The organism is Brachybacterium sacelli, from assembly GCF_017876545.1.
GTDB lineage: Bacteria > Actinomycetota > Actinomycetes > Actinomycetales > Dermabacteraceae > Brachybacterium > Brachybacterium sacelli.
On the sequence record NZ_JAGIOD010000002.1, the window covers coordinates 172,023 to 227,896 of the forward strand.

Consider the following 55,874-nt stretch of genomic DNA (forward strand, 5'->3'; position numbering starts at 1 on the left):
CCGCCATCTCGGCGCTCGCGATCCGCGCCACCGCCGCTCCGTTCGACACCGCCGCGGCCTCCTCCGCGATCCTGGTCGGGGCCGACGAGCACGAGATCGACACCGATGAGGCCAAGAACCTCGGAGCGCCCCCGCTGCGAGGCGCGCGGATGTTCCGCCGCGGCGCCGCCCTCAGCGCCGATTTGGTCGCGCTGACCACCGCAGCCGCCGCGGTCGGCATCCTGCTGGGCGTGCCGGTGCTGGCCGCCGAAGGCATCCTGGTGGTGCTGCTCGCCCTCGGCGTCGCGATGCTCGCCGGTGGCGTGGTCGCCGTGGTCCCGCATCTGGGACGGCCCGGCCACGAGCGTGGGGCGCTGCGTCTGGGCGGCCTCGTCCCCGCCCTCCTCGGCGGCGGCGGGATGGTCGCGGCCGCCGCGCTCTGGCTCCCCTCGGCATACAAGAACCTGCGTTTCGCGCAGGTGGGCATGGGGGAGTTCACCGACCAGGCCATCGCCGGTCCGGAACCGCTGCCGCGTGAGCAGCTCGAGCCGCAGATCGCACAGGCCGGTGCCCAGCTGGGCACGCTGGTCTCCCAGACCGACGACTCCCAGGCCGCGAGCACGCTGCTGGACGTGGTCACGATGTACACCATCTCGCCGAGCGTGGCCGCCGCCTCCTCCCTGGGGCTCGGAGTCGTCGTCGCCCTCGCCGCGATCCTGCTGCTGGACGGGACCGGCAACCGGGTCGGCTCGATCGTGCTGCGCACGGCCCGCACCAGCCGCACCGGCGGCGCGCTGGGCACCACGGCGGGCCTCGGTTCGACCGCCCTGCTCGCGGCCGGGGCCTTGGCCCTCCTGCTGATCGTGGCGGGTGTGCTCAGCGTGCTGAGCGCCGGCGTTCCCGACATGGCTCTGGCGCTGCTCTCCCATGCGGGCCTCGGCGCCCTGGTGGTGGCCGTCGCACACGCCGGCTCCCTGATGGCTCCGACGCTCGTGGACCGTCCGGAGGCGGAGCGCTCGCTGCGCGACGCCGCCGCCGGTGCCTCGACCGGTCCCCGTGCCGCGCTGCTGCTGGCCGCGGCGCTGACGGCGCTGGCTGCTCTCGGCCCTGTCGTCACCGCGCTCCAGATGGCGCCCCGTGCGTCGACCGCCTGGGAGGACCGAGCCCTGCACTCCCTCAGCCCCGCCTCCCTTTCCCTGCTGGGCGGGATCGGCCTGGGCGTCGTCGGGGTGCTGCTGGTGACCGCCTCGCTGCTGGACGGCGCCCGACGCCTGGGTGCGAGCGCCGTCGTCGAGACCCGCGCCGCGATGCTCGAGAAGCGCGCCGGCGTGAACCTCGAGGACCTGCCGGACATGGTGCGGCGCGCCGTGCTCCCGGCGGTCGTGATCGTGGTGCTGATGCCGATCGTCGCCGGATTCGGCCTCGGCCCGGCCGCCCTGCCCGGCCTGGTCATCGGTGCCGTCCTGACCTCCGCCGGCCTCGGCCTGTGGTCACTCGGGGCGGGGGCGACCCTCAGCCACGCCGCGGCCATCATCGGCCACGGCCGCTACGGCGGTCCCGGTTCCTGGGGGCACTCCGGTGCGCTCGGCGGCGCGGTGCTCACCGGCACCCTGCGCTCCGTGATCGGCTCCGTGGCGCTGCCGCTGCTGCTGAGCTCGTCCCTGCTCTCGGCCCTCGGCGTCAGCGCCGTGGTGTCGATGACCACCGACGGCACCAGCGAGTTCCTGCGCTGGGGCATCGCCGTGGTCGCCCTGGTCATCGCACTGACCACCTGGGTGATCGCCTCGACGGCGGCCGAGGTCGACCTCGAGGACGAGATCGGGGAGGTCTCCCGACCGCTGTTCTCCCGCGCCGAGGAGGACTCCGCGGACGGCCTGGAGGCCATGGACTGGGAGACCGACGAGGAGAACACCGAGCAGGTCACGGTGGCCACGCAGAAGCCCACCCGCACGGCGAAGCGCCCTCGGCGCGGCGCCCGCAGGAAGAGCAACGACTAGTCGGTCCGACCGACGGATCCGGATCGTGGGTGGCACGCGCTGAGCCATGGGCACAGCGCGTGCCACCCACGACCCGTTCGTGCAGCGGGCGTCAGATCCGGGCGCCGAGGCCCCGCAGCACGAAGTGCTCCAGGCCGGTACGGGAGAACCGTCGGGCGCTGGATCCCACCAGCAGCGAATTGATGATCGGCACCGTCGCATCGACGTCGAGGTCAGCGGCGAAGTCGCCGCTGGCGATCCCGTCGTGCACGATCCGGCGCAGCACGTCCTCGATCAGCACCACGTGCTCGCGCATCCGCGCGACCGCGGCCTCGGTCAGGGACGCCTTGCCCATCGACTGCGGCATGTGGAAGGAGACAGTGAGCTCCAGCTGCGTGCGCACGTAGGCGAGAGCGGCCTCGCGCGGCGTGGCCGAGTCGCTGACCCCCGCCCGCAGCTGGGCGATGTAGTCGGAGGTCTCATGGAGCGCGTACTCGACCAGCAGGGTCTCGCGGTCCGGGAAGTGGTTGTACATCGCGGTGCGGCCGACGCCTGCGGCGGTGGCGATCCGCGAGAAGGTGATCGCCTCGAAGTCCTGGGTCTCCAGCAGCTCGGCGAGCGCGACGAAGATCTTCTCGCGTGTGCGTTCGCGATGCTCCTCCAGGGAGCCTCCGATGATCTTGGGCATGCCGCATTCTTACACCCCGGCCGAAGGGGGGCGGAGATCCGTCCGGACGCCTGAGGTGCAGGTCTCCCGTCGGAGGCGGTGTCGGGGGCCGGACACAGAGGAACCGCCGGCCGAGCGGCCGACGGTTCCGAGGGAGCGGGTGACGGGAATCGAACCCGCGCTGTCAGCTTGGGAAGCTGAAGTTCTACCATTGAACTACACCCGCGCATCGCCGGTCGTGCTGCTGACGATCCCGGGGGACCGCCGCCGCTCGGGGCAACGCGGACCAGCATACCTGAGCCGGCGCCGCCTGACGAACCGAGCCCGCCCCGACGGGCGATGGGGGATGCCCTGCCGCCGGCGGGGCGGTGCGGATAGGCTGGGCACCGTGCTGCTGAGCGACCATGACATCCGGGGCCAGATCGAGGCCGGGCGAGTGCGTCTCGACCCCTTCGACGACACGATGATCCAACCCGCCTCGGTGGACGTGCGGATCGATCGCTACTTCCGGCTGTTCGACAACCACAAGTACGCGATGATCGATCCCGCCCAGGAGCAGGGCGAGCTCACCCGGGAGGTCGCCGTCGCACCGGAGGAGCCGTACATGCTCCATCCCGGAGAGTTCGTGCTGGCCTCGACCTACGAGCAGATCACGCTGCCGGACGACGTCGCCGCCCGCCTGGAGGGCAAGAGCTCGCTGGGCCGGCTGGGACTGCTGACGCACTCGACGGCCGGCTTCATCGATCCCGGCTTCCAGGGCCACATCACCCTGGAGCTCTCGAACATGGCGACCCTGCCGGTCGCCCTCTGGCCGGGCATGAAGATCGGGCAGCTGTGCTTCTTCGGGCTCTCGAGCACCGCGGACAACCCCTACGGCAGCGCGGGTAATCTCAACCGGTACCTCGGTCAGCGGGGGCCGACGCCCTCCCGGTCCGCCCTGAACTTCCACCGCACCTCGATCCCCGTGGAGGACGGCCAGTGACCGACGCCAGCGCCGAGGCTTCCCGCGTCGCCCCGCCCCGCACCGGTCACCGGCTCCAGCTGCCCCGGGACACCGACCCGCAGGACGTGCTGGCGATGGTGCGCAACGTCCGCCCGCAGGCACAGCTCGACCAGGACGGCACGATCGACTGCGGGGACGACGCCTATCTGGTGCCGGATCCGTCACCGCGCGGCGTCGGCCGCTGGACCGTGGACGCCCCGCGCGAGCGGGAGGACCCGATGCCCGAGGGAGTGGTCGACTCCCATGGCTACGGGCGCGCCTTCCCGGACGGTCTGCCCTTCGGTGCGGAGCGGCCCGCCCTCGACCTCGCCTGGTCGCTGGGCCGGCGGCTGTACGGCGCGGTGGTCACCGATGCGGGCAGCCGGCTCGAGCCGCATCCCTACCACGTGCGTGATCTGACCGTGGTCTCCCCGCACGCCCTGGCCCCGGAGGCGCTCGCGCTGCTGCTGGCACCGCTGGAGCCGGAGGCGGAGCTCGACCAGGTCCCCTCCGACGCCCCGCGCAGCGGATACAGCGTGACGATCCCCCTGGACGTCGGGGACGAGATCGCGGTGCGCGTCTCGCGCAGCTCGCGCCCGCCGGTCCTGGCGGAGCTGAGCTGGCTGGACAGCGCGGTCGACTACGAGCTCGTGCACCTGCCGGCCGACGAGGCCGAGGACGCCCTCGAGACCCCGGATGCCGAGACCGCGGAGCGCTGGGCGCTGGCCTACCGGCGGATCGGGGTGATCGCGGGACTGATCGCCGAGAGCGTCGGCGGCCACATCGTGGACCTCGAGGGGTTCCTCGTCGATCCGGGCGACCTCGCCTGATCCGAGCCAGGCCCGCCCCGCTTCCGTCGGGCCTGATCCGCTCCCGCCGGACCCGACCCGACCCGGGAGCGGCCACGTCGCCCCGGAACCCGACCGCCTCGCGACGCTCCGTCCCCTGCCGCAGCCCCGTCGGCCTCAGGCGTCGGCGGGAGCCCGGCCGGCGGCCCCGAGCCGGATCGGCACGAAGGTGATCAGTCCCACCGCCATCACCACCACGATGCCGAGGATCCCGGCGCGGGTGTCCTGGAAGATCGCCACGGATGCGGCGAAGGCGGCGGTGCCCAGGAAGCCCAGTGCGCGGCCGGTGGTGGCGTACAGGCCGAAGTTCTCGGTCTCCCGGCCCGGCTGCGAGAGCCGGGTGAGCAGGTTCCTGGAGGCGGACTGCACCGGCCCGACGAACAGGCAGATCGCCAGGCCCGCCACCCAGAACACGGGGGCCGAGCCGAAGGCGAGCACCACCAGGCCGAGCACGATGACGCCGAGGCAGCCGATGATGATGATCCAGCGGGTGCCGATCCGGTCGTCCGCGCGGCCTCCCACGAAGACCCCGATGCCGGCGACGAGGTTGGCGGCGATGCCGAAGACGATGATCTCGACGGTCGAGAAGCCGTAGGCGTTGGCGGCGAGCACACCGGCGATGGAGAACACGGCGCCCAGCCCGTCGCGGTAGATCGCCGAGGCGACGAGGTACTGCAGCATGACCGGTTCCTCGCGGAAGGCCCGCATCACACGCGTGACGATGCTGGCGTACCCCTGCCAGGGGGTCCACCGCTCGCCGGGGGCCGACGCCGGATGCTTCGGAGCCCAGAGCATCAGCGGCAGCGTCCCCACCAGGATCCACAGCGCCACGAACAGCGGGATCGCGCGGTAGTTCCAGCCGCCCTCCCCGGTGATCCCGAGCAGTCCCGTCCCGGGCATCACGAACAGCACCAGCACCAGGGCGAGGCACACGATCGACCCCCAGTAGCCCACCGCCCACGCGGTCCCGGAGACGCGGCCGCGAGTGGCGGGGGTCGAGACCTCCGGCAGCACGGAGTTCACGAACACCCCGGCCAACTCGCTGAACACGACCGCGAGGGCGATCAAGGCGGCCCCGAGCACGAGGAAGTCGGAGTCGAGGGCCACCAGCGGCATCAGCGCGACCACGGCCACGGTGGCCAGCGTCGTGATCCGCAGCAGCGCATTGCGGGCCCCGCCGCGATCGGCGAGATTGCCCAGCAGCGGTGCGAGCAGCGCAATGGCCGCGGCACCGATCGCCTGCCAGGTGGTCAGCACCCGTGACCCGTGGTCCTGGGCCGCCGTGATCGCCTCCTCGCCGACGGCACCCTCGGAGGCGACGGCGCTGGCGACGTAGGTCGCGAACACGAAGGTCAGGATCACCGAGCTGAAGGCGGACATCCCGCCGTCCCACAGCGCGAAGGAGACGACGGGACGACGGGGGAGTCGGGAGGAGGTGGCCGCTGCACGGCGGTCGCCCTGGTCCTCGGTGGTGGCCATGAACACACTCTACGGAGACCGCGCGACCGGATCCGTGTCGGAGGGAGGCGGTTCCCACAGAAATCGGGGCGCGGCCTCCCGTAGAATGTTCAAGGCCCCCTTTCCCGCGCACGATGGACGGAGACCGCGTGTACTCGATGCTCCTCGCCCATCTGGTGGCGGCCCTCCTCGGGCCCGTCCTGGTGCGGCTGATGGGGCGCAACGCGTTCTTCCCGCTGGCTGCGGTGCCCGCCGCCTCGGCCATCTGGCTGGCCACGATCGATCCCGTCGCCCTCGCCGAGGAGCCGCTGGAGATCTCCGTCCCGTGGATCCCCGCCTTCGGCATCGACCTCGCCTTCCGTCTGGACCCGCTGAGCTGGGTGATGGCGCTGATCGCCACCGGCATCGGAGCGATCGTCCTGCTGTACTGCGCGCGGTACTTCAAGGACACCGAGCCGGGGCTGGGCCGCTTCGCGGGCGTGCTGACGGCCTTCGCGGGCGCCATGGTCGGCCTGGTGCTCTCCGACGACGTGATGATGCTCTACACCTTCTGGGAGCTCACGACCGTCTTCTCCTACCTGCTGATCGGGCATTACCAGGAGAAGCAGGCCTCCCGTCGTGCGGCCATGAACGCCCTCATCTCCACCACCGCCGGCGGTCTCGCCATGCTGGTGGGTCTCCTGATGCTCTCCGCCGAGGCCGGCTCCCTGCGGATCACCGAGATCCTGGCCTCGCCGATGTGGGCCGATGCCGGGCCGTTCCTGGTGATCGCGGTGCTGCTGATCCTCGCCGGGGCCACCACGAAGTCCGCCCTGATCCCCACCCACTTCTGGCTGCCCGGTGCGATGGCGGCCCCCACGCCGGTCTCCGCCTACCTCCACGCCGCCGCGATGGTGAAGGCCGGTGTCTACCTGATCCTGCGGATGGGGCCCGCACTCACCCATCTGGAGATCGTCACCATGATCATCGCCGCGCTCGGCGCGGCGACGATGATCCTCGGCGGCTGGCGTGCACTGCGCCAGACCGACATCAAGCTGCTGCTGGCCTATGGCACCGTCTCCCAGCTCGGCTTCCTCTCCGCGGTGGCCGGTCTGGCCACCCACGACGCCCTGCTGGCGGGACTGGCGATGCTGATCGCCCATGCCGTGTTCAAGGCCCCGCTGTTCATGGTCGTCGGCATCATCGACAAGAAGTTCGGCACCCGTGACCTGCGTGTCCTGTCCGGGGTGGCGAAGGTCGCGCCGGTGGTCGCCGTGATCGGCACCGTCTCGGCGGCCTCGATGGCGGCGGTCCCTCCTCTGTTCGGCTTCGTCGCGAAGGAGGCGCTGTTCACCGCGCTCTGGTACGGCGAGACGTGGCACAAGGTCCTGCTGGCGGCGCTGGTCGTCGGCTCGGTCCTCACCGTCGCCTACTCCTGGCGGTTCGTCCACGGCTCCTTCGGGACCGCCCCGGGCGCCCCCGCCGTCCAGAAGCCGAGCATCCCCGTCCTGTTCTGGCTGCCGCCCGCCCTGGTGGCGGTGCTCTCCCTCGTCCTGTCGGCGCTGACCGGGCCCCTCGAGGAGATCCTGCGCGGCTTCTCCGGGGTGCTGCCCGAGACCGTCGAGGCCGTCCACCTCGCAGTGATCCCGCACGTGGGTGTCCCGCTGCTCGCCTCCGCCGTGGCCCTCGGAGCCGGTGCGCTGCTGTGCGTGCTGGCGAAGCCGTTCGCCAGGCTCCAGAAGAAGGTGTCCCCGTTGAGCTGGGCGAGCGAGGAGCTCCTCGACCGGATCGACGCCGAGCGCGCCTTCCGCCGCGTCATGCGTCTGGTCGACTCCGTGTCGGTCGCGGTCACCCCGCTGTTCCAGCGGGGTTCGCTGCCCTACACGCTGGGCACGATGCTGATGGTGCTGATCGTGCTGGTCGCTCCGATCGCGGTCTCCCAGTCCCCGCTGCCGGACAACCTGGTGCTGTTCCACCACCCCGTCGAGCTCATCGTCCTGCCGGTGGCCGCGCTCGCCGCCCTCGGTGCCGCCCGCTCCCGGCGTCGGCTGCGCGCGGTGTTCCTGATCTCCGTGACCGGATATGCCGTGGCGGTCCTGTTCCTGGTCGCGGGCGCTCCGGATGTGGCGACCACCCAGGTGCTGGTCGAGACCGCGATGACCGTCGTGCTGGTGCTCGTGCTGCGCCGGCTGCCCACCCACTTCTCGCGGCGGCCGCTGCGGATCGGCGCCTGGGGGCGCTGGGCGATCGCGATCAGCACCGCCGTCGTGCTGTGCGGCGCCGCCCTGTACGCCGCCGACGCCCGCTACCGCGACCCCCTCGGCCCCGGTCTGATCGAGGCGGCCTACGAGATCGGCGGCGGCCACAACGTCGTCAACGTGACCCTGGTCGACGCCCGCGTCTGGGACACCATGGGCGAGATCTCGGTGCTGCTGGTGGTCGCCACCGGCGTCGCCTCCCTGATCTTCGTCACCCGGCGCGAGCAGTCGATCTCGCGCGTGCGGGACCTCGACACCCGCACCTCGATCTGGAAGCGCCGCGCCGACTCGGCGCTGCCGCAGAACGCCCTGGACTTCGATGCCCGCCCCGAGGAGGTCGCCGGCGGCAACCGCTGGCGCACCTGGCTCTCGGCCGGGCTCACCCTGGCCCCGGAGCGGCGCATGGTGGTGCTCGAGGTGATCACCCGCATCGCCTTCCCGATGATGATGATGTTCTCGCTGTATCTGCTGATGGCGGGCCACAACCTGCCCGGTGGCGGCTTCGCCGGCGGGCTCGTCGCCGGTCTCGCCCTCGCCCTGCGCTACCTCGCCGGGGGGCGCTACGAGCTCTCCGAGGCCGCTCCCGTGCAGGCCGGCTTCGTCCTCGGCACGGGCATGGCCATCGCCGTCATCGCCGGCGTGCTGCCGGTCCTGGCCGGCGGCAGCGTGTTCACCACCGCCACGCCGGTGGTCCACGTGCCGGTGCTGGGCGAGCTGCACTTCCCCAGCGCCCTGCTGTTCGACACCGGCGTGTATCTCGTGGTGGTCGGCGTGATCCTCGACTTCCTGCGCACCCTCGGTGCCCAGATCGACCAGCAGCAGGAGGTGGAGACCGATGACCGTTAGCCTCGCCCTGCTCCTGACCGCCGGAGTGCTCGTCGCCTGCGGCGTCTACCTCGTGCTCGAGCGCACCCTGACCCGAGTTGTCCTCGGCTTCGTGCTGCTGAGCAACGGGGTGAACCTGCTGTTCATCGTGGCCGCCGGCCCGCCTGGGCTGCCACCCTTCGAGGGCACCGCCGACCCGGAGGACATGACCGACCCGCTGCCGTTCGCGATGGTGCTCACCGCGATCGTGATCTCCCTGGGCATCACCGCCTTCGGCATCGCCCTGGCCTACCGCGCCTGGCAGCTGTTCGGCCACGACGAGGTCCCCGACGACGTCGAGGACCGCCGCGTGTTGCGCCGGCGCCGCCGGCGCTCCGAGGACACCGAGAAGCTGCCGTGGTCGCAGGCCCTGTCGGAGGAGTCGCGCCGCGGCGCGCTGATGCATTCCCAGGGCTTCGCCCCGACCGAGGACGACCAGCTCGGCTCCGACCTCACCAGCGCCGAGGAGGTTCCTCAGGACGCGACCGAGGCCGACGAGGGCGGCGCCTCCTCCTCGCCGCGGATGGCCTACCGCCACAGCGAACGCGACCACCACGCGGCCGACGCCCCCGGAGCCGGCCCCGCGACGGAGACCGACCGGGAGCACACCGACGGACGGGGGGAGACATGAGCATCGAGCTCCTCCTCGCCCTGCCGGTGATGCTCCCGCTGGGCGGTGCCGCGGTGTCGCTGCTGCTGCGCCACCACGCCCGCATCCAGCTGTGGCTGTCGATCCTCACCCTGGTCGCGATCCTCTTCGTCGCCCTGCTGATGGGCTGGTACGTCACCCAGGAGAGCGTGCTGGTCCTGCAGATCGGCAACTGGACCCCGCAGCTCGGCATCGTGCTGGTCGCCGACCGACTGACCGCGCTGATGCTCGTCGTCTCCAGCTTCGTCACCCTCTCGGTGCTGCTGTACTCCAGCGCGCAGACCGTCGACGAGCGGGTGGGCCGCACCCCGCTGGCGATCTACCATCCGACGTACCTCGCGCTGGTCGCGGGGGTCTCGATGGCCTTCCTCGCCGGCGACCTGTTCAACCTCTACGTCGGCTTCGAGGTGCTGCTCGCGGCGAGCTACGTACTGCTCACGCTCGGCGGCTCCGCCAGCCGCATCCGCGCCGCCACCACCTACGTGATCGTCTCCCTGCTGAGCTCGGTGATCTTCCTGGCGGCGATCGCGTCGGTGTACGCCGCGACCGGCACCGTGAACCTGGCCGAGCTGGCTGTGCGCCTGGACGGTCTCGAGCCGGGCACCCGCATGATGCTCGAGCTGATGCTGCTGGTGGCCTTCGCGATCAAGGCCGCGATCTTCCCCCTCAGCGCCTGGCTGCCGGACTCCTACCCGACCGCTCCCGCCCCGGTGACCGCGGTGTTCGCGGGACTGCTGACGAAGGTCGGCATCTACGCGATCCTGCGCCTGGAGACGCTGCTGTTCCCGGCCTCCCAGATCCAGAACCTGCTGCTGGCCGCGGCGGCGCTGAGCCTGTTCGTCGGGATCCTCGGCGCCGTCGCGCAGACGGACCTCAAGCGCGTGCTGTCCTTCACCCTGGTCTCCCACATGGGGTACATGCTGTTCGGCATCGGGATGAGCACGCAGCTGGGCATGGGCGCGACGATCTACTACGTCGCCCACCACATCACGGTGCAGTCCGTGCTGTTCCTCGGGGCGGGCCTCATCGAGACCCGCGGCGGGACCACGAACCTCATCAAGCTGGGCGGGATGGCGAAGCTGGCCCCGCTGATCGCGGTCCTGTTCTTCGTCCCCGCGATGAACCTCGCCGGCATCCCGCCCTTCTCCGGCTTCATCGGGAAGGTCGGCCTGATCGAGGCCGGCATCGCCTACGACCGGACCTCCGGCTGGATCCTCATCGGCATCAGCGTGCTCACCAGTCTGCTGACCCTCTACGCGATCGCGAAGATCTGGAACCGTGCCTTCTGGCAGCCGGCCAGCGAGGAGATCATCTCCCGCGCCGTCGTGATCCCCCGGGTGATGACCGGCGCGACCTCCGCACTGATCGTGTTCTCCCTGCTGCTGACCGTGCTGGCCGGCCCGATCATGTCGTACTCGGTCGAGGCGGCCTCCTCGGTGCTCGAGCGCACCCCGTACGTCGGTGCCGTGCTCGGCGAGGAGAGCGCCGAGCAGCTGGTCTACCGCATCGACGAGACCGGAGTGAGGGTGGACTCGCGATGATGCGGACACGATGGAGCGACCTGCGACGATCCTGGCTGTGGATCGTCCTGTCCGTGGCGCTGTGGTGCCTGCTGTGGGGCGGGATCGACGTGAAGAACGTCCTCGGTGGCCTGCTCGCCGCGGTGCTGGTGTTCGCGCTCTTCCCGATGCCTCCCATGGGCCATGAGCTGACGCTGCGGCCGCTGCGGTTCGTGGTGTTCCTGCTGCGCTTCCTGTACGACCTGTGCGAGTCCGCGGTGCAGGTGGGCTGGTACGCGATCCGTCCCGGCCCGCAGGTGCCCAGCTCCGTGATCGCGGTGCGGATGGCCTCGCGCTCGGACCTCTTCCTCACCGCCACCGGGGTGCTGTGCACGCTGATCCCCGGCTCCGTCGTGGTCGAGGCGCAGCGCGCCACCGGCACGCTGTTCATGCATGTCATCGGGGCCGGCACGCCGGAGGAGGTCGAGCAGGCCCGCCACCGCGTCCATGCGCAGGAGGAACGGCTGCTGTGGGCCGTCGGGAACCGTTCGGTGCTCGAGGAGGCGGGACTGCGATGACCCCGTTCGACATCCTCCTGCTCGTCTGCGCCGTGGTGCTCTCCCTGACCGCGCTCGCCGTCGTCGTCCGCATGATCGTCGGCCCCACCATCCTCGATCGCGCGGTCGCGATCGATTCCCTGGTGGTCCTGGCCGTGCTCGGCATGGCGCTGTACGCGGCCTCGGCGGAGGCGCCCTGGGCCGGCCCGGCCATGCTCGGCCTGACCGGTCTCGCCTTCATCGGCACCGTCACCTTCGCCCGCTTCGTGGGACGCGAGGAGCCCGCGCCCGGCCGGAGGCGCCGGCTCGGGCAGTCGGAGACCACCACCGGCCCGATGGAGTCCATCCATTTCCAGCACCTCGACCCCTCCCGGGGAGTCGCGCCGGTCGAGCCGGTCAATGCGGTGGAAGAGGATCTGACCGCATCCCAGGACTCCGCGCATGGCTTCGGTGCCGAGGACGGCTCGCGCGGTTTCGAGGACGAGGACCCCGAGCACGGCGTCGGAGCCGCCGACGACTGGCGCGGCACCGAGGACGATCGGTTCGAGGACGAGCAGGACGACGGAGAGCTCGGCTTCGGGGCCACGGACGCGACGGGGGGCCGACGATGAGCGTGGTCGAGATCATCGCCGCGGTGCTGATCGGCGTGGGCCTGCTGCTCGCCGTGGTGGCCGCGATCGGGCTGAATCGCTTCCAGGGCGTGCTGATGCGCCTGCATGCGGCGTCCAAGCCGCAGACCCTCGGACTGATGCTGGTCTTCGCCGGTGTCAGCCTGCACGTGGGGTCCTGGTCCCTGGCGTCTTTCCTGCTGGTCGTCCTGCTCGCCCAGATGTTGACCGTACCGGTCGCGAGCATCATGGTCGGCCGTGCCGCCTTCCGCCGCGGCTTCGTGCGCGGCGGCGACTATGCGATCGACGAGCTCAGCCCGCGCCTGGCGACCCCCTCGGACGACGATGACGACGAGGACGGCTTCATCGACGAGGAGGACGACGACCACGAGGGGCTGGCCTCCGACGGCGAGGAGCGGTTCCCCGAGAACGTCGTCGCCACCACCGCGGACGCGGTCACGGACCGCAACTGGGAGGAGCCGGAGGCCGGCGCCGACGAGGTCGAGGACACCGACATCATCGACGTGGACCTCGAGGACGAGACCGAGCGCGAGGCAGAGGAGGTCGCCGAGCGCGACCCCCGGAAGTGACCGACGGGGACACCCTCTGCGCCGACCGGCCGGTGGTGCCCCCGCTCCACGCTGCCCCCTTCGACCTGTACCTCAGAACAGCCCGATCGACTCCCCGTCGTCGGTGACGCCCATGCGTGTCGCGGCCGGCTCCTTCGGCAACCCCGGCATGGCCATGATCGCGCCGGTCAGGGCGACGACGAAGCCGGCTCCGATCTTGGGCACCAGGTCACGCACGTGCAGCAGGTGCCCGGTGGGAGCGCCCAGCAGCGTCGGGTCGTCGGAGAGGGAGTACTGGGTCTTGGCGACGCACACGGGCAGGTCGTCCCAGCCGTTGCGCTTCAGCATCCGCAGCTGGGCGGGGGCGCGGTCCGCGAAGACGACGTCGTCGGCCCCGTAGATCTCGCGGGCCAAGGTGCGCAGCGACTCCTCGATCCCACCGGCGGGATCGTAGAGGGGGCGGAAGCCGCCCCCGCGGTCGCCGCTCATCGCGGCGAGCAATTCGTCCGCCACGGCGAGACCGCCCTCGCCGCCTTTGGCCCACACCTCGCTCAGCGCGGCACGGAAACCCTGCTCATGGGCCCAGTCGAGGACGGCCTGCAGCTCCGCCTCGGTGTCGGTGGGGAAGCGGTTCACGGCGACGACGGGCTCGAGCCCGAACTTGCGGAGGTTCTCCACGTGACGGGCGAGGTTCGCGGTGCCCGCCAGGGCGGAGTCGACGTCCTCGGTGGCGAGGTCGCTCTTGGCGACGCCGCCGTGCATCTTCAGGGCGCGCACGGTGGCGACCACCACGGCGCCGTCGGGGGAGAGGCCGCCCAGGCGCGACTTGATGTCCAGGAACTTCTCGGCGCCGAGGTCGGAACCGAAACCGGCCTCGGTCACGGTGATCTCGGACAGCGACAGGGCCAGTCGGGTGGCGGCCAGGGAGTTGCAGCCGTGGGCGATGTTGGCGAAGGGGCCGCCGTGCACGAGCGCCGGGGTGCCGCCGAGGGTCTGGACCAGGTTCGGCAGCAGGGCGTCCTTGAGCAGCATGGTGATGGCTCCGGCGACGCCGAGCTCCTGGACCGTCACGGGTGCACGGTCGTAGGTGAAGCCGATGACGACGCGGCTGATCCGCGCCTCGAGGTCGGCGAGGTCCGAGGCCAGGCACAGGATCGCCATGATCTCGGAGGCGACGACGATGTCGAAGCCGTCTTCGCGGGGGACGCCCTGGGAGGCGCCGCCGAGGCCGACCACGATCGAGCGCAGGGCGCGGTCGTTGACGTCGACCACGCGCTTCCACTGGATGCGCCGGGGGTCGATGCCGAGCTGGTTGCCTTGCTGGAGGTGGTTGTCCACGAGCGCCGCGAGCGTGTTGTTGGCGATCTGGATGGCGTGGAAGTCGCCGGTGAAATGGAGGTTGATGTCCTCCATGGGCACCACCTGCGCGTAGCCACCGCCGGTGGCGCCGCCCTTGATCCCCATGATCGGGCCGAGGGCGGGTTCGCGCAGTGCGACCATCGTGCGCTTGCCCTTCAGAGTGAAGGCGTCGGCGAGTCCGACGGTGGTGGTCGACTTGCCCTCGCCCGCGGGCGTGGGCGACATGGCCGAGACCAGGATCAGCGTGCCGTGCGTGCTGGGGGTCGACATCTTCCGCACGTCGACCTTGGCCTTGTCGGTGCCGTAGGGCACCAGGGCGTCGGCGGGGATCCCCGCCGTCTCGGCGACCTCGGTGATCGGTCGCAGGGTCGCTGCTTGGGCGATCGCCAGATCCGGGTTCTCGGCAGACATCGTCGTCGTCCTCCACGGGAGTCGGGGCCCGGGCCTTTCCGGGTGCGTGGCCCCCACCCTAAAGGCGACCGGCCCCGACTGGAGAGAGTTCATCGCCCCTGAATCCGAGGGTGCGGCTGGACGACGGCGATGACCTGAGTAGGCTCTGCCCTCATGAGCGAGATGCACGGGTGGGTCAGCGTCACCCGCGAGGACGGGGAGACCGTCGGCTATCTCGAGCCGCTCACCGACGATTTCGACCTCGTGCAGCCCCGTACGCTGCTTGGTCACGCTCTCGGCGGTCCGGGGGAGTTCGAGGAGGGTGAGGAGAGGCTGGCCGCGCACGGGATCTCCGAGCTCGCCGAGCAGTGGGTGTTGGACGCCGACACCGAGGGCGAGGTCGCGGGCCTGACCATCGTGGAGCTCTCGCCGCGCGAGGTGCGGCTCGCCGACTACCTGGCGACCAAGGGGCTGATGGCCACCGAGAACCTGCACGTGGCCTGGCCCGACCTGGAGGAGCGCCTCAGTCGGCGGTGAGGGCGCGCGGTGCCCGTTCTCATGACGCGACGTCGGCGCTTGCCTCCGTGGCGCGGGCGACCGCAGGGTGGGCTGATCACCGTTTCCGACGGAAGGCACCCAGATGACCACAGGATTCGCCCTCGCCAGCCCCTCTCGCTACATCCAGGGCAAGGAGGCCCTCGCTTCCCTGGGCGAGCACCTCTCGAGACTGGGCAGCTCGCCGCTGCTCGTGGCCGATGACACCGTCTGGGGCATCGTCGACGAGACCGTCACCGAGAGCCTGCGCCAGGAGGGCCTGCCCGTCACGCGGGAGGCGTTCAGCTCCTTCGCCACCTCCGAGGCGGTCGATGCCCTCGTGGAGACGATCTCCTCCGAGGGTCACGATGTCGTCGTGGGCATCGGCGGGGGTTCCTCGATCGATGCGGCCAAGGCTGCCGGACACCTGGCAGGCATCCGCTGGGTCTCGGTGCCGACCGCCGCCTCCTCGGACGCCCCCACCTCGGCGCTGTCCGTCATCTACACGGCCGCCGGCGAGTTCCTGGAGTACCGCTTCTTCCCCAAGAACCCGGACCTCGTGCTCATCGATACCCGCCTGGTGGCGGACGCCCCCGAGAGATTCCTGGTCGCGGGCATCGGTGATGCTCTCGCGACCTGGGTCGAAGCGCGTGCCACCGCCCGCGGCCAGGGCACGACGATGGCCGGCGGCCGTCCCACCCGTGCCGGAACCGCTCTGGCCCACCTGTCGTGGGAGATCCTGTGGGAGAACGCGCTGCAGGCCCTCGACGCGGTGCGCGCGAACACGGTCACCCCGGCCCTGGAGGCCGTCACCGAGGCGAACACCCTGCTGTCCGGTCTGGGCTTCGAATCCGGTGGCCTGGCCGCCGCACACGCGATCCACAACGGTCTCACCGCGGCGCCGCAGACTCATGGCCTCAGCCACGGGCAGAAGGTGAACATCGGAACTCTCACCCAGCTCGTGATGGAGGGCGCCGACCCCGAGGAGATCGAGGACTTCATCGAGTTCACCACCCGGGTGGGCCTCCCGACCACTCTCACCGAGATCGGGCTGACCCCGCAGGACACCACGGAGCTCCGCGCCGTCGCCGAGGCCTCGGCCGCGCCGGGCGAGACGATCCACAACATGCCGTTCCCGGTCACGCCGGACCTGGTGTTCGACGCGCTCGTCCTGCTCGAGGGCCTCTCCCGTCGTGTGCGCGATGACCGCGGACTGCCCGAGCCGGTGCAGTACACCGCGCCGCACTGAGCCGGGGTCAGCGATAGCGCCGCACGGCCTCCCGGGACGAAATCGACGAAGTGATCTCAGACCGTGAGGTCTCCAGACTCACGGCGATGCGAGGGGCGTGCTCGCGCTGGCGGCGGGGCCCGGGCCCGGACACGACGAAGCCCCCTGGCGGGCCAGGGGGCTTCGTGGGTGGTGGCTCCGACCGGCGTCGATCCGGTGACCTTTCGATTTTCAGTCGAACGCTCTACCAACTGAGCTACAGAGCCGTGGCCGCAGGCGGCCGGGGTCAAGGTTAACAGCCGCCGGCGTCCGCGCCCAACCGGAGTCCTCCGGTGAGAGGCATGCCACGGGCGTGGACGCCGGTCGGGCCAGGAGGGTGCTCAGGAGACCTGGACGATCGCCTTGCCGAAGTTCTCCCCACGCAGCAGACGGACGAAGGCGTCGGGGGCGTCGTCCAGCCCTTCGCTGATGTCCTCGGTGTACTGCACCCGGCCATCGGCCACCCAGTCGGTCATGTCCCGCAGGAAGTCCTCGAACATCGGCTCGACGAACTCGCGCTGGATGAAGCCGCGCAGCGTGAGGCTCTTGGTCAGCACGGCTCCCATCAGCTGCCCGGAGCGGTCCGGGCCCTCCGGCAGCTCGGTCGCGTTGTAGTTCGCGGCCAGGCCGCACACGGGCACCCGGGCGAACTCGTTCAGCTGGGGCAGCACGGCATCCCAGACGGCCCCGCCGACGTTCTCGAAGTACACGTCGATCCCGTCGGGCGCGGCCTGGGCCAGCCGGTCCGGCAGGGCCGGGGCGCGGTGATCGAGGGCCTCGTCGAAGCCGAGCTCGCGCATCCTGGCGACCTTCTGCTCCCCGCCGGCGATGCCGATCGCGCGCGCACCGTGGATCCTCGCGATCTGGCCCACGGCGGAACCCACGGGGCCGGTGGCGGCGGCCACGGCGACGGTCTCCCCGGGCTGTGGCCTGCCGATGCCCAGCAGGCCCGCGTACGCGGTGAAGCCGGGCATGCCCAGCACGCCCAGTGCGGTCGTGACGGGCGCGGACCCGGGATCGAGACGGCGCAGTCCGGCGGCGGGCTCGATGCTGTACTCCTGCCAGCCGCCGTAGGAGAGGACGACGTCGCCGGGGGCGAAGCCGTCGTCGGAGGACTCGACAATCTCGGAGACGGTGCCGCCGACGATCACGTCGCCGACCTCCATCGGCGCCGCGTAGGACGGGGCATCGCTCATGCGTCCGCGCACGTACGGGTCCAGGGAGAGGTACCGGGTGCGCAGCAGGACGTCGCCGGGGCCGGGGGAGCGGATCTCGACCGCGTCGTGCTGGAAGTCGTCGCGGCCGGGCTCGCCGTGCGGTCGCGCGGCCAGGCGGATCCGATGGTTCAGCGTAGGAGTGCTCATCTTCCGAGCGTATGCCGATGCTCCGGGGGCCGTCACACTGGGCGTGGGATGCGGCACTCGGGGGGCCCGTTCCGGCGCCTGCTCGACGGATAGGTGCGGCAGCGGTCGGATGGCGCGAGAAGGCTCCGCCGCCGGGAACGACGAAGGCCCCGGAACCGTGTTCCGGGGCCTCATCTCGGGGGCGACCCTGACCGGGCTTGAACCGGCGACCTCCGCCGTGACAGGGCGGCACTCTAACCAACTGAGCTACAGGGCCTTGCGTGTCTCACGCTCTCGCGCTTTGACCTGGACAACTCTACCGGACGCCTTCGGGGCTCCGCACCACTTTCGCTGTGAGCCGCCTCGCACTCCGTTATCCGCCGTTCCGCTCGGTGATCGAGCAGGCCGCACGGAGTACCCCCAACGGGATTCGAACCCGTGTCGCCGGCGTGAAAGGCCGGTGTCCTGGGCCTCTAGACGATGGGGGCCCGGGCAGAGAACTGCCCGAGGCAGAGCATACCTACCTGACCGCTCTCGCGCCGCCGACGAGCGCGCAGATGCGGCGTATCCGACACGACGCCGTCCCGAGGGCGTCTCCTCCCCGCAGCGCCGTGCGGCCCCGGTCCCGCTCGACGTGCTGCGCCGGTCTGCTCCCGCTCGACGTGCTGCGCCGGTCGCGCTAGACGTGCTGCGCCGGTCCCGCTCGACGTGCTGCGTCGGTCTGCTCCCGCTCGACGTGCTGCGCCGGTCTGCTCCCGCTCGACGTCCGACCGGCGCCGGGCCACTTTCCGCTCCCCACCCGCACCGGCGCCGGGTTGTCCGCCGCCTCGCATGGTTCGATGGGCCCATGATCGAGATCAGCCGCGCGGACTTCGAGGAAGCCGTCGACGACGCCCTGGACTCGCTGCCCGAGGAGGTCGCGGCGTCCATCGCGCAGGCGAACGTGGCGATCCTGGTCGAGGAGGAGCCCGACCGTGCGCAGTCCGGCGGCACCGAGCTGCTGGGCCTGTACGAGGGCATCCCGCTGGATCAACGCTCGGTCTTCGACGGCTACGCCCAGCCCGACCGGATCTTCGTCTTCCGCGGCCCGCTGCAACGGGTGGCGACCACGCGCGAGCACCTGGTCGAGGAGATCGCCGTGACGGTCCTGCACGAGCTGGGCCACCTGTTCGGCATCAGCGACGCGCGCCTGCACGAGCTCGGCTGGGGCTGAGCCCCCGCTCTCTCCCACGGCGGCGTCGTGGTTGGTGCCAGTATTCGGGAACCATTCACGACGTGGCGGCCGGGGAAGCGGCCAGGCGATCGCCGGGAAGCGGCCACATGGCGACGTCGTGGAAGGTGCCAGGGATCGGGAACCTTCCTCGACGTGGCGGCCGGGAGGTGGCCTGGTGAAGGTCGGGAGGGTTGCCACATAGGGACGTCGCGGAAGGTGCCAGGGAACAGGAACCTTTCACGACGTAGCGCCCGAACCGGAGGCCAGGCGACAGTCGAGAGGGCGGCCACAGGGCGGCGTCGTGGATGGTGCCAGTATTCGGGAACCTTCCTCGACGTGGCGGCCAGAACGGCCGGCCTCCCGCCCGGGTGGCGATCCCGAGCCGCACCCCCAGGGGCGTCCCGGGGTGCGGTCCGGCCGGGCCGCCTCACATCTCCGGGTCGGCGTCGAGGTCGCTGAGCCCGGCCTCGTGGGCGATGATCGCGATCTGGACCCGATTGGTGCAGTCGAGCTTCGCGAAGATCTTCGAGACGTGGGCCTTCACAGTCGCCTCGCTCATGAACAGCCGCATCCCGATCTGTGCGTTCGACAGGCCCGCGCCGACGGCGCCGAGCACCTCCGTCTCGCGCTCGGTCAGCTGGTCGAGCCCGGGGTGGCGGTCCTGGCGGGTGCCGGGGTTCGCGTCCGAGAAGTGCGAGAGCATCCGCCGCGTGATCGTCGGCGAGAGCATCGCGTCCCCGCCCGCGACCACGTGGACGGCACGGGCGAGGTCCTGGGGAGGGGTGTCCTTGAGCAGGAAGCCGCTGGCCCCGGCCTCGAGAGCCTGGAACACGTACTCGTCCATGTCGAAGGTGGTGAGCATGACGATCTTGGGCGGGTTCGGCAGGGCCGAGACCGCCTTGGTCGCTGCGATGCCGTCGAGCCCGGGCATGCGCACGTCCATCAGCAGCACGTCGGGGCGGTGCTTCTGGACCAGCGTCACCGCCTCGGAGCCGTCGTTGCCCTGGCAGACCACCTCGAGGGCCGGATCGGCCCCCAGGATCATCGCCAGACCGGCGCGCACCAGGGAATCGTCGTCGACCAGTCCCACGCGCGTCACGTCGTCATCGGCCACGGGATCACCGCCCTCACTTCGAAGCGTCCGTCATCGGTGGGGCCCGACGACATCGTGCCTCCCGCGTGCGTCACGCGGGTCTCGATGCCCGACAGCCCCATCCGGGCTCCGGGCAGGTCCGTCGTGAACCCCTTGGGCAACACATTACTGACCTCGATCACCAGATCCGTGCCCGGCTCACCGATCAGGGCCACTCGGGCCTTGGTGTGCAGGGCGTGTTTGTGGATGTTCGTCAGCCCTTCCTGCACCACCCGGAAGGCGGTGCGGGCCAGCTGGTCCGGGACGGGGTCGTCGATGAAGTCGAAGAGGTCCACGGTGATGCCGGCCTCCTTCGAGGTGGTCACCAGGCGTCGCACGTCCTCCCAGGTGGGCTGCGGCGCCAGGGGAGCCTCCTCGCCGTCGCCGCGCAGCACCCCCAGCACCTCCCGCAGCTCCGAGAGCGCGGTGGTGGCCGTCTGCCGGATCAGGCCTGCGGACTGCTGGACCTGCTCTCGCTCGAGGGCCGGGTTCACCTCGAGGGCCCCTGCCTGCAGGGCGACCAGGGAGATCTTGTGCGCGACGATGTCGTGCATCTCGCGGGCGATGCGGGTGCGCTCGGCGCGGCGCGCCTGCTCCTGGGCCGTGGCCTTGCCGGACTCGGCCTGCTCGGCGCGCTTGTGCAGCTGCGCCAGCAGCATCCGCCGCGTCGAGGTGTACATGCCGGTGGCCGCCGACGCCGCCACCACCAGCACCGCGACCACGACCCCCATGACGCCGAAGGCTTCGTTGGCGGTCTCAGCCCCCGTCATCAGTGAGGGCACTGCCATCCCCGCCGCGGCCAGCAGCGAGACCAGGAGCGTGCGCAGACGGTGGTGGCTGCGCGTGGCATAGGTGTAGGTGCCGATGATCAGCACCCCCAGCGACCAGGCCGCGGCATTGACCACCAGGATCAGCGGCAGCAGCCAGGGCCAATGCCGACGCCGCGCCAGGAGTGCCACCCCGAGCACGGCGGTGGCGGCGGCCTGCCACAGGTCGGTGGACGAGGTGCGGAGGATCACCAGCAGCGCCGCCTCGCCCAGCACGACGGTGAGGAGCAGCACCTCCTGCCAGATCCGGCGCACCGGCGCCCCCAGTTCATCCACGCGCTCACTGTATCGGCGGCCGTCCCGCACGAGGTCCTCCGGGGGCCCGCGATCCGGTGATCCAGCCGGAGGTCGCGGTCGCCCCCGACGGAGGTCGGGCCCTCATTCCTCGCCGGCCCTCCACGGGCCGACGTTCGTCGCCCGGCTCCTGACCCGTGGTCGCTGTCTACCCGTGGGGCCGACGGGGGAGAGTCTGGGCATGACCGCACAGACCAGCACCCCCGCCGTCTCCGGCGCCCCCGCCCTCGAGGTCCGCGGCGTGACCAAGCGCTATGGTGGCCGCGCCGCCGTCGACGACCTGAGCTTCGACTGCCACCCCGGCAGCGTCACCGGCTTCCTGGGCCCCAACGGCGCCGGCAAGTCCACCACGCTGCGCATCCTCACCGGCCTCGCCGAGGCCGACGCCGGCCAGGCCCTCGTCGGCGGTGCCGCGTACCGCGACCTCGACCATCCCGCCCGCACCATCGGAGTGATGCTCGACGCGGGCGCACTCCACCGCGGCCGCACCGGCCTGGAGACGCTGCGACTGACCGCCCGCACCCTCGGCATGCCCGCCTCCCGGGCCGACGAGGTGCTGGAGACGGTGGGGCTGTCCCACGCCGGTGCCAAGCGCGTGGGCGGCTACTCCTACGGCATGCGCCAGCGGCTCGGCATCGGCGTCGCCCTCATCGGGGACCCCGCCGTGCTCGTGCTCGACGAGCCCGCCAACGGCCTGGACCCCGAAGGGATCCGGTGGATGCGCCGCCTGCTGCGTTCCTTCGCCGACGCCGGCGGCACCGTGCTGCTGTCGAGCCACCAGCTGCGCGAGGTGCAGGCCACCGTCGACCGGCTCGTGGTGATCGCCGGCGGACGACTGGTGCGCGAGGGCACTCTCGACGAGCTGACCTCCGAGGGCGGCACCCGCGTCGGGGCGCTGGACCCGAACGCCCTGCGCGCCGCCCTCGACGCGCACGGCATCGCCTATGAGCACCGCGGGGCCGGCGAGCTCGAGGTGAGCCTCGCCCCCGAGGACGTGGGGCGTCTCGCCGTGCGGGAGAAGATCGTGCTCACCTCGCTGGGAGCCACCGACCACGGCGGCCTCGAGGAAGTCTTCTTCGCACTCACCGGACAGGCCGAACCGGAACCGGACCGGTCGGCGTCGGCCGAGACCGCGCCCGTCGCCGCCGCGCAGCCCTGATCCCGAGTCGACGCCGACCGGGGCACCGGCCCCATCGCCCGTCCCCATCTGCCGCTCATGCGGTCCTGTTCCGCATCCTGCCCACCGTCCGCCCCGCGGCCCCGCGCCGTCGGGCCCGCTCCGTCCACCCCGTCCGCACCCTCTTCGAGGAGAGACCCATGAGACCTGCACTCGACATCCGCGCCCATCTCGACACCCGCGGCACCGCGATCCTGCTGAGCATCTCCCTGATCCTCATCGTCGCCTTCGCCGCGCTCGGGGGACTCCTGCAGCCTGCCGTCGTGCCGGGCGGCAGCTCCGACGTGAACTTCACCGTCATCGCCCTGAGCCTGCCGCTGACGCTGATCATCCCGATCATCGCCGTCATGATCACCGCGGGGGAGTGGTCCGACGGTTCCATCCAGAACACCTTCCTCCAGCGTCCCGGCCGCGCCGGCGTGCTGGGCTCGAAGGTGCTCGCGGCCATCGCCGTGATCGCCGCGCTGGTGGTGATGTCCCTCGCGCTGGCGGCCCTGACCACCTGGATCGGTGGCGAGCTCCTCGGCGAGGGCGCCGTCTTCGACACCTTCGACACGGTGCTGACCACGCAGCTCGCCACGCTGGCGGCGACCCTGCTGTTCTCCCTGGCGATGGGGGTCGCGCTGCAGTCCACCGTGCTGGGTCTGCTCGCCGCGATCGGCTTCCCCTTCGTCATCGGCACCGCGAGCGGCGTCGCCACCATCACCGGGTCCGAGACCGTCGTGGACGTGGTGCGCGCCCTGGACCTCCAGACGGCCGCGGTGACCTTCGCCGACGGGGACGCCGGGGCCTTCGAGCTGCTCCCGCTGCTGCTGCTGGTGATCCTCCCGGCCGCATACGGCGCGTGGCGCTGGAATCATCGCGAAGTGGGGTGAGCGTCGGGGCGGGGCTGCGCTTTGTGTCCGTCCCGGAGGCCTAGGATGGCGTCGCCCGTCGCCTGCCCTCCCGGTCCCGCTCCCGCTCCCCCAGGACAAGGAACCCCCTGTATGACACTCGCCGCCCTGTCGCGCCGCCCGCTCTCCCGTCTGACCGCAGCGGCGGCCGCAGCGGTCCTGCTGCTGAGCGGATGCACCGAGATGGGCGGCGACCCGGGGGGCTCCTCGCCGGCCGGCGAGGCGAGCGACTCCGGTCAGGATGCCCCGGCCGACGAGGCGGACCTCCCGCTCGATGATCTCGGGAAATCTGCTGCCCAGGAGCTGCCGGCGGACCCTGCCTCCGACTCCGACTATGCGCAGTACTACGACCAGGACATCGAGTGGGGCGAGTGCGAGGACGTCCAGTCCGAGGATGCCGAATGCGGCACCGTCACCGTCCCGCTGGTGTGGGACGATCCGTCCCAGGGGAGCATCGAGCTCGCCGTCGGCCGTCTTCCCGGCGCCGACGAGGACTCCGGTTCCCTCCTGGTCAATCCGGGAGGCCCCGGCGCTTCCGGGGTGAACTTCCTGGACTCGGTGCCGTACATGCTCTCCCCGGAGGTGCTCAGCGCCTACGACATGGTCGGCTTCGACCCGCGGGGCGTGGCCCGCACGGCCGGAGTCGAGTGCCTCAGCGACGAGGAGACCGACCAGTACCGCTCCGAGACCGCCGAGCCGGGCACCGCCGAGGCCGAGGACATGGCCGAGAAGTGGAGCTCGAGGATCGCCGAGGCCTGTGAGGCGAACTCCGGCGACGTGCTGCCCTATCTCGACACCTACTCCGCGGCACGGGACATGGACGTGCTGCGGGCTGCGCTGGACTCCGAGAAGCTCGACTACCTCGGCTACTCCTACGGCACCTATCTCGGGTCGACCTACGCCGACCTGTACGCCGACCGGGTGGGCCATTTCGTGCTCGACGGGGCGCTCGACCCCACGATCACGATGGACGAGCTCACGGCCGGGCAGGCCGAGGGCTTCGAGAAGGCCACCAGCGCGTTCGTGGAGGACTGTCTCGGCAGCGCCGACTCCTGCCCGCTGAAGGGCGACGTCTCCGAAGGGAAGCAGCAGCTGCAGGCGTTCTTCGCCTCGGTCGACGACAACCCGCTGCAGACCGACGACCCCGACCGACCGCTGACCGGCGCGCTCGCCCGCTCCGCGGTGATGATGCTGATGTACGAGGACGGGCAGTGGTCGGAAGGCCGACAGGCCCTCGGCGAGGCCATGAGCGGGGACGGTGCGCAGCTGCTGGAGATGTCCGACCGGTCCGCTGAGCGCCAGGAGGACGGCTCGTACCGCACGAACGCCAACTTCGCGATCTCCGCCATCAACTGCCTGGACCATCCCGGCATCGCCGACGAGCAGTGGCAGGAGCAGGAGGCCGATCGACTCGCCGAGGAGTTCCCGACCTTCGGACCGACGATGGGAGGCGACGGCTGCTCCCAGTGGCCGGTCCCGCCGCTGCGCGAGCCCGCCCCGATCTCCGCCGAGGGCGCGGACCCCATCGTCGTGATCGGCACGACCGGCGACCCGGCCACCCCGTACGAGTGGTCCGTCAGCCTGGCGGATCAGCTCTCCAGCGGTGTGCACCTCACCTTCGAGGGCAACGGTCACACCGCCTACGGGCGCTCCGGTGGCTGCATCGAGGAGCAGGTGGACGCCTATCTCCTCGAGGACACCGTGCCCGAGGACGGCTTGACCTGCTGACTGCGTCCGCGAGCGTGACGGGGATCGCGGCTGTTCGCTTTGCGCCGGCCGCCCCGCGTCCCGTACAGTGATGCGGTCCGCCGCGTGACCGGCGGGAACGCCGCCTTAGCTCAGTCGGTAGAGCGATTCACTCGTAATGAATAGGTCATCGGTTCGATTCCGATAGGCGGCTCCGACAGGACAGACCCCCTCGCCCGGCCGGACGCGCCGCGGCGAGGGGGTCTTCCGCATCTCGAAGCGGTTGCCCCGCCTGTCCGGGCTCCCGGGTCAAGCGCTAGAGTCGCCCCACCATCCGGCGACCGAAGGAGCCCCATGGAGCACGCGAAGCTCGTCCAGGTCATCACCAGCATCATCGAGAACCGGCAGGACCCCGAGTCGTCCCGCCGACCCGAGGACTACGACATCGACGCGATCGCCCGGGAGGCGCACGAGCAGACCGTGCGCGCGGGAGCCGACGAGCTCGACCCGGAGGCCTACTGGCGGATCGTGCAGAAGCATGCCCGCTGACCACCGGCTCGTCCCTCGCGGTGCGGAAAGCGCGGGGGAGGGGCACCCCGACGGCACCAGGACGACGAGGGCGCAGCGGCGGACCGCCGACCATCCTTCAGGCCGCCGATAGATCCGCCGACCGCCGACGGGTACGCGGACCGGTGAGAGACTCAGGCAGCCGACGACGGAGACGGGGGCGGGATCAGCCCGCGTTCGAAGGCGCGCAGGACGACCTGCAGGCGCGAGCTGCACTCGAGCTTGTCCATCAGCGAGGAGACGTGCGACTTCACCGTCGACTCCGACAGCGACAGGGCCTGGGCGATCGCGGCGTTGGACCGCGCCGCGCACAGCAGCGAGAGCACCTCGGCCTCGCGCGAGGTCAGGTGCAGCGGCATGACCGACGGGCCGAGCTCCGTCCCCGGTGCGGGCTGGGCGGGCGTGCCGGCACGCGGCCCGTTCGCGAGCTGCACGGCGAGCTCCGGGGCGATCACCGTGCCGGCCGCGGCGCCCGCCGCCCGCACCGCCGCGACGAGCGCGTCGGGGCCGGTCGATTTCAGCAGGATGCCGGCAGCGCCCGCCGCGATCGCGGCGCGGACCTGCACGTCGGTGCCGAAAGCCGTCAGCACCACCATGGCGGTCGCGGGGTGGTGGGCGCGCATCCGCCGTGTCGCCTCGAGACCGTGCGTCCCGGGCAGGGCGAGGTCCATCAGTGCCACGTCCGGGGCGGCGGTCGCCACGACCTGCAGAGCCTCATCGGCCGTCTCCACCGCGGCCAGGACACGGAGGTCCTCCGCCTGCCCGAGGGTGACGCTGAGCGACTCCCGCACGACCGGGTCGTCGTTGCAGATCAGGACCGTGGGCATGGGCCCTCCGCGCTCTCGGGCGAGGAGCAGGGGCCCGCTGGCCACCGTCGGCGCACGGGCGGCATGCCGCCGGGCCGGCCATCCGGTCCCGGTGGCGGCGACGGTGCAACGCCGAGCGGGGTCACCCGGCCCAGATTAGCCGCGTGCCCCCCGCGGCGCCCGCCCTTCGGCCGATCGGCCCCCGGATGCTCCCGAGTCCGTTTCTTGAACAAGTCCAGAAAGATGGGTAGGGTGCAGTCATGCCGAGCCGCGACCATACCTCCGCCCTGCGAGGGGCTGGACTGCGCGTGACCGCTCCGCGGCTCGCGACGCTCGAGGCCGTCACCGAGCATCCCCACGCCGACGCCGAGGCGATCGCCCGGGCCGTGCGCGAGCGCCTGGGCACGGTGTCCCGGCAGGCCGTCTACGACGTGCTCAACGCACTGTCCGACGCCGAGCTGCTGCGCCGCGTCTCCGTCGGCGGCCGCAGCATGCAGTACGAGCTGCACCTCCACGACAACCATCACCACCTGGTGTGCCGTGAGTGCGGCCGCCTGGAGGACGTCCCCTGTGCGATCGGCGAGTCACCCTGCCTGATCCCGCACGACGACCACGGCTTCGACATCGAGGTCGCCGACGTCGTCTACCGCGGCGTGTGCTCCGCATGCCGCACGCAGAACGCAGCCGAGCACATGGCGCCCGCCACGGCCGTGACGTCCGCTGTCGCCGAGGCGACGCACCGCACCCCCGAGTCCCCCTGAGCCCCCGGTCCTGCACGCAGGGCCGTCGGCTCCGGGTCATCTGTTCCCTACCAGCACTATCCGAATTTTACGTGACGACTTGTCAGAACCCATCACCACCCCAGGAGTAGGAACATGACCGACTTCGATCCGACGATCCCGAGCACCACGGAATCCGGCGCTCCCCGCGAGTCCGACGCACACTCCCTCAGCGTGGGCCCCGACGGCCCGCTGATGCTGCACGACGTCGCCCTGGTCGAGAAGCTCGCCCGCTTCGACCGTGAGCGCGTCCCGGAGCGCAGCCCGCACGCGAAGGGCTCGGGCGCCTTCGGCGAGCTCGAGATCACCGAGGACGTCTCGCAGTACACCAAGGCGGACCTGTTCCAGCCCGGTCGCAAGACCCCGATGCTGCTGCGCTTCTCCACCGTCGCCGGTGAGCTGGGCTCTCCCGACACCTGGCGCGACGTGCGCGGCTTCTCGATGAAGTTCTACACCCAGCAGGGCAACTACGACCTGGTCGGGAACAACACCCCCGTCTTCTTCGTGCGCGACCCGATGAAGTTCCCTGACTTCATCCACTCCCAGAAGCGCACCCCGGCCTCCGGTCTGCGCGACAACACCATGCAGTGGGATTTCTGGACCAACTCGCCCGAGAGCGCCCACCAGGTCACCTACCTGATGGGTGACCGCGGCCTGCCCAAGTCCTGGCGGCACATGAACGGCTACGGGTCCCACACCTACATGTGGGTCAACGAGTCCGGCGAGAAGTTCTGGATCAAGTATCACTTCCACACCGACCAGGGCATGGAGTACCTCTCCAACGAGGAGGCGGACCGCCTCGCCGGCGTCGACGGCGACTACCACCGTCGCGACCTGTTCGAGTCGATCGCCCGGGGCGAATTCCCGAGCTGGACCGTCTCCGTGCAGGTGATCCCGTACGAGGAGGCGAAGAACTACCGCTTCAACATCTTCGACCTCACCAAGACGGTGTCCAAGAAGGACTACCCGCTGATCAAGGTCGGCACGATGACCCTGAACCGCAATCCGCGGAACCACTTCGCGCAGATCGAGCAGGCGGCCTTCAGCCCTTCGAACACGGTTCCCGGCATCGGCCTGTCCCCGGACAAGATGCTGCTGGGTCGCTCGTTCTCGTACCCGGACGCGCAGCGCCACCGCATCGGCACGAACTTCAACCAGCTGCCGGTGAACCAGCCGATCGTGCCCACGAACTCCTACGACAAGGAAGGGTTCATGGAGTTCCTGCACTCCGGCGACGCTCCGGTGTATGCGCCGAACTCCTACGGTCGCGCCTACCAGGACGAGCAGGGCCCGGTCGACAACGGCTGGGAGGCCGATGGTGAGCTGGTCCGCGCGGCCTATTCGCTGCACGCCGAGGACGGCGACTTCGTCCAGCCCGGCATCCTGGTGCGTGAGGTGTTCGACGACGCCGATCGCGACCGTCTGGTGGAGACCGTCTCCGGCGGTCTGAGCACGGTCGAGGAGCCGGTGCTGTCCCACGCGATCCAGTACTGGAAGAACATCGACCAGACCACCGGTGAGCGCATCGAGAAGGCCATCGGCACGTCGGCGGCCGACGACCAGCCCGGCGGTGATCCGCTGGACGCGTGATCCGGTGACTCGGTGACCGGCTGCCGAGCTCGGCGCCGTCACCGATAGCGGACAGCGGCGCGGCCCGTCCCCTCGTGGGGCGGGCCGCGTCGTCGTGCCCGAGGGATGTCGTCGTCCCGACGACGCGGGTGATCAGCCCACGAAGCAGCGGGGCCGGCTCCTGCGGAGGCCGGGGACGAGGCGCGGGACCCTGAGGCAGATGAGATCGGGGTGCGACCGCGGCGGACTGTCGGACCTCAGACGACGAGGACCTCGCTGGGGGAGGACAGCAGCAGCTTCTGCACGGTCAGGCCCAGCAGATGGCGGGCGAGGTCGTTCTGGCGGCGGATGCCCAGCACGAGCAGTTCCGCCTTCTCCTCCTCGACCACGTCCAGCAGCACGTCGGCGATGTCCTCCTCGGTGTGCTCCTGGCGCATCGCGACCCGCACGGAGGACTGCCTCAGCTCGTCACGGGCGATCTCGAGCTGCTGGTCGTCGGCGTGGCGGGGGTCCTCACGGACGCCCTCGCGCACCACGTTGACGACGATCAGCGGGCCTCCACGTCGTTCCGCCTGATCGCGTGCGGCCGCCAGCGCCTTGAATCCCACCTCGGTGGGGATGAATCCGACGACGACTGCCATCTGCTCTCCTCGGGTGCGGTCCGGGCGTCGGCCGCGCCCGGGATGCGCGCGGCCTGCCCCGATCCTACGGGGTCCCTGGTGGTCCCGGCAGGGACGCGGCGCCCCTCAGAACTCCGAGCGGGAGGAGGAGGTGGGGACCTCGGAGCGCTGTTGCCCCGAGAGCTGCTGGATCTCGTCCATGATCCGCGCGGTCATGAGGCGGCGCTTGAGGCCCTTGGACGCGGCGGGATCGATGTCGCTAAAGTCGATCGGGGCGCCGATGCGCACCGTGACCGCCCCGCGCTCTGGCAGCTTCTTCTTCATCAGTTCCTGGGTGCCCTTGAGACCGACCGGGATGATCGGGCACCCGGATTCGAGGGCGAGCCACGCCGCTCCCTGCTTGCCCGGGTGGAGCATGCCGTCCTTGGAGCGGGAGCCTTCGGGATAGATGCCGAAGCCGGCGCCCTCACGGAGGATGACCTGGGCGGATTGCAGTGCGCCCTTGCCGGAGGAGAGCGCCTCGCGATCCACCGGCACCGCATCGACCGCGGTGAAGAACCACCTCAGGATGCGCCCCTTCAGCCCCTTCTGTGTCCACAGGCTCTCCTTGGCGACGAACCGGATCTGGCGGGGGAAGGCCACCGGGATCACGAAGCTGTCGATGTTGGAGAGATGGTTGGAGGCGATGAGGAAGCCCCCCGTGCGGGGCACGTTCTCCAGGCCGGAGACCCGAGGGTTCCAGATGAGCGTGACGAAGGGCCGCACGGCGGTGCGGACCCCGAAGTAGAAGCGAGCTGACACGGGTCCTCCTGAGACGTCCTGGACTGCGGGACACGATATATCCGTGCCGAGGCTGCGCGGGCACCGGATCGTGACCTCGGGCGACGATGATGCGCTGGTCGCACCGAGGAAGCAGCCAGGTGACGGTCACCGGCGATGTGGTAGAACAGGCGTGCGTCACGCGCCGTACCAGAGGCGCGGAGCCGGGGACGGCCCGTGTGCCGCGACGTGGCCGTGGCGGCCGCCGATCCCCGCTGAGCCCGAGGAGCCTGCCGATGCCGAAGACCCTGAACATCGCCGTGATCGGTGCCGGAACCATGGCCCAGGCCGTGCACCTGCCGGTGCTGCGTCGGCGCTGGGACCGGTTCGCGGTGACCGCGCTGGTCGATCATTCGCCGCGGCGGCGTCGGGAGTCCTCCGAGGTGTGGGGCCTCGAGGAGGACAAGCGCTTCGAGACCGTCGCGGACCTCATCGCCGCGGTGCGCGCGAAGACGGTGACGCTGGATGCGGCGGTGCTGTCGACCGACGGTCTGCACGCGGAGGACCTCCTGCAGCTCATGCGACGGGGGATCCCGGTGCTGGTCGAGCCGCCACTGGGCTTCTCCGCCGAGGAGATCGCGAAGGTCGCGGACTTCGAGCGGATGACCGGTCGGCGTCTGCTGATGATGGCCTATCCCCAGCAGTACGACGACTCCGTGTCCCGGATGGCCGAGCAGATCCCCACCAAGGACCTGCGGATGGTCGACCACGAGGTGCTGATGCCGGCGAGCCAGCCGCTGTTCGGCGGCGCGCACGTGACCACCTCCTCCTACGATCTGCCCTCCGAGGTGCGCACCCAGCGCCGCAGCGACCTGCAGGAGGCGGTGGTGGCCGGCGCCGGTGACGGGGCGACCCAGCGTGATCGGGATCTCTACGTCAAGGGCCTGCTGACCGGCGTCGCGCACCAGCTGGCGGTCCTCGAGGCCGCTTACGGTCCGATGACGGACCTGGTCGCGGTGCGGCACTGGCCCAAGGGCGTCATCCCCGGCTCGATCGAGCTGCTCGGTTCGCTCAGCGGTGGTGCGCAGGTGCGGCTGGTCTGGCACTACCTGCCCTTCGCCCCCGAGTACTCCGAGCACATCCAGGTGCTGTCGGCGCGGCGCCGGATGCGGGTCGAGCTGCCCGCCCCGTCCCATGGCGATCGCCGTTCGACGGTGGCGCTGCGGGAGAAGAAGAGCGGCGTGGTCCAGGAGGTGGAGACCACCGCCACCAAGGGATCGGCGGAGCTGATGTGGGAGGCCTTCCACGCCTTCGTGGAAAAAGGCGCTGCGCCGCTCTCCGGGGCTGCGGAGGCCCGCACCCAGGTCACGCTGCTGCGGGAGGTTCTCGCCACGATCGTGGCGGCCGACGACCGCAGCATCGACGAGGAACCCGAGGAAGCGGCCGACGACGCAGCGACCTCGCCCTCGGCGGACGGGGCCGACGAGGCAGCGGCCGGGTCTGAGGCGGCGCCGAGCGAGGCCAGGACCGAACGGGTGCCGAGCGCGGTTGAGGCCGAACAGGCGTCGGGCGCGGCTGAGACCGCGCAGGCGTCGGGCGTGACCCAGCCCGCTCGGACACCGGCAGCGGCCGAGCCCGCGGCCCAGACCCTCGAGCAGGTCGAGGTCTCCCCGCCCTCCGACGCGGGGGAGCAGCACGTCCCGGCGGGGGCTGCGATGACCGAGCGGCTCCCGTCGCCCGAGGAGGTTGCCGCGCTGGAGGACACCCGGGTCGCCGCCGCCGAGGATCCTGGAACCGCTCCCTCCAGCGGGGAGCCCAGGGACGTCTGGAACCTCGAGTCCCCGAAGGAGTCGACCTGGCCGCCCGCCGCGAGGACGACGGGTCCCGCGAGCGCCGACTCGGAGACGAGCGCCCACGGGTCTGCACGCACCGACAGCACGGAGCGCCCCGATGCGGCGGCCGACGGCGGCGGCACGACTGATCCGGACGGCACGACGAGCCCCGACCCCTCGGCGGCCGACGGCGGCGGCACGACTGATCCGGACGGCACGACGAGCCCCGACCCCTCGGCGGCCGGTGCCGACGCCGTCGCAGCTGCTGACGAAGCCCGGCGCGAGGACAGCACGACGGATCCCGACGGCACGACGGGTGATCCTGCCGCCGTCGACCACGAGGACGGCATCGCGGAGACGGACGACGCCCCGCGCGCCGAGGACCCCGCGGGTGCTGACGGCGCCGCCGACACCGGCCGCACCGGGAAAGCGCCGGAGGGTCCTGCCCGCTGACGCGGAGGGCCGGTCGAACCGGCCCTCCGAAACCTGCACGACCCTCCGGAGCGCTCTGCTCCGGGGGTAGGGCGTGGGTGCGCGGCGTCGGCACGGACCGGGCGCACGCGACGACCCCGGAGCGGCGCTCCGACCGACTCGCCGGGCCGCGCGAGGAGCGCATGGCGCGCGGCGAGGTTCGGCGCGCCGGCGGGCCGAACGGGACACGCCGATCCGCCTGAGTTCGACACGCCGGAGCCCGGATCACGACACGCCGACGACACGCCGGGACCGCTCTCGGACACGCCGAGGATCCCCCTCGCGATCGCACCGTTTTCCGGCCCGCGGTGACGCCGCGCGGCCCCGTCGTCCACCGCCCGGGCCATCTGTCGGACCCCTCATCCACACTGCAGTGTGCATGGGTCCTCGGCGTTCGTGCGTGGGCCCCGCGCTCGGTCCCCACTTCTCCCGATCTGTCCACAACCCATCAACACCCGATTGTGGATGACAGGGTTGTAACTCAGTACATCTTGTGGTCGTGGTCTCCGGGCACCACTAGGTGTAGTGTTGGTGGGGTCGCAGCGATCCGGCAGTCCCGGGGACCGCCCACCGCATCGGAAGCCAACGATGCAGGGGTGGTGGGGAGGATCCGGAGCGTTGGGACGGGGTCCTCGGACCTCAGGAACAACCAGCAAGAACACACCCTCCTCGCGCCGTCGGCGCGGCGCTCGAGAAAGGCCCTTCCCTTGGACATCACCGTGTACTCCAAGCCCCTCTGCGTCCAGTGCGATGCGACCAAGCGCGCCCTCAACAAGGCGGGCGTGGCCTACGACGTCGTCGACATCACCGAGGATGCCGACGCGCTCGATCGCATCAAGTCGATGGGCTACGTCCAGGCCCCGGTCGTCATCACCGAGCAGGACCACTGGTCCGGCTTCCGTCCCGACAAGATCAAGTCGCTCTCGGCGGGCGCCGGCGCCGAGCGCCGCGCCACCGCGATCTGAGCGGCCGACGGGAGGTGGCGGCGTGACCAACCTCGTCTACTTCTCCTCGGTCTCGGGCAACACCCAGCGCTTCGTCGAGAAGCTCGGGATGCCGGCGGCGCGCATCCCCCTCTATCCCAAGGATGACCCCCTCGTCGTCGACGAGGAGTACGTCCTGGTGGTCCCGACCTATGGCGGGGGAAACGGCCGCGGTGCCGTACCCAAGCAGGTCATCAAGTTCCTCAACGATGAACGCAATCGGATGCACATCCGGGGCGTGATCGGTGCGGGCAACACCAACTTCGGGGAGGCGTACTGCTTGGCCGGGGACATCATCTCCACCAAGTGCCGCGTCCCCTACATGTACAAGTTCGAGCTGTTCGGCACCCCCCGCGATGTGCAGCGGGTGCACGACGGATTGGAAGAGTTTTGGCGACACTGACCGAGATGCCCCCGGTCGAGCACAACAGGCAGCTCGACTACCACGCGCTGAACGCGATGCTGAACCTCTACGGAGCGGACGGCAAGATCCAGTTCGAGAAGGACGCGCTCGCCGCCCGCGAGTACTTCCTGCAGCACGTGAACCCCAACACGGTGTTCTTCCACTCGCTCAAGGAGAAGCTCGACTACCTGGTCGAGAACAAGTACTACGAGCCCGAGGTGCTCGCCCAGTACGACTTCTCCTTCATCGAGTCGCTGTCCGAGCAGGCCTTCGCGAAGAAGTTCCGCTTCCCGACCTTCCTCGGGGCCTTCAAGTACTACACCTCGTACACGCTGAAGACGTTCGACGGCAAGCGGTACCTCGAGCGCTTCGAGGACCGTGTGGTGATGGTGGCCCTCACCCTCGCCGAGGGCGATGAGCAGCTCGCCCGCAACCTCGTCGACGAGATCCTCGACGGCCGCTTCCAGCCCGCCACGCCCACCTTCCTCAATGCCGGCAAGGCCCAGCGCGGTGAGCTGGTCTCCTGCTTCCTGCTGCGCATCGAGGACGACATGGAGTCGATCGGGCGCTCCATCAACTCCGCGCTGCAGCTGTCCAAGCGTGGCGGCGGCGTCGCGCTGCTGCTGAGCAACCTGCGTGAGTACGGTGCGCCGATCAAGCACATCGAGAACCAGTCCAGCGGCGTCATCCCCGTCATGAAGCTGCTCGAGGACTCCTTCTCCTACGCGAACCAGCTGGGGGCCCGCCAGGGCGCCGGTGCGGTCTACCTCAACGCCCACCACCCGGACATCCTGCGGTTCCTGGACACCAAGCGCGAGAACGCCGACGAGAAGATCCGCATCAAGACCCTCTCGCTCGGCGTGGTCATCCCCGACATCACCTTCGAGCTCGCGAAGCGCAACGAGCCGATGTACCTGTTCTCCCCGTACGACGTGGAGCGCGAGTACGGCAAGCCGTTCGCCGAGGTCAACGTCTCGGACGTCTATCACGAGATGGTCGACAACCCGAACATCTCCAAGAAGAAGATCAAGGCGCGCGACTTCTTCCAGATCCTGGCGGAGATCCAGTTCGAGTCCGGCTACCCGTACATCATGTTCGAGGACACCGTGAACCGGGCCAACCCGATCCCCGGCAAGGTCACCCACTCGAACCTGTGCTCCGAGATCCTGCAGGTCTCGACCCCGTCGTCCATGAACGTCGATCTCACCTACGACGAGCTCGGCCGCGACATCTCCTGCAACCTCGGCTCGCTGAACATCGCCAAGACGATGGACTCCTCGGACTTCTCGCGGACCATCGAGACCGCGATCCGCGGGCTGACCTCCGTCTCGGACCACTCGGACATCGAGTCGGTGCCGACCATCGCCGAGGGCAACCGCAAGTCCCACGCGATCGGCCTGGGGCAGATGAACCTCCACGGCTACCTGGCCAGGGAGTCGATCTTCTACGGCTCCGAGGAGGGGCTGGACTTCACGAACATGTACTTCTACGCGGTCACGTTCAACGCCATCAAGGCGTCGAACAAGATCGCCAAGGAGCGCGGCGAGGTCTTCTACGACTTCGCCAGCTCGAAGTACGGCACCGGAGAGTACTTCGACAAGTACATCGACAAGGCGTGGGAGCCCCGCACCGAGAAGGTCCGCGGTCTGTTCGAGAACTCCAGCGTGCACCTGCCCACCCAGGAGGACTGGAAGCAGCTGCGCGAGGAGGTCAAGGCCCACGGCATGTACAACGCCTACCTGCAGGCCGTGCCGCCGACGGGGTCGATCTCCTACATCAACCACTCGACGAGCTCGATCCACCCGATCGTCTCCAAGATCGAGATCCGGAAGGAAGGCAAGATCGGCCGGGTCTACTACCCCGCGCCGTACATGACCAACGACAACCTCGAGTACTACGAGGACGCGTACGAGATCGGCTACGAGAAGATCGTCGACACCTACGCCGAGGCCACGCAGCACGTGGACCAGGGGCTGTCGTTGACGCTGTTCTTCCCGGACACCGCCACCACGCGCGACATCAACAAGGCGCAGATCTATGCCTGGCGCAAGGGCATCAAGACCCTGTACTACATTCGCCTGCGCCAGATGGCGATCGAGGGCACCGAGGTCGAGGGCTGCGTCAGCTGCATGCTGTGACGGCCTGACCGGGCCCATCGGGCTCCGCTCCGCACCTCGACGGGCGGGTCTCCCTCCGGGGAGGCCCGCCCGTCGGCGTCGAGGTGCGAGATGTCGGGCAGCGAGCAAGGCACCTGCTGGGGGAGGCGGGCAGTCGAAAAGAGGGGTCAGTCGAGGAAGGAGTCGATCACGGAGTCCGTCGCGGTGGCACCGACGTAGCTGCCGACGACGTCACCGGCGATGCCGCCGATGACACCGCCGACGCCTGCGCCGGTCACTCCGCCCGCCGCGGCACCGGGCACCGCGCCGACTCCCGCCGCGGGCGCTCCGGCGGCCGCGCCGCCCCCACCGCCGAACAGCCCGCCGATCGACGAGCCGATCCCGGTGCCGATGGCCCCGCCGACGAAGCTGCCTGCCATCGACCCGGCGAAGTTCGCGCCGCCGTCGAGGACGGCCCGGCCGATCCGCTCCCCGGTCGAGAGGTCGCTGCGGACGGCGTCGTCGTTCCAGCGGTCGATGCCCGCCATCACACCGGTGAAGGCGTCACCGATCATCGGGATGAACGCTGGCACGCTGCCCTTGCCCAGGGCGAAGTCCCCGAAGTTCTTCGCGAAGCTGTGGGCGGTGGAGAGGATGCCGCCGGCGCTGTCGACCCCGTCGATCCCGACGTTCTCCTTCCAGTTGTCCCAGATCTCGCCGAAGGAGATGTCGCCCCAGTCCGCGCCGAGGAAGCCCGCCGCGGAGGCGGGCTGTACGCCGGCCGGGGAGCTACCCCCGCCGTTCGCGCCTCCCGGCCCGGCCGGGCTCCCGCCGCCGCCGCCGTCGGGGGAGGAGGCGCCGTCCTGCTCCTCGACGTGGCCCTCCAGGTCGGTGCCGAGGGTGCGGGTCCCGTCCGCGGCCGCGGTGAACCGGGGTGCGACGGAGGAACGGAAGGTCGAGGCGAAAGACTCGGCGTCCGGGCCGACCCACTGGGTGCCCACGATGCCGTCGACCTGTGCGGACAGCGTGTCTAGCAGGGTGGTGAGCGACGTCGCGCGCTCGGCCAGCAGGGCGGCGTGATCGGACGCCTGGGCGGTGTCCATCCCCTGGAATCCGGTCATGGCCCCTCCATGTCTGTGTGTGCTCGGTGGTGACGCTACCCCCGGCATCGTCCGCAGGCGATGGGGAGAGGTCCCCATGCCGCGGTGGGATGATGACCGCATGGATCCCGTACTCGCCCTGTCCGCGTCGGCCGCGCTCTTGCTCGGGGTGGTGCTCGCCCTGTCCGCGATGCGATGCCGGTCGGGGCGGGGAGGCAGGGCCCGCTCCTGGGTGCGATCCGAGGGGATCGATGCGCGCACCGGCCACGCCTACGGGGAGGTGGCCGTGCTGGTGGTCCTCCCGCTGCTCGCGCAGTCGCTGCTCGTGGCGGGCCTGCTCATGGCGCTGGGCTCCGTCGAGATGCTGCGCGGTGCCGTGGTCGGCCTGCTCGTGCCGGCCGCGGTGGTCGCCGAGGTCCTGCTGTGGATCGTGCTCCTGCTCGCGACGGGCTATCGCGCGATCATGCCGCTGTGGGTCTACCCGTCCTGGCTGCGGCCGCAGCGACGGCGGGAGCGGGAGGTCATCCGCTCTCGGTGAGCAAGGGGCGCAGCAGGGCTCGCGCGGCACCGGTGGGGGTCGTGCCTCGCAGCGTCGTCGCGTCCGTGCCCTCGGCGACCAGGTAGCGGCCGCGGAGGAGCAGGAGGGCCGCGGCGCCGTCGCCGTTCGTCCGGCGTCGGACGAGGCGGACCGCCCGCGGCGGAGCCTGGTCGATCCCGTCCTGTGCGGCGGGGGGCAGGACGCCGCCCGCCTCCGTCACGCGCGCCCAGGCAGCGACGCTGCGGGTGCTGTCCGCGGCGAAGAGATCCGCCAGCTCCTGCGGTGTCGTCGTGACGGTGACCTCCGCGGGGAGCGGCTCGGTCGGTGCGATGGCGGCCAGGCGCAGCAGCACTCCGGGCAGGGCGCTCGTGGGGTGGACCGCGAGCTCCTCCCTCTCGGTGAACCCTCGGCTGCGCCGGAGGGTGTCGGCGCGGGAGAGGAGCAGGCAGTGGGCGCTGCGGCCGAGCGGATCCGCGACCTCGACCTCGACTTGCCCGCTCGTTGCGGCGAGGGTCTCGGACACCGTCTGCACGAAGGTCTCGGGCAGCGAGGTCGCCGACGGCGCCGCTCGACCTGCGGACAGATCGGCCAGCAGCTGGTCGACCTCCATGCGGGTCCCCGTGGCAGCGCGCGGGGAGGCGGGATCAGCGGTGAGCACGGTTCAGCTCCTTCCCGGGAGCGGCGAGGACCTTCCAGGTCCCGACGATCCGATCGAGCATCTCGTCGTGGGCCGCGTCTGTCAGGGGGAGGGTGGTGAGCGTGAGGGTGAGTCCGGTGTCCCCGGCGATGCGGCTCCGGCGGCGGGTGAGGATCGTGACGCCCTGGGGGTCGGTCATCACGGAGGACGAGCACCAGAGCTCCTCGCCCTCGGGGGACGTCGTCGCCCGCTCGTCGAGGATCTGCAGGTCGGGCAGGGCCGCCAGCCGCTCTGCACGGACCGAGGCCTGCCAGGACGTGAGCGTCGCACCCTCGGGCAGGGTCGTCGCGGTGAGCACGAGATTGGTCTCGATCGCCCGGCTCAGCGAGCGACGGTCGGAGAGGGCCCCGACCGCACCGTCGGGCACCGGGAGCGCACGCCACTGCTCGGGGACCTCGAGGGTCGAAGCGGGCACGGCGCCGGACGGACCGAGCTCGACGAGGCGGGTCGTGGTTGCCATGACCCCAGCCTAGGTGTAGTTGGTGCGGCGGATGCGCCATGGGGAGATCTCCCCATGGGGGTCCTGTCAGTCGGTGCGATGATCGTGCGCATGGATCTCGGATCGCTTCTCGCTTCCCTCTTCTGCTTCGCCGTGAGCCTCGTGCTTCTCCTGACCGCTGCGTGGTCCCGGTGGGGGAGCTCGAAGGTGGCGCGCTGGTGGGTGCGACGTACCCCCGTGGAGCGGATGGGCTTCATGCAGAGCTCCGGAGAAGCGGTCGGCCTGGGACTGGTGCCATATCTTGCTCAGCTGATGGCATGTGTCGGGGTGGTCGCGGCGCTGTATGCGCATCCGAGGGTGAGAGAAGCTCTCTTCACACCGGTGATGTGGACCGTCGTCGTGGCGGAGGTGGTTCTCGGCATCGTCGTGATGGTGATGGTCTCCAATCGCTACATCCTGCCGCTGTTCTTCTACCCGGGATGGTTGAGACACCAGCGGCGAGCGGAGAGGGACTGGCTCCGCACTCGGTGATCTCGTGTGCGCCCGTCGGGACTGCGTTGACATAGCTCCTGTACGCCTCGCGCCTCGCACGCGTTCCGCCCCTGAGCCCGCGTGCGCACGAGGGCGTGGGTCTGCGACGTTTGACCGCGTATTCATGCGGCGCGATGGGAGGAACTCCCCGTCGCCTGTGTGACCATGAACGAATGTGGGATTCGGTGGCCCCGGTCGTTCTCCTCGGCCTCTTTCTCGGAGCAATTGGATTCGTGCTCGCGGTCATCTCAGCCTGGATGCGGCGGGGGAGTTCCCGTGCTGCGCGGTGGTGGGTGCGACGCGTGCCCCTGGATGAAGCCACCGATTACGCGAACGCCGAGGCGATAGCGCTCGCTTTCACCCCGATGATCGCCCAGACCCTCATCGTGGCGGGGCTCTGCATGCCGGTGGCATCGTTCGCGGTGGGTGGGTCGGGGCTCGGATCGACTGTTCTCGGCGCTGTACTCGTGGTCGAGATCCTGCTGTGGATCGTGATCCTGCTGGCCGCCGTGTACCGCTGGATACTTCCGCTCTGGCTGTATCCCTCGGGACTGCGCGAGGTTCGCCGCGACGAGAGAGACCGGTTGCGCGCCGCGAAAGAGCATCGCCGCTGAGACAATGTGGCCGAAGGAACCGGACGGCGTCACCGTCCCGGATCGTACCTCCCGTAGGTCATCCGTCGCAGCAGCATCTCTGCGGGGCCGCGCAGGTTCCGGGAGCCCAACTGGGCGGCGATCGGCAGCGAGAGCAGCCACACCGCGAGGGCGATGCCGACGGCACCCGCAGTGCTCAGGTGCACTCCGAGGCCGAGCCCCCAGCCGGCCATGATCGGCGCCAGCAGCAGCGACTGGAACAGGTAGAAGGTCAGCGACCGCTGGCCGACGGCGCTCAACGCACGCATCAGGGCCCCGGGCCGTCTCGTCGGCCGGGGGACGTCCTCGGCGGCCGGGATGCCGTAAGAGCGCTGTCCCGGGGGCAGTGCCGCCTCGTCCGCGGAGGCCGCCCGTCGGGCCTCGCGACGCGCCGACCGGTCCCGCGGCGTCACCTCGTAGGCGGTCGTGGCGACGGCCCGGCCCTCGAGACGAGCGGCGAGCAGACCGAAAGCTGCCGCGTAGCCGACCCCGCAGGCTGTTCCGGCCAAGGCGTTCAGGCCGCTGAACGCCCAGGGCACGCTCTCGGGCAGAGGGATCACGCCCACGTAGGTCAGGGCGTCGGGCAGCCCGCCGAGCCAACCCGCGGCGATACCGCCGAGAGCGACCCGGCGCAGCAGCGCGGTGTGCCGCCACGGCTCGTCCAGCACCCGGTGCCGCGCCGCGATCCATCCCAGCAGGATCGGGATCGGCGTACCCACCAGGGCGGAGGGCGCGACGCCCAGGACCCAGATCCCGAGCCGGGCGAGCACCGAGGGCAGATATGCCTGGCCGTAGGCCAGATCCCGCAGGAACGCGGTGCCGAAGGCGGCCGGGTCCATCGCAGCGGTCGCCTCGGGAGGGGCGAAGAGCACCAGCGTCAGAGCGCTGACCATGGAGAAGAGGGCGAACAGCGCCGCGATCCCGACCAGCACGGCGAGCCAGATGATCAGGGTGCGGGTGCGCCGGCCGAAGAAGATCCACACCAGCAGCAGCGCGGCGACCGCGTAGGCCCCGAGGATGTCCCCGTAGAACAGAAGGGCGGCGTGCAGGAGTCCCAGCAGGAGCATGGCCCAGTGGCGTCGGCGCATCATCACCCGCACGATGCGCGGCTCCATGCCGCGGTCCACGCGTGAGCGGTAGAACTGCACCATCCCGTAGCCGAACAGGAAGGCGAACAGCGGCATCGCACGATGGTCGACGGCGACCGTCATCACGAACTGCACGGCGGTGTCGATGGCGCTGCGGGCCGGGACGTGCGGGCTCATCCCGACGGAGCCGTCATGGCCCCACAGGTACCAGGACACGTTGGCGATCGCGATCAGCGCCAGCATCAGCCCGCGAGCGATGTCAGGGGCCAGCGATCGGGGTGGTGCAGGGGGAGCGGGAGACGCGGGCGGGACGGTGGCCGAGCTGGTCACGTCGAGACCTCTCTGTGCGGCGAGGTCCCCGCGGTCGGCGGGAACTCTTGCGCGGAGTGTGTGCGTCGAACCTATGCGCTCGCCCGTGCGATGTCGCGCGACGAAAGTCGCCTGAGTGTCATGGCCGGGCCGGGACGACTGTCAGGGGCTCCGGCCCGGTCGCCCGCACCGCGCCGAGGAATCCCAAGGAGTCGAACAATGATCAATATGATGAACGGCTGTGTAGGGTGATGGCGGTGCCGCAGCCCGGTGCCCCTGCCGCCCGCAGGTCGTCGATGTGGAGCACAGGAGCTCACCATGAACCCTACTGTCACCCCGGAACAGGCCCCCGACGGCGAGATCGGACCAGCACGGCCCCGGGTCGTGATCGCCGTGGATCTCCCGGAGGAGCTGTGCCAGCAGATCCAGCAGCAGGTGCCGGAGGTGGACGTCGTCTGGGACCACTCCCTGTACCGGCCGCGGCGCGGACCGGCCGACTGGGGCGGCGACCCGGCGCATCGACGCACTGCCGAGGAGGGGGTCGCCTATGAGCGGATGGTCGATTCGGCCGACGTGCTGTTCAGCCTCCCGGATGTCGATCCCGCGGCCCTGGCCCGGACCGTCCGCGCCAATCCGCGCCTGCGCTGGGTCCAGGCGATGGCAGCGGGCGGCGGTGCGCAGCTGCGAGCCGCCGGGCTCCGGGCCGACGAGCTGGACCGGGTCGCGGTGACGACGTCCGCAGGAGTCCATGGCGCACCCCTGGCCGAGTTCGCCGTGTTCGGGGTGCTGGCGGGGGCCAAGTCGCTGCCGCGCCTGCTCACGCAGCAGCGTGCGCACCAGTGGAGCGAGCGCTGGGAGATGTCGCAGCTCGAGGAGATGACGGTCCTGGTCCTCGGGCTCGGCGGGATCGGGCAGGCCTGTGCGCAGAAGTTCGCCGCGCTGGGCTGCCGTGTCCTGGGCACCTCGCGAAGCGGCGCCCCCGTCCCGCACGTGGACGAGCTGGTGCCGGCGGATGAGCTCGTGCGGGCCGCCGCCCGGGCCGATGCCATCGTCGTCACGCTGCCCGGGACCGCCTCGACCGAGGGCCTGGTGGGAGCGGAGCTGCTCGACGCCGTGCGGCCGGGCACGGTGCTGGTCAACGTCGGGCGCGGCACCGTGGTGGACGAGAGCGCCCTGGTGGACGCGTTGGAGCGCGGCGGGATCGGCTTCGCCGCGCTGGACGTGACCGCCACCGAACCGCTGCCCGCCACGAGCCCGCTGTGGGATCATCCGAATGTCCTGATCAGTCCGCACACCGCCGCACTCTCCTCGGCCGAGGAAGCGCGGATCGTGAAGCTGTTCATCGACAACCTGCGCCGTCATCTCGAGGGCCGGGAGCTGCGAAACGTCGTCGACACCGTGGAGTTCTACTGAGCCATGAGCGATCCCAGGGACCCCTCGCCCGCCATCACCCGAGGGCTGCGCATCCTCGAGGTGCTCGAGTCGGCGGCCGGGAACCCCCAGACCCTCTCCGACATCGCCCGCGCCGTCGGCATCGCGAAGTCCTCGGCCTCCAACCTCTGCGCCGCCCTGGAGAAGGAGCGGATGATCCAGCGGGTGGAGAGCGGGTACCGGCTGGGGATGCGCACCGCCGAGCTGGGCGGAGCCTTCGCCCTCCAGTTCAACCAGGTCCGCGAGTTCTTCACCCTCGTGGAAGCGGATCCGGAGCTGTCCGAGCACGTCGTCCAGATCGCCACCCGGCTCGAGGCCGACGCCGTCTACCTCGCGCGTCACGAGGGTCGTCGCTACCGCCTCGGCACCCCGCTGGGCTCCCGCCTGCCGCTGGTCTACTGCGCGGTCGGCACCGCGATGCTCCTCAAGGAGCCCGATGAGCAGATCGCCCCTCTGCTCCGGAAGGACGCACTGCGACCGCCCACCGCACAGTCCTCCCGGGACGCCGCCGAGATCAGCGCGCGGATCCGGCGTGCCCGGGAGGCGGGGTACGCCGTCGATCGTGGGGAGTCCTTCGAGGGGGTCCACGGCGTCGCGGCCCCCCTGGAACCGTGGCGGCCGGGCGATCCGCCGATGGCGATCGGGGTGGCGCTGCCGGCCGACGAGGCCGACGAGGCGACCATCGAGCGCATCGGGGCGGCCGTCCTCCGCGTGACACAGCGACTGACGAACCCGCTGGCGCGACGACCGCAGACCACGGACTGAGCGCCCCTGGACCGGCCCCGCCCCGATTCTTCGGGCGGGGCCGGTCCGTCTCCCGGGGACGACGGGCCCGCTCAATGTTCAACAGGTTGCACATCGTTCGAAAAAGAGTACGTTGGCCGCAGTGAACGTGACCGGGGCCCGCGGCTGACGCGGCCCGCGATCCACATCGAAGGAGATGTCGTGAGCTCGACACACCACGGTCCCCGCGCCCAGGGCGCGGCGACGATGTCCCAGGCGGAGTACTCCGCGAACCTCCAGAGGGCGACCCTCTCCTCGAGCGTGGGCAGCGCGCTGGAGTACTTCGACTTCGCCATGTACGGCTTGATGACCGCCCTGGTCTTCGACCGCCTGTTCTTCTCGACCGACCATCCCGCGATGGCGACCGTCGCCGCTTTCGGCGTCTACGGCGTCGGCTTCCTGGCCCGCCCCTTCGGTGGACTGTTCTTCGGCACCATCGGTGACCGCATCGGGCGCCGGTGGGTCCTGGTGGCGACGATCCTGCTCATGGGTGGGGCCTCGACCCTGATCGGCGTGCTGCCCACCTACGAGCAGGTCGGCATGCTGGCGCCGGCCCTGCTGGTGCTCCTGCGGCTCGCCCAGGGCTTCGGGGCAGGGGCGGAACAGGCAGGGGCCACCGTGCTCATGGCCGAGTACGCCCCCGTCCGGCGCCGCGGATTCTTCTCGGCCCTGCCGTTCATCGGCATCCAGGCGGGAACTCTGCTCGCCTCCGTCGTGTTCTTCCTGCTCACCCTGATGCCGGACGAGGCGTTCCTGGCCTGGGGCTGGAGGCTTCCGTTCCTGGCCTCGGCGGGCCTAATCCTCATCGCCCTGTTCATCCGCGCCAAGCTCCGCGAGACGCCCTCCTTCATCCAGCTCGAGAAGCAGGAGCAGATCGCCGAGCGCCCGGTCCGGGAGATCTTCACCCGGGGGCGCGCCGGGGTCGTCGTCGGCATCGGCCTGCGCATGGCCGAGAACGGCGGCTCCTACATGTTCCAGTCGATCGCGCTGGCCTTCGTGACCTCGGCGGCCATCGGGATGGATCGCGGCCTGGTCACCTGGGGCGTCACCCTCGGCTCCCTGATCGGGATCTTCTCGGTGCCGTTGACCGGACGGATCTCGGACCGTATCGGTCGGGTGCCCATGTACCGGTTCGGCGCCGTGTTCATGCTGGTCTTCAGCTTCCCGGCCTGGTACCTGCTCTCGCTCGGCAACGAGTACGTCGCGATCGCCGTGATCGCGGTGGGCCTCGGCGTGGCCGTCAACTCGATGCTCGGCCCGCAGTGCGCGATGCTGCCGGAGCTGTTCGGCAACCGGCACCGCTACCTCGGCGTGGCCATGGCGCGGGAGCTCTCCGCCGTGCTGGCCGGGGGACTGGCGGGCGTGCTCGGCGCCGCGCTGCTGGCCTGGACCGGAGGGAACTGGGTGGTCCTGGCCATCTACATGGCGACCCTCGCGGCCATCACCACCGCCTCGACCTTCCTGGTCCCCGAGACCCGGGCACGCGACCTCCTGCGCACGGAGGACGCCCTGCGCATCTCGGAGACCGAGCGCGACACCGCCACGGATCTCACCTTCTCCGCGGCCGACGGGGGTGGGCCGGGCGAGGGCGGAGGTGTCCGAAGCCACCGCGCCGGGGCGCGGAGCCTCGGCGCGTTGGACGGGCCCTCTGCCTAGACTGGAGCGCACCCGACCCGAACCCCCTGAGGAGCTAGTGAGGCTGCGGTGAACGACCACCTGAAGACGACGGTCCAGGCGATCAACTGGAACCGGATCCCGGACCCGAAGGACCAGGAGGTCTGGGACCGCCTGACCGGAAACTTCTGGCTCCCCGAGAAGGTCCCGCTGTCCAACGACGTCCAGTCCTGGAATCGGCTGAGCGAGCAGGAGCAGGACCTGGTGATGCGGGTGTTCACCGGCCTGACGCTGCTGGACACGGTGCAGGGCACCGTCGGCGCGGTCTCCCTGATCCCCGACGCGATCACCCAGCACGAGGAGGCGGTGTACACCAACATCGCCTTCATGGAGTCGGTGCACGCCAAGTCCTACAGCCAGATCTTCTCGACCCTGTCGAACACCAAGCAGATCGACGAGGCCTTCCGCTGGAGCGAGTTCAACGAGCCGCTGCAGAAGAAGGCCAACATCGTCATGGACTACTACACGGGCGAGGACCCCGAGAAGCGCAAGGTCGCCTCCACCCTCCTGGAGTCGTTCCTGTTCTACTCCGGCTTCTACCTGCCGATGCACTACTCCAGCCGCGGCGAGCTGACCAACACGGCGGACATCATCCGCCTGATCATCCGGGACGAGGCGGTCCACGGCTACTACATCGGCTACAAGTTCCAGAAGGCGGTCGAGAAGGCCACCCCGCAGCGCCAGCAGGAGCTGAAGGACTACACCTTCTCGCTGCTCATGGAGCTGTACGAGAACGAGGAGGAGTACACGGAGGATCTCTACGACCCGGTGGGCTGGACCGAGGAGGTCAAGACCTTCCTGCGGTACAACGCCAACAAGGCGCTGATGAACCTCGGCTACGAGGGCCTGTTCCCGCAGGACCAGACCGACGTCAACCCCGCCATCCTCGCCTCGCTGTCCCCGAATGCCGACGAGAACCACGACTTCTTCTCCGGCTCCGGCTCCAGCTACGTGATGGGCAAGGCCGTCGAGACCGAGGACGACGACTGGGACTTCTGATCCTCACGCTCTGCGGGCGCTGCCCGTGATGTGCCGCCCGCAGCGCGATGACGGCGCCGGACCCGATGGTCCGGCGCCGTCGTCATGTCCGGACCCGGACGGACGCTCTGCTACTGCGCCGTTTTCCGCCCGCCCCGACAGAATCCTTGCCCCGACCGCCGACGGACCGGGCGGTCGCGTCGTTGACCTGCGCAGATGTGTGGGGTGTTCGCCTTCTCGGAGGTTCGCGGCGCACACTGCCCATGCATCACCTTCCCCTTCCCCGCACAGTGAGGACAGAAGATCATGGGACTTCTCTGGCTCATCATCTCGTGGATCATCATCGGCGGCATCATCGGACTTCTCGCCAGGGCGCTCATGCCCGGCAAGCAGAGCATGGGCCTCGGCAAGACGATCATCCTGGGTGTCATCGGCGCGATCGTCGGCGGATTCATCGGTGGCATCTTCGGTGGTAACGGGATCGGCGGCATCATGGACAACCCGTGGAGCCTCGGCACGATCCTGCTGTCCATCATCGGCGCCATCATCGTGATGGCCGTCTACGGCCTGATCACCAAGAACCGCGACTGACCTCGCCTCGCCCCGGCGTCACGACGGCGCCGTCCCGGACCGCCGGGGCGGCGCCGTCCTGGTGCGGTGGGCAGGAGACACGGCGAGGCCACTGAGCGCGACCGGAGCCGGGCCGTCGCTCAGGAGGACCCTTCGGCCTCGAGCGGGACGTCCGCCGTCCGTCGCCCGGCGTCGTGGACCGCGATTCGTCCGGAGGACCACCGGGCGGTGTCTGCCTGCAGGGAGCCCAGGTCCTCGGGAGCCACCAGCGCCGTCAGCGTCGCGGCGCGGGAGGAATAGGCCGTGGGCCGGACCTCGGCTCCGTGCCCGGCGGCCCAGAGCCGGATCGCGTTCTCGGCCAGGCCGACCTCCGCCGGCGACACCTCGAGCTCGGCGACGATCAGCGAGGTGCGGCGCCGCAGGGTGGCGGCGGCAACGGCCTGCTCGACGCCCGCTGTGTAGGCGCGCACCAGGCCACCGGCGCCCAGCTTGATCCCCCCGAAGTAGCGGATGACGATCGCGAGGGTGTCGACCAGCCCGGCGTGCAGCAGAGACTGCAGCATCGGCATCCCGGCGGTGCCGGAGGGCTCCCCGTCGTCGCTGGAACGGTTGACCTCCGCCCGCTGCTCCGTCTCGCCGAGCACCAGCGCCGTGCAGTGGTGGCGGGCATCGGGGTGCTCGCGTCGCGCCGCGCGGACCAGGGCATCGACCTGGTCGAGGTCCTCCACCCGGTGCAACCGGGTGAGGAATCGGGAGCGCTTCTCGACGAGCTCGGTCTCGACGTCGGCGGCGAGCACGAGGGGATCCGGCATGGGCTCAAGTCTAGGTGGGGCCGGCGCACCGGGCGCTACGCTGGGCCCACCTGCCTCGCGGCCCCCGTCCGAACCTCCAGGAGGATCCCTGTGACCGTCCCCAGCTCTGCGCCTCAGCCGGCCCCGAACCCGTACGGATCCCCGGGCACGGCCCCCGCCCCGGCGCCGAGGAAGGCCGGCGGGGCGCCGATGATCCTGATCATCGTCGGCGGCGTGATCCTGGTGGCGAGCGTGGTGGTGGGCATCGTGCTGGCGGTGATCGGCATCGGCAGCACCGCCGGTGGGATCAGCGACATCGAGGTCCTCGACAGCGGCTCCGGGAGCATCACCGCCGAGGAGGGCGATGTGCTGCAGCTCTACGCCGAGGAGGGCACCGGGCAGCCGGTCTGCCAGGTCGCCGGACCGTCGGCCGGGGCGATCGGCGAGGGTGTGGACCAGAGCAGCTCCACCACGATCGACGGCCGGATGTGGGAGTCCTTCGACTCGGTGACCGCGAACGAGGCCGGTGAGTACATCATCGACTGCGCGGGCACCCCGGTCGCCGTCGGCCCACCCGTCTCCATCGGCGGCATCTTCGGCGCGGTCGGCGGGATCCTGCTCGGCGTCGCCGGTGGGTTCGTCGGCTTCGTGCTCCTCGTGATCGGCGTGATCCTGCTGATCGTGCGCAAGCGTGCGACCGCGGCCTGACCGCCGCACGGCCGAGGCCTGACGGGCACCGGACGGCCGCCTGGTCGGCAGGGGACCGGCGCCGGACGGGCGCGGGACTGCGCGGGTCGGCGCTGGTACGGCGTCAGGCCCCCGCACCGCGGCCGGCTCCCGCACGACGACGGAGGGGCCCATCCGGAGCGTGATGCTCCCGGTGGGCCCCTCCTCGCGCGTCAGCTTCCGTGGCGCGGCGACGCGGGCGCGGCTCAGGCGTCCTCGGTCACCAGCGGGTAGACGCCGTTCTCGTCGTGCACCTCGCGGCCGGTCACCGGCGGGTTGAACACGCACACGCACTTGATCTCGGTGCGCGGGCGCACGATGTGCTTGTCGTGGTCGTTGAGCAGGTAGAGGCTGCCGGGGGCGAGCTGGTGCTTCTCGCCGGTGGCCAGGTCCTCGATCTCGCCCTCGCCCTGGGTGATGAACACGGCCTCGATGTGGTTGGCGTACCAGAAGTAGCTCTCGGTCCCGGCGTACAGGGTGGTCTCGTGGACCGAGAAGCCGACGCCCTCCTTGGCCAGGATGATGCGCTTGGAGCGCCAGTTCTCCGACTTGATGTCGGCGTCGGTGTCGGTGACCTCGTCGAGGGTGCGGACGAGCATGGAGTTACCTCTTTTCGTGGATGAACGGGTCTTCGGTCCTCGGGTCCTGAGCAGGCGCTCAGGGACGTCGGCCCGCCCCGGAGGACGGGGCGGGCCGACGGGGAGTGGGGCGGCTCAGGCGGTCAGTGCCTCATCGACAGCGTTCTCGATGATGTCCAGGCCGTCGCGCAGCTGGTCCTCGGGGATGGTCAGCGCCGGCAGCAGCTTGACGACCTCGTCGTCCGGACCGGAGGTCTCCACCAGCAGGCCCTCCTCGAAGGCGCGCGTGGTGACCTTGCCGGCGAGGTCACCGCTGGGCATCCCGAGCCCGCGGGCCAGGCCGCGGCCCTTGACGAGCAGCTCGTGGTCGTCGGCGTAGCGGGCCGCGATCTGGTTGAAGCGGCTCTCGATGTAGGCGCCCTTGGCGATCGTGGACTTCTCGAGCTCGTCGTCGCTCCAGAACAGCTCGAAGGCCTTGGTGCCCGAGGCGAAGGCGGGAGCGAAGCCGCGGAAGGTGCCGTTGTGCTCGCCCGGCTCCCAGATGTCGAGCTCTGGCTTCATGAGGGTCAGCGCCAGGGGCATGCCGTAGCCGCTGATGGACTTCGACAGCGTGACCATGTCCGGCTTGATGCCGGCCTCCTCGAAGCTGAAGAAGCCGCCGGTGCGGCCGCAGCCCATCTGGATGTCGTCGATGATCAGCAGGATGCCGTGTTTGGTGCAGAGCTCGGAGAGCCCGCGGAGCCACTCGGCGCGTGCGGCGTTGATGCCGCCCTCGCCCTGGACGGTCTCGACGATCACGGCGGCCGGCTTGTTCAGCCCGCTGCCGCCGTCGGTGAGCAGGCGCTCGAGGTACATGAAGTCCGGGACGATCTGGCCGAAGTAGTCGTCGAACGGCATCGGGGTGGCGTGGACCAGCGGGATGCCGGCGCCACCGCGCTTGAGCGAGTTGCCGGTGACGGACAGCGCGCCGAGCGTCATGCCGTGGAAGGCGTTGGTGAAGTTGACGACCGATTCGCGACCGGTGACTTTACGGGCCAGTTTCAGCGCGGCCTCGACGGCATTGGCGCCGCCCGGGCCGGGGAAGGCGACCTTGTAGTCGAGGTCGCGCGGCTCGAGGATGAGGTTGTTGAACGTCTCCAGGAACTGGCTGCGCACGTCGGTGAACATGTCCAGGCCGTGCACCAGTCGGTCCTCGAGGAAGTGGTCGATGACGACCTTCTTCAGCTCGGGGTGGTTGTGGCCGTAGTTCATGGTGCCGGCGCCGGCGAAGAAGTCGGTGTACTCCCGGCCGTCCTCGGCGGTCAGCGTGCTGCCCTTGGCGTGGGTGAAGGTGGTGGGCCAGCCGCGGGAGTAGCTGCGGACCTCGGACTCGTACGCGATCGTCGTGCTGTGGTCAGCGGTCGTCGTCATGTTCTCTCCCTAGAGGGTTGAGGGTGGTCTGCGGGTGTCGGGGCGCGCGAAAGCGCCCGCCGGGACGGATCGTGCGGGGTGGGGCTCAGGAGCCGGGGGTCAGCTCCCCGATCACGTGGAGCAGCTCGGCACCGTGCCCCGGGTCCGGGAAGTCGGACTCCTCGAAGAGCGGCTCGATGCGGTGGTCGGCGCCATGGCGCTCCGCGAAAGAAGCGAAGAGGCGCTGGGAGGCGGCGTTGTCCGCGGTGATGGTGGTCTCCAGGGTGCGCACCCCGGACAGGTCCGAGACCAGCGCGTCGAGCAACTGCGCGGCGACCTTGCGGCCGCGCAGGGAGGTGTCGACGGCGATCTGCCAGATGAACAGGCACTCGGGGTCGGTGGGACGCCGATAGCCGAGCACGAAGCCGACGACCTCGCCGTCCTGGACCGCGACGCGGGAGGTGCCCGCGAAGTCCCGCGCCATCAGGAGGTAGGCGTAGGAGGTGTTGAGGTCCAGCGTCCCGCTGTCCCGGGCCACGCGCCACATGTCGGCGCCCTGATGACGGGTGGGGGAGGTGATCTCGAAGCCGGGGACCGAGGTCTCGGCGGTCTCACGAGTCGAAGGGCGGTCATCGGACGTGGTTGTCAGCTGGGCCATAACGCTTCAACGCTATCGAGAGCGGCGACGAATGTGGACCCCGGACCCCGCTGAGCGGGTCTCGCCTCGGAGTGTCGTGACGCAAACGTGATCGCCGGGGGTTCGACAGCCTGATTGTCCGACAACCCCGATCTATTCATGCTGACCTGGTGCTTCGGGGGCGCAGGAGGGCTGGTCCGGTGGAGGTTCTCGGAGCGGGTGTGGGGTGCGTCACAGCGGTGTGCGGCGGGGCACGACGCCTCGCGCGCGCGAGGAGCAAGGGTCTAATCCGGGCCCCGGCGCTGCGAATGGCCACGATCCGGGCCGCCCGGGTCGATATCGTCGGGGCCATGACTCCTCTCGAGACCCTGAACGAGTTTCTCGGAAACGCGGAGGGCTGGCTGTGGACATGGGCAGGGATGCCCGTGGTCATCGTGCTCGGCCTCTACTTCACGATCCGCAGCGGCGCGGTGCAGTTCCGCATGATCCCGGCGATGTTCGGCGCGATCACCCAGAAGGCGCAGCGAGAGGAGGTCGACGACGGCGGCGCCCGCACCGAGCGCACCAAGTCCCTCAGCGCGTTCCAGGCCTTCTCCATCTCCGCTGCAGCGCGCGTGGGCACCGGGAACGTCTCCGGTGTGGCCGGGGCGATCTTCCTGGGCGGTCCGGGCGCGGTGCTGTGGATGTGGATCATGTGCATGCTCACCGGCGCGGCCAGCTTCATCGAGTCCACCCTCGCCCAGCTGTGGAAGACCCGCGCGGACGACACCTACAAGGGCGGTCCCGCCTTCTACATCCATCGCGGTCTGGGCAGTCGGGGCTTCGGCGTGTTCTTCGCGATCCTGTTCATCTTCTGCTTCGCCTTCGCCTTCACCTCGCTGCAGGCCAACACGATCGTCGACGCCGTCAGCGGCGCGGTCGCGGTCTACACCGACCCGGCGGAGCTGCCCTGGCTGCCGGTCGTCCTCGGCGTCGTGCTCGCGGTCCTCACCGGCGTGATCGTGTTCGGCGGCATGCGCCGGGTGGCGAACGTCGCCCAGAACATGGTGCCGATCATGGCCGTGATCTACCTGGTGCTCGGCATCGTCATCGTGGGCATGAACCTCGGCGAGCTCCCGCGCGTCCTCACCCAGATCGTGACCGAGGCGTTCTCCCCGCAGGCCGCGATCGGCGGGGGCATCGGCGCCGCGATCGTCAACGGCGTCCAGCGCGGCATGCTCTCGAACGAGGCCGGCATGGGCTCGGTCCCCAACGTGGCCGCGACGGCGTCGGTGAGCCACCCGGTCAAGCAGGGCCTGGTCCAGACCCTTGGGGTCTACTTCGACACCCTGCTGATCTGCTCGATCACCGCCTTCATCGTGCTGGTCGCCTTCCCGGACGTCACCACCGGCGGCGAGGGTCTGACGATGGTGCAGGACTCGCTGTCGAGCAACCTCGGTGCCTGGGCCGCGATCCTGCTGGCGATCATCATGTTCCTGCTGGCCTTCACCTCGGTGCTGGGAAACTTCTCCTACGGCGAGGCCAACATGCACTTCCTGACCTCGAAGCGCGCCTGGCACCTCGCCTTCGGCGCCGCGGTGACGGGGCTGGTGTTCATCGGCTCGGTGATCGCCGTGGACCTGGCCTGGACCATCGCGGGGGTGAGCATGGTGTTCATCGCCCTGGTCAACCTGGTGGTGATCGCGCTGCTGGCGCCGACGGCCGTGAAGCTGCTGCGGCACTACAACGCCCAGCGGGCACAGGGCCTGGACCCGATCTTCCTGGCCTCGGACCTGCCGGAGATCAAGAACGTCGAAGTCTGGGAGGACGTGGACGTCAGCGACTACCAGCGCGAGCGCGAGCTCGCGAGTGCGCGGGACTGACCCCGACAGCGGGCGCTCAGCATGCTCCATGCACGCACGACGCCGGGGAGACGGGGCTGAGGCCACCTCCCCGGCGTCGTCCGCGCGGTGTCAGGCCAGGAACTGGCTGATCGTGAACTCCTCGCCGCCCGGACCGCGGAGCTCCGCGGTCCGTGCCCAATCGGCCTCCTCCTGGGAGAGCACCGTCCCGCCCGACCGCTGCGCGGTGGCGGCGGTCGCGTCACGATCGGCCACTGCGAAACTGACGTGCCAGTGCGGGGCCTCGCTCTCGGCGGCAGGTGAGGCGAAGGCGATCGCGTCGGCGAAGCTGCCGTCGTCGCCGATGGCCGCCTGGCGCTCATAGATGTCCGGATCGATGGTGGTGCGCAGGTGCTCGCCGTAACCGGGCTGACGCAGCAGGATGGCGGCGCCGGAATCCTGTGTCTGCCAGCCGAAGACCTCTGTGTAGAAGCGTGTCGCGGCGGAGGGGTCCGGAGCGCGCAGATCGCTGAAGTTCCAGGTCCCCGGGGCGTTCACCAGTTGGGCGCCGAGGCGGCGGCGAGCTTGCCAGAGTCGGAACCCAGCCCCCGCCGGATCGGCGGCGACCACCGAGCGGCCACCGGGGCCACCATCGGCCGGTTCGCGGAGGATCCGACCGCCGGCCTTCTTGAGGCGGCCGGCCGTCTCGTCCGCATCGTCCACAGCGATGTAGGTGTTCCAGCCGGGGGAGGGGCCGCCGGTCGGAACGGGCCCGCCCACTCCGGCGACATCCTGGCCGTCGAGCTGGGCGATCAGGTAGTGGAACTCGGCCTGCGGCGGCGTGGCCTCGGTGAAGGTCCACCCGAACAGTTCGCCGTAGAAATCGGTGGTCGACTCGATGTCATCGGTCTCGACGTCCACCCAGGAGGGGACGCCCTGTGGGTATGTGCGTGGCTCGGTCATGTCGCTCCTTCGTCGGGGTGCAGCCGCGACACGGACCGGCGCCCGTGGCACAGGTCACGGTAGCCCTGTGCGAGGTGCAGGGCACTTCCGAGTCGCGCTCTGCTCCCGCTCTTCCCGCCCCGCTCCCGGGGGCGAGACCTCGAGGCGAGGAGTCGTTCGGCCCCGCCCCGCGCCGCTAGAATGGTCTGGCCCGCGCGACGGGCACGGGCCTGTAGCTCAGTTGGCAGAGCATCGGACTTTTAATCCGCGGGTCGAGGGTTCGATCCCCTCCGGGCCCACTGCTGGTCAGGCCGGAGAAGTTTCCGCTAGGGGGAGGTCTCTGGGGTGGCGTTGACAGCAGGTTTGACAGCAACGCGGCTGTGCGGGTGGAGCCGTGGGCCATTGCTCCCCGGCGACAAGGATATCGAGCATCTGCCGGGCTCAGTGTCGATCGACTCTCCGAATCTGACGGTATTCGCTGTGAGGGACCGGTACGGTCGGCCGTATGGACTGGCGTGATGATCGGATCGGTGCTGCACGACGAGGCGAGAACCCAACGGTCCTGGCAGAACTTCGCGCCGGTTACGCGGTCATCGGTGACGTGCAATTCTTGCCCGGATACTGCGTGTTGCTAGGCAAAGACCCGACGTCTTCCGCACTGGGTGACATGCCGCGTCTCGAGCGGGTCAATTTCCTAGCTGACGCTGACCTCCTCGCGACCGCAGTCGAGAGAGCATGTCGTTCCCTAGACCCAGCATTTCGACGAATCAACCTAGAGGTCCTCGGCAACACCGACGCGATGATCCATGCCCACGTATGGCCGCGGTATGAGTGGGAGCCAGCGGAAATCCTCACTCGGCCCGTCTGGCTCTATGAGGCGGACCGCTGGCGTGACGCATCGACAGCTTTGGGGACAGAGTGCCCTGAGTTGCGGGGACGAATCGAGACGGAGTTGAAGACGCTCGTGAGGGAAGATTATCTTCAAGTTTCCGAGCGGTTCGCTTAGACAAAGCTGAGCTACCCTGGCCACTGGTTAGGGAGCAAGATCCTAGGCGTTGCGGGTGAGGGACTGATGCAGGGAACCTACCCGTGTATCAGTTCCTTCCGACGGTCAGCGTGTCCTCGGGTCGTCTCAGCCTGGATGCGCCGGCCGGATTCTGAGTGCGTTTCGCGGGAGGTTCGGGAGGGAATCCACGGGCGGTTCTGGTGAATGGCGTGGGGTAGCTGCCGGTCTGCCCGGCCTTTCCACTGTCGATTCCTTCTCGTCGGGGCAGGGGCTGCAGGTCACGCTGTCATAGGGAGCTTCTCGGTGGCCTCGAACAGTGCTTCCCAGCCTGATTGCCAGGGCCAGTTCCGCGGTAGGTGCAGTCGCCAGGAGCGGGCCCGGTTGGCGATCCGGGCTGGCACCGCGATCAGCTGGGCAAGGATCGTGGCCGTCCGCGCTTTTGCGTGGAGCTTCGAGGCGAGCACGCCGGCGGCGCGGGTGAGGTTGAAGGCGATGGCTGCCAGGACGGTCCAGGCGCTGTTGGCGGTGAAGACCCCGGAGGGCAGGTGTGCCAGCGGCCCGTTCTTGAGGTCGGCGATGATCTGCTCGACGATCGCGTGATCACGGTGGGAGGCCTCCGCGTCCAGCATCGAGAGCGGGAAGTCGGTGAACACCGCGTGGTGACGGTAGGCGGCCAGTAACTCGTCCTGCCCACCACCGGTGGGGTCCAGGCGTTTGACGCGCCGCACGATCAATCGGGCGGTGACGTGCTGGTCCTGTCTGCGGGAGGTGAAGGCGGTGTAGGGAATCTCGGCGACCTCGGCATCAGAGACCCAGCGCTGCTCACGCTCGTCCCAGATCGCCTGTGGGTACTTGATCCCCACCCACGCGTCCTCGGGGATCCGGGAGATCGCCGCGACCACGCCCGGGTTCATCCGGGCCGTGAGCGAGAAATGCGCTCCGCCGCGGCGGGCGGCGGCCACCACGCTCTGTTGGTAGTAGGCGCTGTCGGCCCGCACCGTCACAAGACCGCCGGCCCCGGCACGTCTCGCGGTGGCCAGGGACTCGGAGATCAGCTTGGCGGCCCCGTGAGCGGAAGCGGACGAGCCCTTGCGCAGCCGGATTCCGGTGATCGCCGGCGCCGCCAGCGGGGTCGAGAGCGTGGCGACCTGGGCGTTGAGTCCTTTGACGCCGCTGTAGCCGTAGCCGGCGCCCTGCTTGGCATACCCGTGGGTGGCGCGGATCGTGTCATCGACATCCAGGTAGGCCACCTGTCCGGCGCCGGCCAGCAGGCCCGACTGGGACAACGGTCTCTTCGAGCGCAACGACGACATAGCCAGCGT

Annotated in this window: 51 protein-coding genes and 6 tRNA genes (1 of these 57 only partly in view); 34 read left to right on the top strand and 23 right to left on the bottom strand. The window is 70.3% G+C overall.

The window, feature by feature from the left end:
- Window positions 1-1,976, top strand: partial view of a pyrophosphatase gene (locus JOF43_RS14895; protein WP_209903574.1) — the 3' portion only. The gene continues 502 nt to the left of window position 1, outside the view; 1,976 of the gene's 2,478 nt are visible here — the last part of the coding sequence; its start codon lies off the left edge, out of view; the stop codon is at window positions 1,974-1,976.
- 91 nt (window positions 1,977-2,067) lie between these two features.
- Here JOF43_RS14895 and JOF43_RS14900 read toward each other — a convergent pair whose 3' ends face one another.
- Entirely contained in the window at window positions 2,068-2,643 is a 576-nt protein-coding gene (locus JOF43_RS14900) for a TetR/AcrR family transcriptional regulator (RefSeq protein WP_209903576.1), read from the bottom strand.
- Window positions 2,644-2,777: 134 nt separating this feature from the next.
- Window positions 2,778-2,848 (bottom strand) — tRNA-Gly (locus JOF43_RS14905).
- Window positions 2,849-3,010: 162 nt separating this feature from the next.
- Between JOF43_RS14905 and dcd the strand changes: the two genes are divergently transcribed.
- Together dcd and JOF43_RS14915 are read left to right on the top strand one after the other, a co-directional pair.
- Window positions 3,011-3,604, top strand: coding sequence for a dCTP deaminase (gene dcd / locus JOF43_RS14910; RefSeq protein WP_209903577.1), 594 nt, complete (start codon window positions 3,011-3,013; stop codon window positions 3,602-3,604).
- Complete coding sequence (locus JOF43_RS14915) at window positions 3,601-4,434, top strand: hypothetical protein (RefSeq protein ID WP_209903579.1); 834 nt, start codon at window positions 3,601-3,603, stop codon at window positions 4,432-4,434. The genes dcd and JOF43_RS14915 overlap by 4 nt, the downstream gene beginning before the upstream one ends.
- Window positions 4,435-4,569: 135 nt before the next feature.
- On the opposite strand, the gene JOF43_RS14920 is transcribed toward JOF43_RS14915, so the two are convergent.
- Complete coding sequence (locus JOF43_RS14920) at window positions 4,570-5,931, bottom strand: MFS transporter (protein ID WP_209903581.1); 1,362 nt, start codon at window positions 5,929-5,931, stop codon at window positions 4,570-4,572.
- 137 nt (window positions 5,932-6,068) lie between these two features.
- On the opposite strand from JOF43_RS14920, the gene JOF43_RS14925 reads away from it, so the two are divergent.
- Genes JOF43_RS14925 through mnhG form a run of 6 tightly spaced genes read left to right on the top strand, consistent with a single transcriptional unit; the run spans window position 6,069 to window position 12,914 of the window.
- The gene (locus tag JOF43_RS14925) at window positions 6,069-8,993 is read left to right on the top strand and encodes a Na+/H+ antiporter subunit A (protein WP_245354686.1); all 2,925 of its coding nucleotides are present in this window, start codon (window positions 6,069-6,071) and stop codon (window positions 8,991-8,993) included.
- A complete protein-coding gene (locus JOF43_RS14930; RefSeq protein ID WP_209903585.1) occupies window positions 8,983-9,642 on the top strand; it encodes a Na(+)/H(+) antiporter subunit C in 660 nt (219 codons plus the stop codon). The genes JOF43_RS14925 and JOF43_RS14930 overlap by 11 nt, the downstream gene beginning before the upstream one ends.
- The gene (locus JOF43_RS14935; protein WP_209903587.1) at window positions 9,639-11,201 is read left to right on the top strand and encodes a Na+/H+ antiporter subunit D; all 1,563 of its coding nucleotides are present in this window, start codon (window positions 9,639-9,641) and stop codon (window positions 11,199-11,201) included. Before JOF43_RS14930 ends, JOF43_RS14935 begins: the two co-directional genes overlap by 4 nt.
- Window positions 11,198-11,737, top strand: a complete 540-nt coding sequence (locus JOF43_RS14940; protein WP_245354566.1) for a Na+/H+ antiporter subunit E — start codon at window positions 11,198-11,200, stop codon at window positions 11,735-11,737. The genes JOF43_RS14935 and JOF43_RS14940 overlap by 4 nt, the downstream gene beginning before the upstream one ends.
- The gene (locus JOF43_RS14945) at window positions 11,734-12,327 is read left to right on the top strand and encodes an MrpF/PhaF family protein (RefSeq protein ID WP_209903589.1); all 594 of its coding nucleotides are present in this window, start codon (window positions 11,734-11,736) and stop codon (window positions 12,325-12,327) included. Before JOF43_RS14940 ends, JOF43_RS14945 begins: the two co-directional genes overlap by 4 nt.
- Window positions 12,324-12,914, top strand: coding sequence for a monovalent cation/H(+) antiporter subunit G (gene mnhG, locus JOF43_RS14950; RefSeq protein ID WP_209903591.1), 591 nt, complete (start codon window positions 12,324-12,326; stop codon window positions 12,912-12,914). The genes JOF43_RS14945 and mnhG overlap by 4 nt, the downstream gene beginning before the upstream one ends.
- Window positions 12,915-12,986: 72 nt before the next feature.
- On the opposite strand, the gene JOF43_RS14955 is transcribed toward mnhG, so the two are convergent.
- Window positions 12,987-14,663, bottom strand: coding sequence for a formate--tetrahydrofolate ligase (locus tag JOF43_RS14955; protein ID WP_209903593.1), 1,677 nt, complete (start codon window positions 14,661-14,663; stop codon window positions 12,987-12,989).
- Between the two features lie 153 nt (window positions 14,664-14,816).
- On the opposite strand from JOF43_RS14955, the gene JOF43_RS14960 reads away from it, so the two are divergent.
- Both JOF43_RS14960 and JOF43_RS14965 read left to right on the top strand, forming a co-directional pair.
- Window positions 14,817-15,179 (top strand): serine/threonine protein phosphatase, encoded by a 363-nt coding sequence (locus JOF43_RS14960; RefSeq protein ID WP_209903595.1) that lies wholly within the window; start codon window positions 14,817-14,819, stop codon window positions 15,177-15,179.
- Between the two features lie 103 nt (window positions 15,180-15,282).
- Window positions 15,283-16,425, top strand: a complete 1,143-nt coding sequence (locus tag JOF43_RS14965) for a glycerol dehydrogenase (protein WP_209903597.1) — start codon at window positions 15,283-15,285, stop codon at window positions 16,423-16,425.
- Window positions 16,426-16,594: 169 nt separating this feature from the next.
- On the opposite strand, the gene JOF43_RS14970 is transcribed toward JOF43_RS14965, so the two are convergent.
- The 4 genes from JOF43_RS14970 to JOF43_RS14985 all read right to left on the bottom strand — a co-directional run bounded on the left by JOF43_RS14970 (window position 16,595) and on the right by JOF43_RS14985 (window position 18,274).
- Window positions 16,595-16,670, bottom strand: a tRNA-Phe gene (locus JOF43_RS14970).
- Window positions 16,671-16,784: 114 nt separating this feature from the next.
- The gene (locus JOF43_RS14975) at window positions 16,785-17,807 is read right to left on the bottom strand and encodes an NADP-dependent oxidoreductase (RefSeq protein WP_209903599.1); all 1,023 of its coding nucleotides are present in this window, start codon (window positions 17,805-17,807) and stop codon (window positions 16,785-16,787) included.
- Between the two features lie 182 nt (window positions 17,808-17,989).
- A tRNA-Asp gene (locus tag JOF43_RS14980) sits at window positions 17,990-18,063 on the bottom strand.
- 138 nt (window positions 18,064-18,201) lie between these two features.
- A tRNA-Glu gene (locus JOF43_RS14985) sits at window positions 18,202-18,274 on the bottom strand.
- Between the two features lie 359 nt (window positions 18,275-18,633).
- Here JOF43_RS14985 and JOF43_RS14990 point away from each other — a divergent pair.
- On the top strand, window positions 18,634-18,999 hold the full coding sequence (locus JOF43_RS14990; RefSeq protein WP_209903600.1) for a metallopeptidase family protein: 366 nt from the start codon (window positions 18,634-18,636) through the stop codon (window positions 18,997-18,999).
- A 427-nt stretch (window positions 19,000-19,426) separates the two neighbouring features.
- On the opposite strand, the gene JOF43_RS14995 is transcribed toward JOF43_RS14990, so the two are convergent.
- Complete coding sequence (locus tag JOF43_RS14995; RefSeq protein ID WP_342592198.1) at window positions 19,427-20,113, bottom strand: response regulator; 687 nt, start codon at window positions 20,111-20,113, stop codon at window positions 19,427-19,429.
- Window positions 20,095-21,234 (bottom strand): sensor histidine kinase, encoded by a 1,140-nt coding sequence (locus JOF43_RS15000; protein WP_342592199.1) that lies wholly within the window; start codon window positions 21,232-21,234, stop codon window positions 20,095-20,097. The genes JOF43_RS14995 and JOF43_RS15000 overlap by 19 nt, the downstream gene beginning before the upstream one ends.
- Window positions 21,235-21,433: 199 nt before the next feature.
- Here JOF43_RS15000 and JOF43_RS15005 point away from each other — a divergent pair, with 199 nt between their 5' ends.
- From JOF43_RS15005 to JOF43_RS15025, 5 genes are all read left to right on the top strand, one after another.
- Complete coding sequence (locus tag JOF43_RS15005) at window positions 21,434-22,411, top strand: ABC transporter ATP-binding protein (RefSeq protein WP_209903604.1); 978 nt, start codon at window positions 21,434-21,436, stop codon at window positions 22,409-22,411.
- A gap of 158 nt (window positions 22,412-22,569) precedes the next feature.
- Complete coding sequence (locus JOF43_RS15010; RefSeq protein WP_209903606.1) at window positions 22,570-23,304, top strand: ABC transporter permease; 735 nt, start codon at window positions 22,570-22,572, stop codon at window positions 23,302-23,304.
- A 111-nt stretch (window positions 23,305-23,415) separates the two neighbouring features.
- Window positions 23,416-25,050: an alpha/beta hydrolase gene (locus JOF43_RS15015; RefSeq protein WP_209903608.1), complete on the top strand. Its 1,635-nt coding sequence runs from the start codon at window positions 23,416-23,418 to the stop codon at window positions 25,048-25,050.
- A 99-nt stretch (window positions 25,051-25,149) separates the two neighbouring features.
- Window positions 25,150-25,222 (top strand) — tRNA-Thr (locus tag JOF43_RS15020).
- A gap of 140 nt (window positions 25,223-25,362) precedes the next feature.
- Window positions 25,363-25,557, top strand: coding sequence for a hypothetical protein (locus JOF43_RS15025; protein WP_209903610.1), 195 nt, complete (start codon window positions 25,363-25,365; stop codon window positions 25,555-25,557).
- Window positions 25,558-25,709: 152 nt separating this feature from the next.
- Here JOF43_RS15025 and JOF43_RS15030 read toward each other — a convergent pair whose 3' ends face one another.
- Window positions 25,710-26,402: a response regulator transcription factor gene (locus tag JOF43_RS15030; protein WP_209903612.1), complete on the bottom strand. Its 693-nt coding sequence runs from the start codon at window positions 26,400-26,402 to the stop codon at window positions 25,710-25,712.
- 239 nt (window positions 26,403-26,641) lie between these two features.
- Between JOF43_RS15030 and JOF43_RS15035 the strand changes: the two genes are divergently transcribed.
- On the top strand, window positions 26,642-27,142 hold the full coding sequence (locus JOF43_RS15035; protein WP_209903614.1) for a Fur family transcriptional regulator: 501 nt from the start codon (window positions 26,642-26,644) through the stop codon (window positions 27,140-27,142).
- A gap of 114 nt (window positions 27,143-27,256) precedes the next feature.
- A complete protein-coding gene (locus tag JOF43_RS15040) occupies window positions 27,257-28,750 on the top strand; it encodes a catalase (RefSeq protein WP_209903616.1) in 1,494 nt (497 codons plus the stop codon).
- A gap of 236 nt (window positions 28,751-28,986) precedes the next feature.
- Here JOF43_RS15040 and JOF43_RS15045 read toward each other — a convergent pair whose 3' ends face one another.
- Entirely contained in the window at window positions 28,987-29,370 is a 384-nt protein-coding gene (locus tag JOF43_RS15045; protein ID WP_209903618.1) for a universal stress protein, read from the bottom strand.
- Window positions 29,371-29,475: 105 nt separating this feature from the next.
- Window positions 29,476-30,150, bottom strand: a complete 675-nt coding sequence (locus JOF43_RS15050) for a lysophospholipid acyltransferase family protein (protein WP_209903620.1) — start codon at window positions 30,148-30,150, stop codon at window positions 29,476-29,478.
- 254 nt (window positions 30,151-30,404) lie between these two features.
- Between JOF43_RS15050 and JOF43_RS22685 the strand changes: the two genes are divergently transcribed.
- From JOF43_RS22685 to nrdE, 4 genes are all read left to right on the top strand, one after another.
- Window positions 30,405-32,393, top strand: coding sequence for a Gfo/Idh/MocA family oxidoreductase (locus JOF43_RS22685; protein ID WP_245354567.1), 1,989 nt, complete (start codon window positions 30,405-30,407; stop codon window positions 32,391-32,393).
- A 725-nt stretch (window positions 32,394-33,118) separates the two neighbouring features.
- Window positions 33,119-33,376, top strand: coding sequence for a glutaredoxin-like protein NrdH (gene nrdH, locus JOF43_RS15060; RefSeq protein ID WP_209903622.1), 258 nt, complete (start codon window positions 33,119-33,121; stop codon window positions 33,374-33,376).
- Window positions 33,377-33,398: 22 nt separating this feature from the next.
- Window positions 33,399-33,797 carry a class Ib ribonucleoside-diphosphate reductase assembly flavoprotein NrdI gene (gene nrdI, locus JOF43_RS15065; protein ID WP_209903624.1) on the top strand — a complete coding sequence of 133 codons (399 nt, stop codon included), beginning with the start codon at window positions 33,399-33,401 and terminating at the stop codon, window positions 33,795-33,797.
- A gap of 5 nt (window positions 33,798-33,802) precedes the next feature.
- Complete coding sequence (gene nrdE, locus JOF43_RS15070; RefSeq protein ID WP_209903625.1) at window positions 33,803-35,935, top strand: class 1b ribonucleoside-diphosphate reductase subunit alpha; 2,133 nt, start codon at window positions 33,803-33,805, stop codon at window positions 35,933-35,935.
- Window positions 35,936-36,081: 146 nt separating this feature from the next.
- Here nrdE and JOF43_RS15075 read toward each other — a convergent pair whose 3' ends face one another.
- A complete protein-coding gene (locus JOF43_RS15075) occupies window positions 36,082-37,014 on the bottom strand; it encodes a hypothetical protein (RefSeq protein WP_209903627.1) in 933 nt (310 codons plus the stop codon).
- 100 nt (window positions 37,015-37,114) lie between these two features.
- On the opposite strand from JOF43_RS15075, the gene JOF43_RS15080 reads away from it, so the two are divergent.
- On the top strand, window positions 37,115-37,531 hold the full coding sequence (locus JOF43_RS15080) for a hypothetical protein (RefSeq protein ID WP_209903628.1): 417 nt from the start codon (window positions 37,115-37,117) through the stop codon (window positions 37,529-37,531).
- Here JOF43_RS15080 and JOF43_RS15085 read toward each other — a convergent pair.
- Window positions 37,515-38,189, bottom strand: a complete 675-nt coding sequence (locus tag JOF43_RS15085; RefSeq protein ID WP_209903630.1) for a hypothetical protein — start codon at window positions 38,187-38,189, stop codon at window positions 37,515-37,517. The genes JOF43_RS15080 and JOF43_RS15085 overlap by 17 nt on opposite strands.
- Window positions 38,176-38,688, bottom strand: a complete 513-nt coding sequence (locus JOF43_RS15090; RefSeq protein WP_209903632.1) for a hypothetical protein — start codon at window positions 38,686-38,688, stop codon at window positions 38,176-38,178. Before JOF43_RS15090 ends, JOF43_RS15085 begins: the two co-directional genes overlap by 14 nt.
- A gap of 54 nt (window positions 38,689-38,742) precedes the next feature.
- Here JOF43_RS15090 and JOF43_RS15095 point away from each other — a divergent pair, with 54 nt between their 5' ends.
- A complete protein-coding gene (locus tag JOF43_RS15095; RefSeq protein WP_209903634.1) occupies window positions 38,743-39,198 on the top strand; it encodes a hypothetical protein in 456 nt (151 codons plus the stop codon).
- A gap of 302 nt (window positions 39,199-39,500) precedes the next feature.
- Entirely contained in the window at window positions 39,501-39,812 is a 312-nt protein-coding gene (locus JOF43_RS15100) for a hypothetical protein (RefSeq protein WP_209903636.1), read from the top strand.
- Between the two features lie 29 nt (window positions 39,813-39,841).
- On the opposite strand, the gene JOF43_RS15105 is transcribed toward JOF43_RS15100, so the two are convergent.
- Window positions 39,842-41,248 carry a DUF418 domain-containing protein gene (locus JOF43_RS15105; protein ID WP_342592200.1) on the bottom strand — a complete coding sequence of 469 codons (1,407 nt, stop codon included), beginning with the start codon at window positions 41,246-41,248 and terminating at the stop codon, window positions 39,842-39,844.
- Between the two features lie 297 nt (window positions 41,249-41,545).
- Here JOF43_RS15105 and JOF43_RS15110 point away from each other — a divergent pair, with 297 nt between their 5' ends.
- The 5 genes from JOF43_RS15110 (at window position 41,546) to JOF43_RS15130 (ending at window position 46,684) form a co-directional block, all read left to right on the top strand.
- Window positions 41,546-42,640 carry a D-2-hydroxyacid dehydrogenase gene (locus JOF43_RS15110; RefSeq protein WP_209903638.1) on the top strand — a complete coding sequence of 365 codons (1,095 nt, stop codon included), beginning with the start codon at window positions 41,546-41,548 and terminating at the stop codon, window positions 42,638-42,640.
- Window positions 42,641-42,643: 3 nt separating this feature from the next.
- Window positions 42,644-43,423 (top strand): IclR family transcriptional regulator, encoded by a 780-nt coding sequence (locus tag JOF43_RS15115; protein WP_209903640.1) that lies wholly within the window; start codon window positions 42,644-42,646, stop codon window positions 43,421-43,423.
- 180 nt (window positions 43,424-43,603) lie between these two features.
- Window positions 43,604-45,097 carry an MFS transporter gene (locus JOF43_RS15120; protein WP_342592201.1) on the top strand — a complete coding sequence of 498 codons (1,494 nt, stop codon included), beginning with the start codon at window positions 43,604-43,606 and terminating at the stop codon, window positions 45,095-45,097.
- A gap of 48 nt (window positions 45,098-45,145) precedes the next feature.
- Complete coding sequence (gene nrdF, locus JOF43_RS15125; RefSeq protein ID WP_209903642.1) at window positions 45,146-46,114, top strand: class 1b ribonucleoside-diphosphate reductase subunit beta; 969 nt, start codon at window positions 45,146-45,148, stop codon at window positions 46,112-46,114.
- Window positions 46,115-46,399: 285 nt separating this feature from the next.
- Window positions 46,400-46,684: a GlsB/YeaQ/YmgE family stress response membrane protein gene (locus JOF43_RS15130; protein WP_209903644.1), complete on the top strand. Its 285-nt coding sequence runs from the start codon at window positions 46,400-46,402 to the stop codon at window positions 46,682-46,684.
- A gap of 119 nt (window positions 46,685-46,803) precedes the next feature.
- Here JOF43_RS15130 and JOF43_RS15135 read toward each other — a convergent pair whose 3' ends face one another.
- The gene (locus JOF43_RS15135) at window positions 46,804-47,475 is read right to left on the bottom strand and encodes an IMPACT family protein (protein ID WP_209903646.1); all 672 of its coding nucleotides are present in this window, start codon (window positions 47,473-47,475) and stop codon (window positions 46,804-46,806) included.
- A 90-nt stretch (window positions 47,476-47,565) separates the two neighbouring features.
- Between JOF43_RS15135 and JOF43_RS15140 the strand changes: the two genes are divergently transcribed.
- Entirely contained in the window at window positions 47,566-48,162 is a 597-nt protein-coding gene (locus tag JOF43_RS15140; protein WP_209903647.1) for a hypothetical protein, read from the top strand.
- Window positions 48,163-48,386: 224 nt separating this feature from the next.
- Here the strand turns inward: JOF43_RS15140 and JOF43_RS15145 are convergent, their stop codons facing one another.
- From JOF43_RS15145 to ectA, 3 genes are all read right to left on the bottom strand, one after another.
- Window positions 48,387-48,779 (bottom strand): ectoine synthase, encoded by a 393-nt coding sequence (locus tag JOF43_RS15145; RefSeq protein ID WP_209903649.1) that lies wholly within the window; start codon window positions 48,777-48,779, stop codon window positions 48,387-48,389.
- A gap of 114 nt (window positions 48,780-48,893) precedes the next feature.
- Complete coding sequence (ectB, locus tag JOF43_RS15150) at window positions 48,894-50,168, bottom strand: diaminobutyrate--2-oxoglutarate transaminase (protein ID WP_209903651.1); 1,275 nt, start codon at window positions 50,166-50,168, stop codon at window positions 48,894-48,896.
- 85 nt (window positions 50,169-50,253) lie between these two features.
- Window positions 50,254-50,805 (bottom strand): diaminobutyrate acetyltransferase, encoded by a 552-nt coding sequence (gene ectA / locus JOF43_RS15155; RefSeq protein ID WP_209903653.1) that lies wholly within the window; start codon window positions 50,803-50,805, stop codon window positions 50,254-50,256.
- Window positions 50,806-51,134: 329 nt separating this feature from the next.
- Between ectA and JOF43_RS15160 the strand changes: the two genes are divergently transcribed.
- Window positions 51,135-52,646 (top strand): alanine/glycine:cation symporter family protein, encoded by a 1,512-nt coding sequence (locus JOF43_RS15160; RefSeq protein WP_209903655.1) that lies wholly within the window; start codon window positions 51,135-51,137, stop codon window positions 52,644-52,646.
- Window positions 52,647-52,736: 90 nt separating this feature from the next.
- On the opposite strand, the gene JOF43_RS15165 is transcribed toward JOF43_RS15160, so the two are convergent.
- Window positions 52,737-53,567: a VOC family protein gene (locus tag JOF43_RS15165; protein ID WP_209903658.1), complete on the bottom strand. Its 831-nt coding sequence runs from the start codon at window positions 53,565-53,567 to the stop codon at window positions 52,737-52,739.
- 205 nt (window positions 53,568-53,772) lie between these two features.
- Here JOF43_RS15165 and JOF43_RS15170 point away from each other — a divergent pair.
- A tRNA-Lys gene (locus JOF43_RS15170) sits at window positions 53,773-53,845 on the top strand.
- A 985-nt stretch (window positions 53,846-54,830) separates the two neighbouring features.
- Here the strand turns inward: JOF43_RS15170 and JOF43_RS15175 are convergent.
- The gene (locus JOF43_RS15175; RefSeq protein ID WP_209903659.1) at window positions 54,831-55,838 is read right to left on the bottom strand and encodes an IS1380 family transposase; all 1,008 of its coding nucleotides are present in this window, start codon (window positions 55,836-55,838) and stop codon (window positions 54,831-54,833) included.
- Window positions 55,839-55,874: the final 36 nt, after the last annotated feature.

Excerpts from the sequence above, each read along its gene's own strand:
- JOF43_RS15045 (WP_209903618.1), bottom strand. The coding sequence starts at position 29,370 with ATGGCAGTCGTCGTCGGATTCATCCCCACCGAGGTGGGATTCAAGGCG.
- JOF43_RS14975 (WP_209903599.1), bottom strand. The coding sequence starts at position 17,807 with ATGAGCACTCCTACGCTGAACCATCGGATCCGCCTGGCCGCGCGACCG.
- JOF43_RS14930 (WP_209903585.1), top strand. The coding sequence starts at position 8,983 with ATGACCGTTAGCCTCGCCCTGCTCCTGACCGCCGGAGTGCTCGTCGCC.
- JOF43_RS15115 (WP_209903640.1), top strand. The coding sequence starts at position 42,644 with ATGAGCGATCCCAGGGACCCCTCGCCCGCCATCACCCGAGGGCTGCGC.
- JOF43_RS15145 (WP_209903649.1), bottom strand. The coding sequence starts at position 48,779 with ATGCTCGTCCGCACCCTCGACGAGGTCACCGACACCGACGCCGACATC.
- JOF43_RS15090 (WP_209903632.1), bottom strand. The coding sequence starts at position 38,688 with ATGGCAACCACGACCCGCCTCGTCGAGCTCGGTCCGTCCGGCGCCGTG.
- JOF43_RS15075 (WP_209903627.1), bottom strand. The coding sequence starts at position 37,014 with ATGACCGGATTCCAGGGGATGGACACCGCCCAGGCGTCCGATCACGCC.
- JOF43_RS15160 (WP_209903655.1), top strand. The coding sequence starts at position 51,135 with ATGACTCCTCTCGAGACCCTGAACGAGTTTCTCGGAAACGCGGAGGGC.
- JOF43_RS15030 (WP_209903612.1), bottom strand. The coding sequence starts at position 26,402 with ATGCCCACGGTCCTGATCTGCAACGACGACCCGGTCGTGCGGGAGTCG.
- JOF43_RS15005 (WP_209903604.1), top strand. The coding sequence starts at position 21,434 with ATGACCGCACAGACCAGCACCCCCGCCGTCTCCGGCGCCCCCGCCCTC.
- JOF43_RS15025 (WP_209903610.1), top strand. The coding sequence starts at position 25,363 with ATGGAGCACGCGAAGCTCGTCCAGGTCATCACCAGCATCATCGAGAAC.
- JOF43_RS15080 (WP_209903628.1), top strand. The coding sequence starts at position 37,115 with ATGGATCCCGTACTCGCCCTGTCCGCGTCGGCCGCGCTCTTGCTCGGG.
- JOF43_RS15095 (WP_209903634.1), top strand. The coding sequence starts at position 38,743 with ATGGGGGTCCTGTCAGTCGGTGCGATGATCGTGCGCATGGATCTCGGA.
- JOF43_RS14925 (WP_245354686.1), top strand. The coding sequence starts at position 6,069 with ATGCTCCTCGCCCATCTGGTGGCGGCCCTCCTCGGGCCCGTCCTGGTG.
- JOF43_RS15015 (WP_209903608.1), top strand. The coding sequence starts at position 23,416 with ATGACACTCGCCGCCCTGTCGCGCCGCCCGCTCTCCCGTCTGACCGCA.
- JOF43_RS14960 (WP_209903595.1), top strand. The coding sequence starts at position 14,817 with ATGAGCGAGATGCACGGGTGGGTCAGCGTCACCCGCGAGGACGGGGAG.
- JOF43_RS14965 (WP_209903597.1), top strand. The coding sequence starts at position 15,283 with ATGACCACAGGATTCGCCCTCGCCAGCCCCTCTCGCTACATCCAGGGC.
- ectA (WP_209903653.1), bottom strand. The coding sequence starts at position 50,805 with ATGGCCCAGCTGACAACCACGTCCGATGACCGCCCTTCGACTCGTGAG.
- JOF43_RS14940 (WP_245354566.1), top strand. The coding sequence starts at position 11,198 with ATGATGCGGACACGATGGAGCGACCTGCGACGATCCTGGCTGTGGATC.
- JOF43_RS14955 (WP_209903593.1), bottom strand. The coding sequence starts at position 14,663 with ATGTCTGCCGAGAACCCGGATCTGGCGATCGCCCAAGCAGCGACCCTG.
- JOF43_RS14920 (WP_209903581.1), bottom strand. The coding sequence starts at position 5,931 with ATGGCCACCACCGAGGACCAGGGCGACCGCCGTGCAGCGGCCACCTCC.
- JOF43_RS15135 (WP_209903646.1), bottom strand. The coding sequence starts at position 47,475 with ATGCCGGATCCCCTCGTGCTCGCCGCCGACGTCGAGACCGAGCTCGTC.
- JOF43_RS15165 (WP_209903658.1), bottom strand. The coding sequence starts at position 53,567 with ATGACCGAGCCACGCACATACCCACAGGGCGTCCCCTCCTGGGTGGAC.
- JOF43_RS15035 (WP_209903614.1), top strand. The coding sequence starts at position 26,642 with ATGCCGAGCCGCGACCATACCTCCGCCCTGCGAGGGGCTGGACTGCGC.
- JOF43_RS14945 (WP_209903589.1), top strand. The coding sequence starts at position 11,734 with ATGACCCCGTTCGACATCCTCCTGCTCGTCTGCGCCGTGGTGCTCTCC.
- JOF43_RS14990 (WP_209903600.1), top strand. The coding sequence starts at position 18,634 with ATGATCGAGATCAGCCGCGCGGACTTCGAGGAAGCCGTCGACGACGCC.
- mnhG (WP_209903591.1), top strand. The coding sequence starts at position 12,324 with ATGAGCGTGGTCGAGATCATCGCCGCGGTGCTGATCGGCGTGGGCCTG.
- JOF43_RS15130 (WP_209903644.1), top strand. The coding sequence starts at position 46,400 with ATGGGACTTCTCTGGCTCATCATCTCGTGGATCATCATCGGCGGCATC.
- ectB (WP_209903651.1), bottom strand. The coding sequence starts at position 50,168 with ATGACGACGACCGCTGACCACAGCACGACGATCGCGTACGAGTCCGAG.
- JOF43_RS15040 (WP_209903616.1), top strand. The coding sequence starts at position 27,257 with ATGACCGACTTCGATCCGACGATCCCGAGCACCACGGAATCCGGCGCT.
- JOF43_RS14935 (WP_209903587.1), top strand. The coding sequence starts at position 9,639 with ATGAGCATCGAGCTCCTCCTCGCCCTGCCGGTGATGCTCCCGCTGGGC.
- JOF43_RS14900 (WP_209903576.1), bottom strand. The coding sequence starts at position 2,643 with ATGCCCAAGATCATCGGAGGCTCCCTGGAGGAGCATCGCGAACGCACA.
- nrdE (WP_209903625.1), top strand. The coding sequence starts at position 33,803 with ATGCCCCCGGTCGAGCACAACAGGCAGCTCGACTACCACGCGCTGAAC.
- JOF43_RS15110 (WP_209903638.1), top strand. The coding sequence starts at position 41,546 with ATGAACCCTACTGTCACCCCGGAACAGGCCCCCGACGGCGAGATCGGA.
- JOF43_RS15010 (WP_209903606.1), top strand. The coding sequence starts at position 22,570 with ATGAGACCTGCACTCGACATCCGCGCCCATCTCGACACCCGCGGCACC.
- JOF43_RS22685 (WP_245354567.1), top strand. The coding sequence starts at position 30,405 with ATGCCGAAGACCCTGAACATCGCCGTGATCGGTGCCGGAACCATGGCC.